This is a genomic window from Bradyrhizobium denitrificans (assembly GCF_013179005.1).
GTDB lineage: Bacteria > Pseudomonadota > Alphaproteobacteria > Rhizobiales > Xanthobacteraceae > Bradyrhizobium > Bradyrhizobium denitrificans.
This window is the reverse complement of record NZ_JABFDP010000045.1, coordinates 1-48,036: the sequence shown is the minus strand read 5'-3', so window position 1 is coordinate 48,036 and position 48,036 is coordinate 1. Positions and strand designations below refer to the sequence as shown.

Annotated in this window: 42 protein-coding genes and 1 other RNA gene; 24 read left to right on the top strand and 19 right to left on the bottom strand. The window is 65.3% G+C overall.

Annotated features, from left to right (window positions below):
* Positions 1 to 408: 408 nt before the first annotated feature.
* Positions 409 to 1,884: a sensor histidine kinase gene (locus tag HL671_RS34735; RefSeq protein WP_012047090.1), complete on the bottom strand. Its 1,476-nt coding sequence runs from the start codon at positions 1,882 to 1,884 to the stop codon at positions 409 to 411.
* Between the two features lie 455 nt (positions 1,885 to 2,339).
* Here HL671_RS34735 and rpmH point away from each other — a divergent pair, with 455 nt between their 5' ends.
* The 10 genes from rpmH to dapE all read left to right on the top strand — a co-directional run bounded on the left by rpmH (position 2,340) and on the right by dapE (position 11,185).
* Complete coding sequence (gene rpmH, locus HL671_RS34730; protein ID WP_006609582.1) at positions 2,340 to 2,474, top strand: 50S ribosomal protein L34; 135 nt, start codon at positions 2,340 to 2,342, stop codon at positions 2,472 to 2,474.
* A gap of 31 nt (positions 2,475 to 2,505) precedes the next feature.
* On the top strand, positions 2,506 to 2,916 hold the full coding sequence (rnpA, locus tag HL671_RS34725) for a ribonuclease P protein component (protein ID WP_172242948.1): 411 nt from the start codon (positions 2,506 to 2,508) through the stop codon (positions 2,914 to 2,916).
* A 22-nt stretch (positions 2,917 to 2,938) separates the two neighbouring features.
* Entirely contained in the window at positions 2,939 to 4,825 is a 1,887-nt protein-coding gene (yidC, locus tag HL671_RS34720; RefSeq protein WP_172242945.1) for a membrane protein insertase YidC, read from the top strand.
* Positions 4,826 to 4,928: 103 nt separating this feature from the next.
* Complete coding sequence (gene yihA / locus HL671_RS34715) at positions 4,929 to 5,591, top strand: ribosome biogenesis GTP-binding protein YihA/YsxC (RefSeq protein ID WP_172242942.1); 663 nt, start codon at positions 4,929 to 4,931, stop codon at positions 5,589 to 5,591.
* Positions 5,588 to 5,959 (top strand): DUF423 domain-containing protein, encoded by a 372-nt coding sequence (locus tag HL671_RS34710; RefSeq protein WP_172242939.1) that lies wholly within the window; start codon positions 5,588 to 5,590, stop codon positions 5,957 to 5,959. Before yihA ends, HL671_RS34710 begins: the two co-directional genes overlap by 4 nt.
* Positions 5,960 to 6,031: 72 nt before the next feature.
* Positions 6,032 to 6,928, top strand: a complete 897-nt coding sequence (gene argB / locus HL671_RS34705; RefSeq protein WP_012047096.1) for an acetylglutamate kinase — start codon at positions 6,032 to 6,034, stop codon at positions 6,926 to 6,928.
* Positions 6,929 to 7,014: 86 nt separating this feature from the next.
* Entirely contained in the window at positions 7,015 to 8,079 is a 1,065-nt protein-coding gene (locus HL671_RS34700; RefSeq protein ID WP_172242951.1) for a DUF1036 domain-containing protein, read from the top strand.
* Positions 8,080 to 8,299: 220 nt separating this feature from the next.
* Positions 8,300 to 8,995 (top strand): pyrimidine 5'-nucleotidase, encoded by a 696-nt coding sequence (locus HL671_RS34695; RefSeq protein WP_012047098.1) that lies wholly within the window; start codon positions 8,300 to 8,302, stop codon positions 8,993 to 8,995.
* A gap of 130 nt (positions 8,996 to 9,125) precedes the next feature.
* The gene (dapD, locus tag HL671_RS34690; RefSeq protein WP_172242936.1) at positions 9,126 to 9,971 is read left to right on the top strand and encodes a 2,3,4,5-tetrahydropyridine-2,6-dicarboxylate N-succinyltransferase; all 846 of its coding nucleotides are present in this window, start codon (positions 9,126 to 9,128) and stop codon (positions 9,969 to 9,971) included.
* A 59-nt stretch (positions 9,972 to 10,030) separates the two neighbouring features.
* Entirely contained in the window at positions 10,031 to 11,185 is a 1,155-nt protein-coding gene (dapE, locus tag HL671_RS34685) for a succinyl-diaminopimelate desuccinylase (protein ID WP_012047100.1), read from the top strand.
* Positions 11,186 to 11,204: 19 nt separating this feature from the next.
* On the opposite strand, the gene HL671_RS34680 is transcribed toward dapE, so the two are convergent.
* The 4 genes from HL671_RS34680 to def form a co-directional block, all read right to left on the bottom strand.
* Positions 11,205 to 13,262 (bottom strand): methyl-accepting chemotaxis protein, encoded by a 2,058-nt coding sequence (locus HL671_RS34680; RefSeq protein ID WP_172242933.1) that lies wholly within the window; start codon positions 13,260 to 13,262, stop codon positions 11,205 to 11,207.
* 149 nt (positions 13,263 to 13,411) lie between these two features.
* On the bottom strand, positions 13,412 to 14,149 hold the full coding sequence (gene truA, locus HL671_RS34675) for a tRNA pseudouridine(38-40) synthase TruA (protein ID WP_172242930.1): 738 nt from the start codon (positions 14,147 to 14,149) through the stop codon (positions 13,412 to 13,414).
* A gap of 116 nt (positions 14,150 to 14,265) precedes the next feature.
* Positions 14,266 to 15,201, bottom strand: coding sequence for a methionyl-tRNA formyltransferase (fmt, locus tag HL671_RS34670; RefSeq protein ID WP_012047103.1), 936 nt, complete (start codon positions 15,199 to 15,201; stop codon positions 14,266 to 14,268).
* Positions 15,202 to 15,342: 141 nt separating this feature from the next.
* The gene (gene def / locus HL671_RS34665; protein ID WP_012047104.1) at positions 15,343 to 15,870 is read right to left on the bottom strand and encodes a peptide deformylase; all 528 of its coding nucleotides are present in this window, start codon (positions 15,868 to 15,870) and stop codon (positions 15,343 to 15,345) included.
* A 169-nt stretch (positions 15,871 to 16,039) separates the two neighbouring features.
* Here def and HL671_RS34660 point away from each other — a divergent pair, with 169 nt between their 5' ends.
* From HL671_RS34660 to HL671_RS34650, 3 genes are all read left to right on the top strand, one after another.
* A complete protein-coding gene (locus HL671_RS34660; RefSeq protein ID WP_172242927.1) occupies positions 16,040 to 17,272 on the top strand; it encodes a DNA recombination protein RmuC in 1,233 nt (410 codons plus the stop codon).
* Between the two features lie 90 nt (positions 17,273 to 17,362).
* A complete protein-coding gene (locus HL671_RS34655) occupies positions 17,363 to 17,668 on the top strand; it encodes a GIY-YIG nuclease family protein (RefSeq protein ID WP_172242924.1) in 306 nt (101 codons plus the stop codon).
* A gap of 168 nt (positions 17,669 to 17,836) precedes the next feature.
* Positions 17,837 to 19,219, top strand: coding sequence for an AmpG family muropeptide MFS transporter (locus HL671_RS34650; protein WP_172242921.1), 1,383 nt, complete (start codon positions 17,837 to 17,839; stop codon positions 19,217 to 19,219).
* Between the two features lie 9 nt (positions 19,220 to 19,228).
* Here the strand turns inward: HL671_RS34650 and HL671_RS34645 are convergent, their stop codons facing one another.
* The 7 genes from HL671_RS34645 to ffs all read right to left on the bottom strand — a co-directional run bounded on the left by HL671_RS34645 (position 19,229) and on the right by ffs (position 23,939).
* Positions 19,229 to 19,639 (bottom strand): DUF6915 family protein, encoded by a 411-nt coding sequence (locus HL671_RS34645; RefSeq protein WP_172242918.1) that lies wholly within the window; start codon positions 19,637 to 19,639, stop codon positions 19,229 to 19,231.
* Positions 19,640 to 19,647: 8 nt separating this feature from the next.
* Complete coding sequence (locus HL671_RS34640; RefSeq protein WP_172242915.1) at positions 19,648 to 20,343, bottom strand: hypothetical protein; 696 nt, start codon at positions 20,341 to 20,343, stop codon at positions 19,648 to 19,650.
* A 100-nt stretch (positions 20,344 to 20,443) separates the two neighbouring features.
* Positions 20,444 to 20,869 carry a hypothetical protein gene (locus HL671_RS34635; protein WP_012047110.1) on the bottom strand — a complete coding sequence of 142 codons (426 nt, stop codon included), beginning with the start codon at positions 20,867 to 20,869 and terminating at the stop codon, positions 20,444 to 20,446.
* Between the two features lie 20 nt (positions 20,870 to 20,889).
* Positions 20,890 to 21,489 (bottom strand): recombination mediator RecR, encoded by a 600-nt coding sequence (recR, locus tag HL671_RS34630; protein WP_012047111.1) that lies wholly within the window; start codon positions 21,487 to 21,489, stop codon positions 20,890 to 20,892.
* Positions 21,490 to 21,513: 24 nt separating this feature from the next.
* The gene (locus HL671_RS34625; protein WP_012047112.1) at positions 21,514 to 21,834 is read right to left on the bottom strand and encodes a YbaB/EbfC family nucleoid-associated protein; all 321 of its coding nucleotides are present in this window, start codon (positions 21,832 to 21,834) and stop codon (positions 21,514 to 21,516) included.
* 20 nt (positions 21,835 to 21,854) lie between these two features.
* Positions 21,855 to 23,696 (bottom strand): DNA polymerase III subunit gamma/tau, encoded by a 1,842-nt coding sequence (locus HL671_RS34620; protein ID WP_012047113.1) that lies wholly within the window; start codon positions 23,694 to 23,696, stop codon positions 21,855 to 21,857.
* Positions 23,697 to 23,842: 146 nt separating this feature from the next.
* An RNA gene (gene ffs, locus HL671_RS34615) (signal recognition particle sRNA small type) lies at positions 23,843 to 23,939 on the bottom strand.
* Positions 23,940 to 24,087: 148 nt separating this feature from the next.
* Here ffs and HL671_RS34610 point away from each other — a divergent pair.
* The 3 genes from HL671_RS34610 to HL671_RS34600 all read left to right on the top strand — a co-directional run bounded on the left by HL671_RS34610 (position 24,088) and on the right by HL671_RS34600 (position 26,087).
* A complete protein-coding gene (locus HL671_RS34610) occupies positions 24,088 to 24,507 on the top strand; it encodes an HIT domain-containing protein (RefSeq protein ID WP_012047114.1) in 420 nt (139 codons plus the stop codon).
* 3 nt (positions 24,508 to 24,510) lie between these two features.
* A complete protein-coding gene (gene nudC, locus HL671_RS34605) occupies positions 24,511 to 25,449 on the top strand; it encodes an NAD(+) diphosphatase (protein ID WP_172242912.1) in 939 nt (312 codons plus the stop codon).
* A 137-nt stretch (positions 25,450 to 25,586) separates the two neighbouring features.
* Positions 25,587 to 26,087 (top strand): Lrp/AsnC family transcriptional regulator, encoded by a 501-nt coding sequence (locus HL671_RS34600; RefSeq protein ID WP_012047116.1) that lies wholly within the window; start codon positions 25,587 to 25,589, stop codon positions 26,085 to 26,087.
* 6 nt (positions 26,088 to 26,093) lie between these two features.
* On the opposite strand, the gene HL671_RS34595 is transcribed toward HL671_RS34600, so the two are convergent.
* The 4 genes from HL671_RS34595 to HL671_RS34580 all read right to left on the bottom strand — a co-directional run bounded on the left by HL671_RS34595 (position 26,094) and on the right by HL671_RS34580 (position 32,328).
* Positions 26,094 to 27,593, bottom strand: coding sequence for a phosphomannomutase/phosphoglucomutase (locus HL671_RS34595; RefSeq protein ID WP_012047117.1), 1,500 nt, complete (start codon positions 27,591 to 27,593; stop codon positions 26,094 to 26,096).
* A gap of 150 nt (positions 27,594 to 27,743) precedes the next feature.
* A complete protein-coding gene (locus HL671_RS34590; RefSeq protein WP_172242909.1) occupies positions 27,744 to 28,244 on the bottom strand; it encodes a TIGR02281 family clan AA aspartic protease in 501 nt (166 codons plus the stop codon).
* A gap of 159 nt (positions 28,245 to 28,403) precedes the next feature.
* Positions 28,404 to 30,878, bottom strand: coding sequence for an ATP-dependent helicase HrpB (gene hrpB / locus HL671_RS34585; RefSeq protein WP_172242906.1), 2,475 nt, complete (start codon positions 30,876 to 30,878; stop codon positions 28,404 to 28,406).
* Positions 30,879 to 31,008: 130 nt separating this feature from the next.
* Entirely contained in the window at positions 31,009 to 32,328 is a 1,320-nt protein-coding gene (locus HL671_RS34580) for a UDP-glucose dehydrogenase family protein (RefSeq protein ID WP_012047120.1), read from the bottom strand.
* A 152-nt stretch (positions 32,329 to 32,480) separates the two neighbouring features.
* On the opposite strand from HL671_RS34580, the gene HL671_RS34575 reads away from it, so the two are divergent.
* On the top strand, positions 32,481 to 33,533 hold the full coding sequence (locus HL671_RS34575; RefSeq protein WP_172242903.1) for an acyltransferase family protein: 1,053 nt from the start codon (positions 32,481 to 32,483) through the stop codon (positions 33,531 to 33,533).
* Positions 33,534 to 33,541: 8 nt separating this feature from the next.
* Here the strand turns inward: HL671_RS34575 and HL671_RS34570 are convergent, their stop codons facing one another.
* Positions 33,542 to 34,510 carry a quinone oxidoreductase family protein gene (locus tag HL671_RS34570; protein ID WP_172242900.1) on the bottom strand — a complete coding sequence of 323 codons (969 nt, stop codon included), beginning with the start codon at positions 34,508 to 34,510 and terminating at the stop codon, positions 33,542 to 33,544.
* Between the two features lie 98 nt (positions 34,511 to 34,608).
* Between HL671_RS34570 and HL671_RS34565 the strand changes: the two genes are divergently transcribed.
* The 3 genes from HL671_RS34565 to HL671_RS34555 all read left to right on the top strand — a co-directional run bounded on the left by HL671_RS34565 (position 34,609) and on the right by HL671_RS34555 (position 40,882).
* The gene (locus HL671_RS34565; RefSeq protein ID WP_210264223.1) at positions 34,609 to 35,463 is read left to right on the top strand and encodes a LysR family transcriptional regulator; all 855 of its coding nucleotides are present in this window, start codon (positions 34,609 to 34,611) and stop codon (positions 35,461 to 35,463) included.
* A gap of 72 nt (positions 35,464 to 35,535) precedes the next feature.
* Positions 35,536 to 38,571, top strand: coding sequence for a DNA polymerase I (polA, locus tag HL671_RS34560; RefSeq protein ID WP_172242894.1), 3,036 nt, complete (start codon positions 35,536 to 35,538; stop codon positions 38,569 to 38,571).
* Between the two features lie 1,111 nt (positions 38,572 to 39,682).
* Positions 39,683 to 40,882, top strand: coding sequence for a glycosyltransferase family 87 protein (locus HL671_RS34555; protein ID WP_172242891.1), 1,200 nt, complete (start codon positions 39,683 to 39,685; stop codon positions 40,880 to 40,882).
* A gap of 152 nt (positions 40,883 to 41,034) precedes the next feature.
* Here the strand turns inward: HL671_RS34555 and HL671_RS34550 are convergent, their stop codons facing one another.
* Positions 41,035 to 41,661, bottom strand: coding sequence for a glutathione S-transferase family protein (locus HL671_RS34550; protein ID WP_012047126.1), 627 nt, complete (start codon positions 41,659 to 41,661; stop codon positions 41,035 to 41,037).
* Positions 41,662 to 41,834: 173 nt separating this feature from the next.
* Between HL671_RS34550 and pyrE the strand changes: the two genes are divergently transcribed.
* Together pyrE and HL671_RS34540 are read left to right on the top strand one after the other, a co-directional pair.
* Complete coding sequence (pyrE, locus tag HL671_RS34545) at positions 41,835 to 42,392, top strand: orotate phosphoribosyltransferase (RefSeq protein ID WP_012047127.1); 558 nt, start codon at positions 41,835 to 41,837, stop codon at positions 42,390 to 42,392.
* Positions 42,393 to 42,572: 180 nt separating this feature from the next.
* Positions 42,573 to 43,406 carry a DUF2865 domain-containing protein gene (locus tag HL671_RS34540; RefSeq protein ID WP_172242888.1) on the top strand — a complete coding sequence of 278 codons (834 nt, stop codon included), beginning with the start codon at positions 42,573 to 42,575 and terminating at the stop codon, positions 43,404 to 43,406.
* Between the two features lie 54 nt (positions 43,407 to 43,460).
* On the opposite strand, the gene HL671_RS34535 is transcribed toward HL671_RS34540, so the two are convergent.
* Entirely contained in the window at positions 43,461 to 43,892 is a 432-nt protein-coding gene (locus HL671_RS34535) for a hypothetical protein (protein ID WP_012047129.1), read from the bottom strand.
* Between the two features lie 474 nt (positions 43,893 to 44,366).
* Between HL671_RS34535 and HL671_RS34530 the strand changes: the two genes are divergently transcribed.
* A complete protein-coding gene (locus tag HL671_RS34530) occupies positions 44,367 to 46,874 on the top strand; it encodes a glycogen/starch/alpha-glucan phosphorylase (RefSeq protein ID WP_172242885.1) in 2,508 nt (835 codons plus the stop codon).
* 107 nt (positions 46,875 to 46,981) lie between these two features.
* Complete coding sequence (locus HL671_RS34525; RefSeq protein WP_172242882.1) at positions 46,982 to 47,803, top strand: acyl-CoA thioesterase; 822 nt, start codon at positions 46,982 to 46,984, stop codon at positions 47,801 to 47,803.
* Positions 47,804 to 48,036 lie beyond the last annotated feature (233 nt).

Here is a 48,036-nt window from a genome sequence, read left to right as displayed (position 1 = left end):
GCCCGGAACGATTCGAACGTCCGACCCTCAGATTCGTAGTCTGATGCTCTATCCAGCTGAGCTACGGGCGCGTTTTCGCGTCTGGCAGGCTCCGATCCGTGGCGGTCAGTCCATCACGGACGGATCCCAGAAGGCCGAAGCGGCAGAAAGCCGGCAGGCCTCGCGAAGGGCCCCTGACTAACGGCTCAGAGGCCGCTTGGCAAGGCTGACGGGGACATTTTACGACCATTTTTCTGCGGCCGCCGGTCGGCCGGAGTTCACGGTCCCGGAGCCCCGGAACGAATGCACACGCCATGATGCCCCAGAGACGGGTGGCTTGCGCGCCATCCCTGCAAAAAGGGGCGGAAACCAGCGGCCGGGCCGACGGACCGCCCCGTTGCCGCGCCCCGGCTCAATCATGGGCCTGGTTCAGGCGCTGGCGCGCTCGGTCCAGAACGTCTGCAGCTCCACCGGCCGATCGGGAATCGTGATCCGGAAGGTGGCCCCCAGCGTGCCTTCCACCAGCTGGATGTCGCCGTCATGGGCCCGCACCAGCTCGGCCGCGATCGCAAGGCCGAGCCCCGAACCGCCCGGCCGGCCAGCGCCGCGGAAGGCCTCGAACAGATGCTCGCGGACCTTGGCCGGAACACCCGGGCCGGTGTCGGAGACCTCCAGGATGGTCACGGAGCCTTCCCGACGACCGGTGATGCGGATCTGGCGGACGCCAACGTCACCGGAGAGGCTGTCCAAGGCCTGCGCTGCGTTGCGCACCAGGTTGAGCAGCACGCGGAACAATTGGTCCGGATCGGCATCGATCTTGAGCCCGCGCTCGATCGCGGCGACCCAGGTGATCGAGGCGTCCGGCGACAGCCCGGCCGTCTCGCGCACCTCTGCGACCACGGGCTCGACGGCGACCAGGCGCCGATCGGGCGCCGGCTCCTGCACCTTGCCGTAGGATAGTGTCGATTGGCAGAACGCGATCGCCCGCTCCAGCGAACGCATCAGCTTCGGCGCGAAGCGCTGCACCCGCGGGTCGGGCACGCTGGCAAGCTGATCCGACAGCAATTGCGAGGAGGCGAGCAGGTTGCGCAGATCGTGATTGATCTTCGAAACTGCGAGACCGAGCGCGGCGAGCCGGCTCTTCTGATGCAGCATGGACACGAGATCGCGCTGCATGTCTGCGAGCTCGCGCTCAGCAACACCGATCTCGTCGGAGCGCGAACTCGGCACGATGATGCGCGCAACGCTCTCGGGATTTTCGTGGAAGCCGACAAGGCTGGCTGTCAGGCGACGCATCGGCCGGACAAACAGGAAATGCAGGGCGAGATAGACCAATGCCGCGGTGAGAACGGCGAGCAACAATGACACGCCGAGCAGATTGCGGGAAAAACGATACATCGCCCGGCGCAGCGGCTTCTCGTCGGTGACGACCTCGATGAATTGCGCGCGCCCGGGCGCAGGCCCGATCACGCGCATGGTATGATCGCCGGTCTCAGTCATCATCTTCAGCGAGTTGACGATCGACGACCACACGGTCATGTCGCGCATGTCGAAATCATGATCGATCGACGCCGGCAGGTCGGCACTGGCAAGCAGGCGACGCTGCTGGCCCATCTTGATGGCGACGCCGCGGGCATTGATCGAGGTCAGGATCTGGCGCGCCAAGGAATCTGGAACCATACCGGAGGGGGCAGCATCGAGTACCAGCGCGGCGGTATTCGCGGCAGCCAGCCGATCGTTCAGGCGGTTGGTCCAGAAATTGGCGATGGCGGGCACATAGATCAGCACCTCCGCGATCATCACCAGCGGAATGGTTAACAGGAGCAACTTGCCGGACAAGCCGAGCCGGCGCGACCGTTTCGGCCGTAGACGCTCCAGGATCGGCTGGTTGTCGCTCTCTGACACGTGTCGTCCCTGTAAGAGGCACCCCCACCCTTACGTGACTGCAAGATGGGACTGCACCGGAGTCCGGTCAAATTACGGATCGCTCATGTTCCGGTCCGATCCATTCACAATGGAACCCGAAGCCATGCGATGTCCGATGAAGAAACCCCTTCGGGCGGGGGCTATTTTCGCGCATTTCCTGCGCTGTCGATATATCACTGAGCGGCGGCCTGCGCTTGCCCGGCACATTCTCGGGCAAATTCTAAAGACCTCGGAAACGCCTTGCCGCGATTGACGAAGGCAGGACGCTCCCTTATAAGCCGCGCCAACCGTCCGCGATGACCCGGCTCGCCCGGGGCGGCTCGATCTGAGGGCCGCCAGCGGCCCGCTTGGGCCAGGAAGCATCACCGGACATCCTCGACATTTCAAGCAGGCAAATTGTCAACTGGCAAATTGCCCGTCAGCGGAGAACGACCGTGAAGCGGACTTATCAACCGAGCAAACTGGTGCGCAAGCGCCGTCACGGCTTCCGCGCTCGCCTCGCCACCACCGGCGGTCGCAAGGTTCTTGCCGCCCGTCGTGCACGTGGCCGCAAGCGTCTGAGCGCCTGAAGCCAGGGCCTCCGTCCCGGAGATTTCCATTATGGATCGGCTGCGGCAGCGGGCGGACTTTCTCGCCGTTGCCGATGGCGCGCGGGCGAACAGCCCTGCGTTCGTGGTTCAGCGCCGTGAGCGCGCGGACCAGGGCCCGGTCCGAATCGGCTTTACCGTCACCAAGAAGAATGGCACCGCCACGGAGCGTAATCGCATCCGTCGGCGGCTGCGCGAGCTTGTGAAACGGCTCGATCCCCTGTCGATGCGGCCGCACAGCGATTATGTGCTGATCGGGCGCCGCGATGCGCTGTCGCGCGACTTCCAAACCATGCTCGACGACCTCCAGACGACCCTCCGCCGCCTCGACCGGCCGCAGGCCAAGCCGCAGCCGCGCAAACCGTCGGATGCGAACCGGCGCCATGCTCCCGCACCGGACGCGCATTCCCGCACACCGGATTGAACGACGAGACGATAAGAAAACGATGACCGACAATCGCAACACAATCCTCGCCGTCATTCTGTCCGGCCTCGTGCTGATCCTCTGGCAGGTCTTCTACAACGGACCGCAGATGGAGAAGCAGCGGGCGCAGGCCCAGATGCAGGCCGAGCTCGCCAAGAAGCAGGCGCCCGCGGTGCAGCCCGATGCCACGCCGTCTGCCACCCCCCAGCCCAATGCCGCGGCCTCAGGCAGCCCGAGCGCACCGGGCGGCGCGGCGACTACGGCCACCGGCGTGGTGGCGCGTGACGCCGCCATCGCCGCCACGCCCCGCGTCAAGATCGACACCCCACGGCTGAGCGGCAGCATTTCGCTCAAGGGCGCGCGCATCGACGACCTGGCGTTCGTGCAATATCGCGAGACGGTCGATCCGAAGTCGCCCGCGATCGTGCTGTTCTCGCCGTCCAACACCGCCGAGCCCTATTACGCCGAGTTCGGCTGGGTCGGCGCGCCCGGCGCCAAGGTCCAGGTGCCCGACCAGAACACGGTGTGGCAGCAGGACGGCACCAACGCCCTGACGCCGACGACCCCGGTCAAGCTGAGCACCACCAATGCCGACGGCCTGACCTTCAAGCGCACCATCTCGGTCGACGAGCACTATCTTTTCACCATCAAGGATGAGGTCACCAACGCCGGCAGCGCGCCCGTCACGCTGTATCCCTTCGGCCTGATCTCGCGCCACGGCACGCCGCACGTGTCGGGCTACTACATCCTGCATGAAGGCCTGATCGGCTATCTCGGCGAGAAGGGACTGCAGGAATACACCTACAAGAAGATGGACGACGACAAGGCGGCGAAGTTCGACGTCACCAATGGCTGGCTCGGCATCACCGACAAATATTGGGCGACGGCGCTGCTGCCGATGACGGATGCCCGCCTGACGGCGAACTATTCGTCGAAGCTGGTCGACAACCAGCATCGTTACCAGACCGACTATGTCGAGACCCCGCAGACCGTGCCGGCCGGCGGCGCGGCCAGCGTTTCTACCCGGCTGTTCGCCGGAGCCAAGGAAGCCGGCGTCGTCGGCATCAACTTCCCGATCGGCGGGCTCGGCGGCTACAATCAGCAGCTTGGGCTGAACCATTTCGATCTTCTGATCGACTGGGGCTGGTTCTACTTCCTGACCAAGCCGATGTTCCTGGCGCTCGACTTCTTCTTCCGCTTCTTCGGCAATTTCGGCATCTCGATCCTGCTGGTGACGGTGCTGGTGAAGCTCCTGTTCTTTCCGCTCGCCAACAAGTCCTACGCCTCGATGGCGAAGATGAAGGCGATCCAGCCGCAGCTGCAGGCGCTCAAGGAGCGCTATCCGGACGACCGGATGAAGCAGCAGCAGGAGATGATGGAGATCTACAAGAAGGAGAAGATCAACCCGGTCGCCGGCTGTCTCCCGGTCGTGCTGCAGATCCCGGTGTTCTTCTCGCTCTACAAGGTGCTGTTCGTCACCATCGAGATGCGGCATGCGCCGTTCTATGGCTGGATCAAGGACCTCTCGGCGCCCGATCCGACCAATCTGTTCACGCTGTTCGGCCTGATCCCGTTTGATCCGACCCAGCTGCCCCTGTTCGGCCACTACCTGGCGCTCGGCATCTGGCCGATCATCATGGGCATCACGATGTGGGTGCAGATGAAGCTGAACCCGGCGCCGCCGGATCCGACCCAGGCGATGATCTTCAACTGGATGCCGATCATCTTCACCTTCATGCTCGCGGGCTTCCCGGCCGGTCTGGTGATCTACTGGGCCTGGAACAACACGCTGTCGGTGCTGCAGCAGGGCTTCATCATGCGCCGCAATGGCGTCAAGGTGGAGCTGTTCGACAACATCCGCGGCACGTTTAAAAAAAAAAGTGGCGTGACGACGAGTAAGGCGGCTTGAGCCGCGGCCGTCATTGCGAGGAGCGCAGCGACGAAGCAATCCAGACTTCCCTTGTGACCCTGGATTGCTTCGCTTCGCTCGCAATGACGAGGCAAAAGCATTGATGACCACCAGCCACGACACCGACGAGCGCCTGATCGAGAAGGGCCGCAAGCTGTTCGCGCAGGCTTGGCGGTTCACCCATGCCTCGCCCTCGATCGCGAGCCTGCCGCCGATGTCCGGCCAGATCGAGATCGCCTTTGCCGGCCGCTCCAATGTCGGCAAGTCCAGCCTGATCAATGCGTTGACCGGCCAGAACGCGCTGGCACGGACGTCGCACACGCCGGGCCGCACGCAGGAGCTGATCTTCTTCGAGGGACCTGACTATGCGCCGCTGCGCCTGGTCGACATGCCCGGCTATGGCTACGCCGCCGCGGCCAAAACCAAGGTCGCGTCCTGGACCGAGTTGATCCACCAATTCCTGCTCGGCCGCGCCTCGCTTGCCCGCGTCTATGTGCTGATCGACGCCCGCCACGGCCTCAAGGAGGTCGATCAGGAGATCTTCAAGACGCTCGACCGGTCCGCGGTCAGCTATCAGCTGGTCCTGACCAAGGCCGACCAGGTCAAGCCGCCGGAGCTCGCCGCCCGCATCGCCGAGACCGAGGCCGCGCTGGCCAAGCATCCGGCGGCATTCCCGCAGGTGCTGGCGACGTCATCGCGCTCCGGAACGGGCATGCCGGAGCTGCGCGCCGCAATGGCGCGCCTGCTGGAGGAGCGCGGCGCATGACGCGGCTCTGGCGTCTCCTGATCGCACTGGCCGGGCTGATGGGTGCCACCGGCGTGGCGCTCGCGGCCAAGGCCGCGCATGATGCCGACGCATCCCGCCTCGCCACCGCCTCCATGATGCTGCTGTTCCACGCCTGCGCTCTGCTCGGCACCGTCGCGCTGGCCGAGCGCGGCGTCATTCATCGGCGCATCGGGCTGATCGCGGCCCTCGGTTTCGCGCTCGGGCCGGCGCTTTTCGCCGGCGACCTGTTGATGCGGCAGTTCGCCGGCGACCGGCTGTTTCCGTTTGCGGCGCCGATCGGCGGCAGCCTGCAAATTGCGAGCTGGATTGCGCTCGCGATCTGCGCGTTGTGGCCCCGGCGCGCCTGATCCGGCGCTTTGCGCAGCAGGCGGCAATCGGATAGAACGCGCGGCGACGCCCCGCTAGCCGAGATCCCCGACATGACCGACGCGACCACCATCAGCCCGCTCGATCAGGCCCGCATCCTGTCCGAGGCGCTCCCGCACATGCAGGAGTATGACGACGAGACCATCGTCATCAAATATGGCGGCCACGCCATGGGTGACGAGGACACCGCCAAGGCCTTCGCGCGCGACATCGTGCTGCTCGAGCAAACCGCGATCAACCCCGTGGTGGTGCATGGCGGCGGGCCGCAGATCGCGACCATGCTCAAACGCCTCGGCATCGTCTCCGAATTTGCCGCCGGTCTGCGCATCACCGACGCTGCGACGATCGAGATCGTCGAAATGGTGCTTGCCGGCTCGATCAACAAGCAGCTGGTCGGCTACATCAACGAAGCCGGCGGCAAGGCCGTCGGCCTCTGCGGCAAGGACGGCAACATGGTGCGCGCGGTCAAGGCCACACGCACCATGGTCGATCCGGACAGCCATATCGAGAAGGTGGTGGATCTCGGCTTCGTCGGCGAGCCCGACAAGGTCGACCTGACGCTGCTGAACCAGCTGATCGGCTACGAGCTGATCCCGATCCTTGCTCCGCTCGCGACCTCCAAGGAAGGTCAGACCTTCAATGTCAACGCCGACACCTTTGCCGGAGCGGTGGCCGGCGCGCTGAAGGCCAAGCGCCTGCTGCTGCTCACCGACGTGCCCGGCGTGCTCGACAAGTCGAAGAAGCTGATTCCGGAGCTGTCGGTAAAGGATGCGCGCAAGCTGATCGCCGACGGCACCATTTCCGGCGGCATGATCCCGAAGGTTGAGACCTGCATCTACGCGCTCGAGCAGGGGGTACAGGGCGTCGTGATTCTCGACGGCAAGGTGCAGCACGCGGTGCTGCTCGAGCTGTTCACCAACCAGGGCACGGGCACGCTGATCCACAAGTGATGGGCAAGGCCGTCGCAACCTTGGAGATCGTCATGCCCGGGCTCGACCCGGGCATTCATGACTTTCCCTCCGATGGAGACAAACGCGTGGATGGTCGGGTCAAGCCAGGCCATGACGTCGGGGAGATTCGTTGGCAAGCGAAACCCCTCCGGACTCGCGTTGCGCTCGCCCTGGCCGCCATCCTCCCTCTTCTCACCTTCACCACGCCCGCCCGCGCCGACCTCAAGCTCTGCAATCGCATGAGCTACGTCGTCGAGGCTGCGATCGGCATCGACGAGAAGGCGGCGACGGCGACGCGGGGATGGTTCAGGCTCGATCCGGCTACCTGCCGCGTGGTGCTGCAGGGCGCGATGACCGCGGAGCGTATCCTGCTCCACGCGCGCGCGCTCAGCCTCTATGGCGCATCGCCGATCGCCGCAAACGGCAATGACCAGCTCTGCGTTGCGACGACCGATAATTTCGTGATCGCTGCTGCGCGACAATGCCGTGCCGGGCAGACCCCGGCAGCGTTCACCCAGGTGACGCCGACAAAAAGCGATGACGGCAGCTTGACCGCCTATCTCGCCGAAAGCGCGGAATATGATGACGAGCAGGCCCGCCTCGCCGGCATCCAGCGTCTGCTCGGCATTGCCGGCTATGACGTGTCCCCGATCGACGGCGTCGACGGGCCGAAGACGCAAGCTGCACTCGCCGCGTTCCTGAAGAGTCGCGGGCTCTCGTCCGACATCGTCTCGCAGTCGACATTCTTCGCCACGATGGTCGACGCGGTTCAGACGCCCTCGCCCACCGGGCTTACTTGGTGCAACGACACGCCGCACAAGGTCATGGCGGCGGTCGCGACCGACGACGGCCGCACGGTGGTCAGCCGCGGCTGGTATCGCATCGACGCCGGCAAGTGCCTGCATCCCGACATTACCGGGCAGCCGAAGAAGGTCTACAGCTTCGCCGAGGCGGTCGATGACGAAAACCGCACCATCAAGCTGAAGAACAAGCCCCTGAACTGGGGCGGCCTCGTCCAGCTCTGCACCCGCGAGAACAAGTTCGAGACAACAGAGCAGGGCGACTGTCCGAGCCGCGGCTTCACCGCCACCGGCTTCACCGCGGTCGACATCACCCGCGGCGGCAAGACAATCAGATTCGCGCTGCCGTGATGATCATGTCGATCAGGCGCGCACTGCGGCCCCACACTCCGCTGTCATCCCCGCGAACGCCGGGATCCATAACCACCGGCCGTGGTGGAGGCGACCGGCATCAGCCATCCTGCCCCATGATAGATCACGCGGTATGGGTCCCGGGCTTCGCCGGGACGACGGCGGAATATGCCGCGCCAGCGGGGCATGATGAACCCAGGCATGATGGACCGAGGCAGACATGACGAAAGATCCCCGCAGCTTCGACCACGTCGACACCTGGGTGTTCGATCTCGACAACACGCTGTATCCGCACCACGTCAATCTCTGGCAGCAGGTCGACGCGCGAATCGGCGAGTTCGTGTCCAACTGGCTCAAGGTCGACGCGGACGAGGCGCGCCGCATCCAGAAGGACTACTACCGCCGCTACGGCACCACGATGCGCGGGATGATGACTGAGCATGGCGTGCATGCCGACGACTTCCTGGCCTATGTGCACAAGATCGACCACTCGCCGCTGGAGCCGAATCCGGACATGGGCGCGGCGATCGAGAAATTGCCCGGGCGCAAGCTGATCCTGACCAACGGTTCGGTCGATCATGTCGATGCGGTGCTGTCACGGCTCGGCATCGCCGGCCATTTCCACGGCGTGTTCGACATCATCGCCGCCGAGCTGACGCCAAAACCCGCGCGCGAGACCTATGACAAATTCCTCGAGCTGCACGCCGTCGATCCGACCCGTGCAGCCATGTTCGAGGACCTTGCCCGCAATCTCGTGGTCCCGCACGACCTCGGCATGACCACGGTGCTGGTGGTGCCCGACGGCACCAAGGAAGTGGTGCGCGAGGACTGGGAGCTGTCGGGTCGGGACGATCCGCATGTCGACCACGTCACGGATGACCTGACCGGATTCTTGCAGCGGCTGGTGGCTACATAGCCGACCGTCGTCCCGGACCAGCGGTGGGTGTGCCTTGACTCCCCTGCCCCAAACTCCGAAAAAGCCGCCTTGCCCTCCATACTCGTACACGTCCGTCCCGGTCGGCCCGGGACCAAGCGAGGATCGACCGATGTCATTTTCCGCCCTGGAATCCACCATCAACAGCGCCTTCGATGCCCGTGATGGCGTCTCGACCACGACCAAGGGCGAGATCCGCGACGCCGTGGAGAGTGCGCTGGAGCTGCTCGACAAGGGCGAGGCGCGCGTCGCCGAGCGCGGCACGGACGGCACATGGAGCGTCAACCAGTGGCTGAAGAAGGCCGTGCTGCTGTCCTTCCGCCTCAACGACATGAGCGTCATTCCGGGCGGCCCCGGCCAGGCGTCATGGTGGGACAAGGTGCCGTCGAAATTCGAAGGCTGGGGCGAGAACCGCTTCCGCGAGGCCGGCTTCCGCGCGGTGCCTGGCGCGATCGTGCGCCGCTCGGCCTTCATCGCCAAGAACGTCGTGCTGATGCCGTCTTTCGTCAATCTCGGCGCCTATGTCGACGAGGCCACCATGGTCGATACCTGGTCGACAGTCGGCTCCTGCGCCCAGATCGGCAAGCGCGTCCATATCTCCGGTGGTGTCGGCATTGGCGGCGTGCTGGAGCCGCTGCAGGCCGGCCCCGTGATCATCGAGGATGATTGCTTCATCGGTGCACGATCAGAGGTTGCGGAGGGCGTCGTCGTCCGGAAGGGCGCAGTGCTCGCGATGGGCGTCTTCCTGGGCGCCTCGACCAAGGTCATCGACCGCGAGACCGGCGAGACTTTCGTCGGCGAGGTGCCGGAATATGCCGTCGTGGTACCGGGCGCGCTGCCGGGTAAGCCGATGAAGAACGGCCAGATCGGCCCGTCCACCGCCTGCGCCGTCATCGTCAAGCGCGTCGACGAGCGCACCCGCTCCAAGACCTCGATCAACGAACTGCTGCGCGACTGATCGTCCTGGCCCGGGCGGCGCACTAGCCGCCGCCCGAAAGCCCGTGTTAAGCGGAGGGCATGACCGATGCCCTCACCATCACCCGCGATCTGATCCGCTGCCCCTCCGTGACCCCCGCCGATGCCGGGGCGCTCGGTGTGCTCGAAGCCCTGCTGAAACAGGCCGGCTTCACGACCCACCGCATCACCTTTTCGGAAGCAGGCACGGCCGACATCGACAATCTCTACGCTCGCATCGGCACCGAGGGTCCGCACATCACCTTCGCCGGCCATACCGACGTGGTCCCGCCCGGTGACGAAGCGGCCTGGAGCCTTCCGGCGTTCTCGGGCGAGGTGAGGGACGGCTATATCTACGGCCGCGGCGCGGTCGACATGAAGGGCGGCATCGCCTGCAGCGTCGCCGCCGCGCTGGATTATCTGCGCGATCACGACGGGCAGCCGAAAGGCTCGATCTCGTTCCTGATCACCGGCGACGAGGAGGACGTCTCGATCAACGGCACCATCAAGCTGTTACAATGGGCGGCCGAGCGCGGCGAAAAATTCGACCATTGCGTGCTCGGCGAGCCGTCGAACCAGGAGGTCATGGGCGACTGCATCAAGATCGGCCGCCGCGGCTCGCAGTCCGGCACGCTGATCGTCGAGGGCAGGCAGGGCCACGTCGCCTATCCGCACCGCGCCGAGAATCCGGTGCCCGACATCTCTCGCCTGATCGTCGCGCTGTCGGACGAACCGTTGGATCACGGCAGTGCGCAATTCCAGCCGTCGAACCTCGAATTCACCAGCGTCGATGTCGGAAACACGGCATCCAACGTCATCCCGGGCCTGGCGCGCGCGAAGTTCAACATCCGCTACAATGACTGTCACACGCAGGACTCGCTGCGGGCGCTGGTCGAGGAACGGCTGGCCAAGGCCTGCGGAAACCGCATCCGCGCCCATATCGACTGGCTGCCGTCGAACTCCAAAGTGTTCCTGACCAAGCCGGGGCCGTTCACCGACCTCGCCGTCGCCGCCATCGAGAGCGTGACCGGACGCAAGCCGGAGCTCTCCACGACCGGCGGCACCTCGGATGCGCGCTTCATTGCGAGCTATTGCCCGGTCATCGAATTCGGCCTGGTCGGGCAGACCATGCACCAGATCGACGAGCGCGCCTCCGTGGCGGATATCGCCACCCTGACGAAGATCTATCGCGGCATTCTCGATCGCTATTTCGCCTGAGCGGCACCCCTGACAGAGGTCAGGCTGCCTTCACCTCGGCCAAGAACTGATCGACCTCGCGGCGCAGGTCCGTGGCCTGCCCGGCCAGGCTCGCCGCGGAGTCGAGCAGCGATCGCGCCGATCCACGGGTATCCGCAGCCGCAGCGCTTACCAGCGCAATCGATGACGAGACGTCGTTGGTGCCGCTGGCCGTCTGCTGCACGCTGCGGGCAATCTCCCGCGTCGTGGCGCTCTGCTCGGCTACCGCGCTTGCCACCGCGCCCGTGACACCACTGATCGTATTGACGACAGCCGCGATCTTTTCGATCGCGGCAACGGTGCTGCCCGTCTCGTTCTGGATCGCGGCGATCTGACTCTCAATCTCCTCGGTCGCCTTGCTGGTCTGCGATGCCAGGCTCTTCACCTCGGAGGCAACCACGGCAAAGCCCTTGCCGGCCTCGCCAGCGCGTGCCGATTCGATCGTGGCGTTGAGCGCGAGCAGATTGGTCTGCGAAGCGATGGCGCGGATCAGCTGCACGACGTCGCCGATGCGCGTTGCGCTGCCGGCAAGCGTGCGCACCTTGTCGGTGGTGTCGAGCGCCTGACTGGTCGCATTCGACGATTCCGACGCCGCTTCCGCAATCTGCCGGGTAATCTCCTTCATCGAATGATCCAGCTCCTCCGAGGCTGCGGCCACGGTATTGACGCCGGCCGTTGCCTGCGCTGCCGCATCGGTCACTGCGGTGGCACGGGAGGCGGTGGCGCTGGCGGAGCCGTCCAGGGCTTCGGCTGACTGCTTCAGGCCGCTGGCGGCATCGCTGAGGCGGCCGCAGAGCGTATCGATGACCTCGCCGAACCGGCCGGTGAGCGCCTCGATCTTCTGCCGGCGCGCGTCGCGACGGGCTTCGGCATCGGCGCCCTGAAGCGCGAGCCGATCAGCCTCGGCAGACTTCTCCTGGAGCACGCCGATGGCGTTGGCGAGCGTGCCGACCTCGTCCGTCCGGTCGCGATAGGCGATCGTCACGTCGCGCTCACCGCTGGCGATGCGTCCGATCAGCTCGGTCAGATAAGACAGCGGCTTGATCACCCGGCCATTGAACCAGACGGTGCCGAGCGCGGCAGCCGCCACGTTGATCAGCAGCAGGGCCAGCGCGAGCACGAAGCGCGTCTGCGACTCGGCGATGGCGAGATCGCCCTGACGGAGCGCCTCGGCAATCGCCGCATCGCGCAGCGGCAGGATCGTGTCGAGGATCGGGAACATCGAGCGCAGAAACTGATCGGGATCGAGCTCGAGGACCTTGCCGCGGTTCGGCGCGACCTGGGACGCATAGAACTCGCCGCCACGCGCCCAATAGCCGCTTTCCACCTGCGACAAGGCTGCGAAGATCGGTTTCTGATCGATCTCCGCAGCCGCGAGCTTGGCCGCCGACCAGATCCGCTCGATCCGTCCCTTGAACATGGCCAGAGCCTCGGCCGGCTCACCGGACATCGGCTGCTTGGTCGCGATCATGCGGATGAAGGTCGTGGTGGCGCGACCAGCCCAATCGCGCATGTCCCACCCGATCACGGCGAGCCTGGCCGACTGGCCGACCGCGGGGTTTGCCGAATTGATCCGGCGGACGATGCCTTCGACATGGCTGCCGGTCGTCTCCTGAATCGCGAACATCTGCGGCACGTAATCGCGGACAATGACTTCGGATCGCGCGGCCTTCGGCTGCGTGACGGCATCGAGCGCGGAACTGCGCAACGCGCGCAGCTTCTGCTGGATCGAATCCAGCGCGGCGGAGTCTTCGCTCAACTGCACGAGGCTTCGCGCCTTGGCGAACGCTTCATCCGAGCCCTGGAGGATCTTCTGCAGCGAAGCGAGCTCGTCGGCGGTCGCCGGATTGGGCGAGGCCAACCGCGGATTGACCATAGCACGCTCGAGATTCAACTTCTCCGGCAGCCGCAGCATGGCAGCCAGCAGCTGCGCATCACGTCCTGCTGTCCTCGCAGCTTGCAGGGAGGCCAGCTGCTGCCAGGCAAACAGCGCGGTGGCGAGCAGGCCGATGACGGCCCCGAGCAACAGAGAAAGCAGGAAGACTTGGCGAATGCGCACGACGGACCTCGCTGAACAGCAACTCAAGGCCCGGATAACAGCCAGGATTTCAATTTGGAGTTAAGAAACCATGCATTGCGACGCAAAACAGCAACTAATTAGGATAGTCATTCGCAACTAACAGCACCAAGGTTCCACTTGGGACTGCTTCAATAATCCACCTTGACCAGGTACAGCCCTTCCGGGGGCGCCACGACACCGCAGGCGGCGCGGTTGCGCGCGGCCAGCGCGGCGGCGAGATCATCGGCGCTCCAGCGGCCCTGCCCGACCCACACCAGCGATCCCACCATCGAGCGCACCTGGCTGTGCAAATAGGAGCGAGCCGAGGTCACGATGGTCACCGCGTCTCCGTCCCTGACGACATCGAGCTGATCGAGCGTCTTCTCGGGCGATTTCGCCTGACATTCTGTGTCACGGAACGTGGTGAAGTCGTGCCTGCCGATCAGCCTCTGTGCAGCGGCATGCATCGCATCGGAATCAAGCCGCTGCGGCACACGCCAGACACGCCCGACCTCGAGCGCGAGATTGGAGCGCCGATTGACGATCCGATAGCGATAGTGCCGCTTACGGGCCGAGAAGCGTGCCTCGAACGTATCGGAAACGATCTCGGCCTCAAGCACCGCGACCGGGTTCGGCCGCAGATGCGCGTTGAGCGCATCGCGCAATTTGTCGGGCCGGAAGTCCTTGGCAATGTCGCAATGCGCGACCTGGCCGGTGGCGTGGACGCCGGCATCCGTGCGGCCTGACCCGTGCACGCGGGTCGGCACGCCACAGGTCGCCTGCACCGCCGCCTCCAGCGCGCCCTGCACCGACGGTAGCGTCTCCTGCAGCTGCCAGCCGCAGAATGGCGTGCCGTCATATTCGATAGTGAGCTTGTAGCGGGGCATCGCCTGGATCGAGTTTTGCTGTCGTTGCCGGGCTTGACCCGGCAATCCATCCAACAAGGACGTTTGTTTGCGAGATGGATGCGCGGGTCAAGCCCGCGCATGACGCGTTGGGGACGTCAACCGAAGCGCAGGCCCGGAGCGACGCGGGTGCCGCGCAGGAAATCCGCGGCCTTCATCGGGCCCTTGCCGGCGCGCTGCAGCTCGGTGACACGGACGGCGCCGTCGGCGCAGGCGATGGTGAGCTGCTCGTTGATCACAGCGCCCGGTTCGCCCCTGCCATCGGCCAGCGCGCAGCGCAGGATCTTCAAGCGCACGGCTTCACCGTCGAGCGTGACCTCACTCCACGCCCCCGGAAATGGCGACAGGCCGTGGATGTGGCGCAATACCGCGTTGGCAGGCTTGCTCCAGTCGATCCGCGCCTCGGCCTTCTCGATCTTGGCTGCGTAGGTGACGCCCGCATCGGCTTGCTTCGTCAGCGTGAGCCCGCCGCGCTCCAGCGCAGCCATGGCGCGCACCATCAGGTCGGCGCCGATCCGCGCCAGCTGGTCGTGCAGGTCGGACGCGGTCATCGCATCGGTGATCGGCAGGCGCTCGGCCATCGCGACGTCGCCGGTGTCGAGCCCGACATCCATCTTCATCACCATGACCCCGGTTTCGGCGTCACCAGCCATGATGGCGCGGTTGATCGGCGCGGCGCCGCGCCAGCGCGGCAGCAGCGAGGCATGGAGGTTGTAGCAGCCGAGCTTGGGCGCATCGAGAATCGCCTGAGGCAGGATCATGCCATAGGCCACGACCACAGCTGCATCGGCCTGATGGGCGCGAAACGCGGTCAGGGCCTCCTCGGTCTTCAGCGTCTTCGGCGTGACCACGGGAATTCCGAGCCTTCGCGCCTCGGTCTCGATCGGCGTCGGCACCAGGGCCAGGCCGCGACGGCCGCCGGGCTTCGGCGCGCGCGTATACACAGCCGCGATCTCGTGGCCGTGGCCGGCGAGCTCAAGCAGGGTGGGCACGGCGAAATCCGGCGTGCCCATGAAGATCAGGCGAAGGGGCATCGGGTGGAAGATCCTGCATTGCCGAATCCTCCGCGTCACGGCCGGGCTTGTCCCGGCCATCCACGTCTGAACGCCAACGCGAGAGGCAAGACGTGGATGCCCGGGTCAAGCCCGGGCATGACGGAGGACAGAGTTCGTCGATCACTCGCCCGCGCGTTTGGCGGCCTTGGTGAACTTCTTCAGAACGCGGTCACGCTTGAGCTTCGACAGATAGTCGATGAACAGCACGCCGTTGAGATGGTCGATCTCGTGCTGGATGCAGGTGGCGTAGAGTCCCTCGGCATCCTCCTCGCGCAGCACGCCGTCGAGATCGGTGAAGCGGACGCGGACCCGCGCCGGCCGCTCGACCTCCTCGTAATATTCGGGGATCGACAGGCAGCCTTCCTCATAGATCGAGAGCTCGTCGGACTTGGCGATGATCTCGGGATTGATGAAGACCCGCGGCTCACGCTTGGTCTCGCCACCGGCATCCGGCTTGGCCAGATCCATGGTGATGACGCGCAGCGGCTGCGCAACCTGGATGGCCGCGAGCCCGATACCGGGGGCGTCGTACATCGTCTGGAACATGTCGTCGACCAACTGCCGGATCTCCGGCGTGACCTTCTCGACAGGCTTGGAGACCAGCCGCAACTGCTTGTCCGGCAGGATGATGATTTCTCGTAGGGACATGGCGCGCGATTTAAGCCCCGGAACAGGCCCGGTCAATGTGACGGTGCGTGGTTAAGACATCGCTAACCATGAAATTCAACGCCTCGCTAACCATAAATCTTAAGCCGATCTTAACCATGAATGTTCTCTCTTCGTTCGCAGGCTTATGCGAATCGGATAGACGGGGGTGATGACCACCAGCCAATCGCTCAATCCTGTCATCGTGATGATCGGCGACCTTCCGCTGCGCGCCAGTGACGCGCTGATCGGATTTGGCGTGCTGGTGCTGCTGCTGCTCGTGATGATCGTGGCAGCCGTCGCCCGGTCCAGCCGCCGCGGCGGCGAGTTTGCCGCACAGCAGGCGATTCGCACCGACGAGCTCGAACAGCGGTTCAGCGAGATGATCCGGGTCCAGAGCGAAGCGTCCGGCCGGGTCGATGCCATGGCGCAACTGCTCGCCGGCCGGCAGGTGGACCTGGCCCGCAGCGTCAACGAGCGCCTTGATGCCGTCACCCATCGCGTCGGCCAGTCGATGGAGCAGAGCACACGCCACACCATGGATTCCTTGCGCGTGCTGCATGAGCGGCTGGGCATCATCGACAATGCCCATCGCGACCTCAGCGAGCTGACCACGCAGGTGTCCACATTGCGCGACGTGCTCGCCAACAAGCAGTCGCGCGGCGCCTTCGGCCAGGCGCGCATGGAGGCGATCGTGCAGGACGGGCTGCCCAAGGGCAGCTACGCCTTCCAATACACGCTCGCCAGCGGCAAGCGGCCGGACTGCGTCGTGTTCCTGCCCGATGCGCGCCCGCTGTGCATCGACGCCAAGTTTCCATTGGAAGCCGTCACGGCGCTGCATGATGCAGAGACGGAGGAGGAGAAGCGCGCCGCCGCCCAGCGCCTGCGCAGCGACGTGCTGCGGCATGTCAACGACATTGCCGAGAAGTATCTCGTCGTCGGCGAGACGCAGGATACGGCGCTGATGTTCGTGCCCTCAGAGTCGGTTTATGCCGAGATCCATGACGGCTTCGACGACGTCATCCAGAAGGCCTATCGCGCCCGCGTGGTGCTGGTGTCGCCGTCACTGCTGATGCTGGCGATCCAGGTGATGCAGCAGATCATGAAGGATGCGCGCATCCGCGATGCCGCCGACCAGATCCGCAACGAGGTGATCCATCTCGGCGACGATCTCGGCCGCCTGCGCGAGCGCGTGCTCAAGCTGCAAAAGCATTTTGGCGATGTCGGCGAGGATATCCGCCAGATCCTGATCTCCGCCGACAAGATCGAGAAGCGCGCCGCCCGCATCGAGGAGCTGGATTTCAGCAAGCAGGATGCACCGGTGGAATCGCCGCGGATTGCGCCTGCTGTCGGGACGACGCCGGACCTGTTTCCGCTGGCAGGGCGCATACAGGCGGGAGAGTGACCGAAGTCTCTGTGTTGTCCGAGACAGCCATCCAGGCAAGACGGTCGTCGCCTGGCTTGACCGGGCGCTCCAATATTCCAGAGACGTCCGATGGGCACGCGTTCCTACTACGTGGACATCCTGGCAAGCCGCATTGGCGGTACGCTCTACATCGGCGTGACCAACGATCTGATCCGCCGGGTGGCACAGCACAAGGCAAAGCTGATCGAGAGCTTCACTGAGAAATACGACGTCGTGCGCCTTGTCTACTTCGAGCAGTTCGACGATGCAGCAAATGCCATTCTACGTGAAAAGCGGCTCAAGAAATGGAATCGAACCTGGAAGATCCGGCTGATCGAAGAGAACAACCCAAACTGGAATGATCTCTATCCCGGGATCGCTGGAGGTTCATTCTAAGACCGTCATGCCCGCGCAGGCGGGCATCCAGTACGCCGAGACGGCCGTGAGACCCGAGAAGCCGGTGGCTACTGGATCGTCCACTTTCGCGGACGATGACGACTTAAACATGGCTCCAGCGGAGCAAAACAGCATACGGCATTTCCCCAAATCTGCTACGACCTGCTCATGACCGCACCCGACGCGACATCCGACCTTACGGCAGCCGCCGCAAAGCCCGACACCAAGCCCGCCCCCACCTGGCGCGAGAGCATGGCGGTCTATTTGCAGCCGCGTGTTCTCGTCGTGCTCTTCCTCGGCTTTTCCTCGGGCCTGCCGCTGGCGTTGTCCGGCTCGACGCTGCAGATCTGGATGCGCGAGCTCGGCGTCGATCTCGGCACGATCGGACTGTTCGCCCTTGTCGGCACGCCCTACACGCTGAAATTCCTATGGGCGCCGCTGGTGGACGCGCTGCACGTGCCGCTGCTGACGCGCGTGTTCGGCCGTCGACGCGGCTGGCTGGTGTTCGCGCAACTGCTGTTGATCGGCGCCATCCTGCTGCTGGCACTGACGGACCCGGCGCGCGCGCCGTTCATGGTGGCGCTGGCCGCCGTGCTGGTGGCCGCGATGTCGTCGACCCAGGACATCGTGGTCGATGCCTTCCGCGTCGAGAGCCTGCCGGAGAGCGAGCAGGCAGCTGGCATGGCGGCCTATGTGGCGGCCTACCGCATCGGCATGCTGGTCTCGACCGCTGGCGCGCTTGTGGTGGTCAGTGCCTTTGAAACCAGCGGGCTGCCGCGGCCGGCGTCCTGGATGTGGGGCTATGTCGTGATGGCCGCGCTCATTCTGATCGGCACGATCACGGCGCTGGCCGCGACCGAGCCGGCGCAGTCGAAGCTGGCGGAAGCGGAAATGGGCGCGGACACCGCGCTCACCCGCGTGATGCATGCGGCCGCCGGCGCCTTCGTGGAGTTCCTCGGCCGGCGCGATGCGCTCGCGGCGCTTGCCTTCGTCGTGCTGTTCAAGTTCACGGACGCCTTTTCCGGCACGATGACCGCGCCGTTCGTGATCGATCTCGGCTTCAGCAAGGTCGACTACGCCGCGATCGTGAAGGGCGTCGGCCTTGCCGCGACTCTCGCCGGCGGCTTTGCCGGCGGCTTCGTCGCCCGCCGCTATGCGCTCGCGACAAGTCTCTGGATCGGCGGCGTGGTGCAGGCGTTGGCCAATCTGTCGTTCTCATGGCTCGCGATCGTCGGCGTCAATCAATGGGCGCTGGCGCTGGCGATCTCCGCGGAAAACTTCACCAGCGCGATCGGCACCGTGATCTTCGTCGCCTATCTCTCGGCGCTCTGCAAGAACCCGCTGCACACCGCGACTCAATATGCGCTGCTCACCGCGCTCGCCGCCGTCGGGCGCACCTATCTGTCATCGGGTGCAGGCTATGTGGCGAAGGCCACAGGATGGCCGCTGTTCTTCGTGATCTGCGTGCTGGTCGCGATCCCGAGCCTCGTGCTGCTTGCCTGGCTGCAGCGCCGGGGGCATTTCGCGGCGCTGGGCCCGGCCAAGGTCTGAGCGCGGCAGTCACCCCTCCGGCGAAGCGGCATCATCCTGCGGCGGCTGCTGAACACTGGACGTGCCGGCAGACTGCCGCTCGTCGGTCTGCGGACGGAATGGCGTTCGGCCCATCCAGGGTTGGACCTCAAGGTGCTGCAGCCAATCCTTGACGGTCGGAATCCAGCCCAGATCATCCTTGACGTGCTGCTCTCCGATCGTCCTGACGGGAACGACTTTGCCGACGCTGTTGGTCAGGGTCGCACCAAAGATCGCCTCGCACAGGAAGATCCCTTCGCTGTGGTGACGCAGGGCGCGGTGGCGGACGTCAGCGAGATGCGCCTTGCTCTCGTCGAACCAGTCGTGGATCGCCTGATAGTCGGCCGGCTCGCCACCGAACAGGCGGGCGGAACGAACCGCATGGTGATAGGGATGCGCCATGGCCGCCTCTACCCGGCGATCGTGATGTTCTTCACGACCGGATCGGCATTGCCGTCATCGATGATGGTGCACGCTTCGAGATCCACCCAAAACGCGCCATACATGCAATATTCGCCGGTGCCGAAACCTCTGCCGAGCAGCAGCATGGCCCACTCCTCGACCAATTGATCGGAAACGACGTCGCGCAACTCAGCGAGCTTCTGGTGCTTGAAAATTGCCGCGGATTGAGAGCGGGCTTCGATCGCGGGCAGCTGATCATGGACGCCCATCGCGAGAAGCCGCGCGGCCAGCGCATCGAGGTCGAGACGATCCCCGCTTTCGCTCTCGTAGTGATCGAGCCAGGAAAATCCTTCGTCGTTGCCGCCATCGTAGCGACAATACGCCCGCTTGGCGCCGGCAGCCCGCAGCGGCGGCACGAGCGTCGCGAACAGCAGCTGCCGCCGCCGCTCGTGGTCCCGGATCACCCGGCTTTGCGGCGTCCGCCGTCCGAGCAGACGATCGAGAATGCTCCGCCTTTGCGGCTCGACTGCCCCAGGAGATGCGGTGCTCTCGCTGGCAGGCGGCTGCAGTGAAAACCGGACCGGCTCCTGCGGCCCGCCATATTCGGGAGCAGGCAAATAAACAAAATCGCTGACGCGCGGATCCGGTGCATCGGATCCATCCTCCGGCCATTCGATGTCAGATTGATCGTGGATGAACGGCATCGTCCTCTCTCCTCGGCGGCTCGGCCCGGCAGACTTGGCGGTCAATGCGAGGAGAGGCACTCATCGCGTAAAAACGATGGCCGAGCGAGGATCGCGCAGATCACCGCTTCACCAGGCTCCACTTCGTGACGACCGCTTCGCTCATCTGACCCGCGTCCTGGGCACAGGCGATCTCGTCGACCTTCACGGCGATCTGCTTGCCGAGCAGGCCCTTGAGCTGCGAGGCCTGCGCATTGTTGGCGGTGACGAGCTGGAACGTCTCGGGGCCGGTCTCGAGATTGCACAGCCCGCTCGGCGGCGGCAGGCGGCGCGGCTCGCTGGTGATCTGATACGCAGCGGACGGCTGCCCGGGCTTGGCACTCTTGATCTTCAGCGCGTTCAGCTCACCGGACAGGACGTCGCCGGCATTGAGTGGCCTGCCGGCCTTCTGCGGCACTTCACCCTGCTGCGCCAGCACGGACGGCGCCGAGAGCGCCACCAGAATCGCGCCCAAAGCCAGCCGTTTGCCGAATCCGCGTTTCGTCATCATTCCACTTCCGTCTGTGCTTAGAACAGGGTGCGCTGCCGCATCGCGGCCGAGAGCGTGCCTTCGTCGAGATAATCGAGCTCGCCGCCGACCGGCACGCCATGCGCCAGTCGCGTGACCTTGACGTTCGCCTCCTGCAGGAGGTCGGTGATGTAGTGCGCGGTGGTCTGGCCATCGACCGTCGCGTTCAGTGCGAGGATGATCTCGGACACCTCCGGCGCATGCGCGCGCTGCACCAGCGCGTCGATGGTGAGATCCTGCGGGCCGACACCGTCGAGCGGCGACAAAGTGCCGCCGAGCACGTGATAGCGGCCGTTGCTTGCCTTCGCACGCTCCAGCGCCCAGAGATCGGCGACATCAGCGACGACCACGATCATCGCGGGATCACGCCGCGGGTCGGTGCACACCGTGCACGGACTTTGGGTGTCGATGTTGCCGCAGGTCTTGCAGACCTGGATGCGCTCGATCGCGACCTGCATCGCCGAGGCGAGCGGCACCATCAGCGCCTCGCGCTTCTTGATCAGATGCAGCGCGGCACGCCGTGCCGAGCGCGGCCCGAGCCCGGGCAGGCGCGCAAGCAGCTGGATCAGACGCTCGATTTCAGGACCGGCGACGGCCATCAGTTCACGACGATCATGAACGGACTAACCGAAGCCGAAGCCCGGCGGTAGGCCGAGCTTGCCGGTGATGGCCTGCATCTTTTCCTGCATCGCCGCTTCCGCCTTGCGGCGCGCATCGCCATGCGCGGTGACCAGGAGATCCTCCAGGATCTCGGCCTCGTCGGGCTTCAAGAGCGACGGATCAATCTTGATGCCCTTCACTTCCATCTTGGCGGTCATACGCACGGCGACCAGGCCACCACCGGAGATGCCCTCGACCTCCAGGCTGCCGAGTTCCTCCTGCATCGCCTGCATCTTCGATTGCAGCTGCGCCGCCTGTTTCATCATGCCGAGAAAGTCAGCCATCGGAGCACCTCGTTATCAGCCTAGAAATCATCATCATCGTCGGACTCGTCTGGCGGCTCGACAGCACTGGCGTCCGATTCGGGCGGCTCGTGGGCGAGCCGACGCACTTCGATCACCTTGGTACCTGGGAACCGCGCCAGGATCTCCTGGACGCGCGGATCGGCTTCTGCCGCCGCCTCACGCTCGCTCTTGGCGCGCAGATTCTGCTCGCGCAAGGTCGGCTGTCCCGCTTCGTTCGACACGATCACGGTCCAGCGCCGGCCGGTCCAGTCCTCCAGCTTGCGCCCGAGGTCCGAGACAAGCGAGCGCTGCGCCGTCCGTTCCAGCGCGATCTCCAGCCGTCCATCCTCGAAGCGGACCAGCCGGACATCCATCTCGAGCGCGCTCTTGGTGATCAGGTCGCGATTCTTGCCGGCGAGCGCGACGAGTTCCTGGAAGCTCGCCAGGCGCAACGCGGACTGATTCTGCTGGACCGGCGATGGCTGCGACGACATCGCCTGCGGCCGCATGCCACCGCCCACCGCGGCCAAGGTCGGCCCTTGCGCACGCGGCGCCTGCATCGGCGCCGAACTCATCACCGGCGGAGCGCCTGCACTCATGCTCGGGGCAGGCGCAGGACGCGCCCCACCGCCATGGGTGACGACAGGCGATCCGCCACCATTCTGCTCGATCATGCGAATGGCTTCGTCCGGCGTCGGCAGATCGGCTGCGTAGGCGATCCTCACCAGCACCATCTCGGCGGCTGCAGCGGGGCGTGTTGCGCCTTGCGTTTCCGCAATGCCCTTGAGCAGCATCTGCCACATCCGCGACAGCACGCGCATCGACAGCTTGGTGGCGAAATCGCGCGCGCGGAGCCGTTCGGTCTCGCTGAAGGCGACGTTGTCGGCGGTGGCTGGCACGACCTTCACGCGGGTGACGAAGTTCACGAACTCGGCCAGATCGGACAGCACCACGACGGGATCGGCGCCGACGTCGTACTGTTCGCGGAATTCCTTGAAGGCGGCGGCGATGTCGCCGCTGGCGAGATGATGAAACAGGTCGATGACGCGGGTGCGGTCGGCGAGCCCCAGCATCTGCCGGACATCGTCGGCACGGACCTCGCCGGCGCTGTGAGCAATCGCCTGATCGAGCAGCGACAGCGAATCGCGCACCGAGCCTTCGGCGGCGCGCGCGATGATGCCCAGCGCTTCCGGCTCGATCGTCACGCCTTCCTTGGTCGCGATCCCGGCGAGATGCTTCATCAGCACGTCGGCCTCGACGCGGCGCAGGTCGAAGCGCTGGCAGCGCGACAGCACCGTCACCGGCACCTTGCGGATCTCGGTCGTGGCGAACACGAATTTGGCGTGTTCCGGCGGCTCCTCCAGCGTCTTCAGGAAGGCGTTGAACGCCGCCGTCGACAGCATGTGGACTTCGTCGATGATGTAGACCTTATAGCGCGCGCTGGCCGGCGCATAACGGACGCTGTCATTGATCTGGCGGACATCGTCGACGCCGGTATGGGACGCCGCGTCCATCTCCAGGATGTCCATGTGCCGGCTTTCCATGATCGCCTGGCAATGGGTGCCGAGCACCGGCATGTGGATGGTCGGCCCCTTCACCGAACCATCAGGCAGCTCGTAATTCAGGGCGCGGGCCAGGATGCGGGCCGTGGTGGTCTTGCCGACGCCGCGAACGCCGGTGAGGATCCAGGCCTGCGGAATGCGGCCGGTCTCGAACGCATTCGAGACCGTGCGCACCACGGCCTCCTGGCCGATCAGATCCGCGAAGCTGGAGGGGCGGTATTTGCGCGCCAGAACCCGGTAGGGCTTGGCGGGAGCGTCGGCGCTGTCGGGCGGAACAGGTGGGGCGCCAGCGTCAGTCATCGAGCGATCCGCAAGTGAGTATTCCGGGCCGGCATCGATCGCGATCGTCGACGCAATCAGCCTCGACGCAATCAACCGGAGTGCGGTCGAGCGCCCGCCCTGCGCGGGGTCCCCGCCATCTTTGCGCGATTCGCTCGAGAAAACAGGTAGGAGACTGACGAGCGACCCGATCCGGACCTCGTTAGGGCTGCTTCCTTCCGGACCTGACCCGGTTGGCGAGTGGCTCGTCCACCGCCAATCTCCCGCTGCCTATTTGGGGCCAAACCGTCCGGAAAGCAAGCGCGAGCTTCGCCGGCCCGCTCCCTCGCCCCCGCGGGCTTGTGCCGCAGCTCGGAAAGGCTTTAGGTGCCGTCAAAGCTCCCCGCCAGACCGCCTGCCAGGAACCCGCCGCATGCCCGAATCAGCCTGGTCGCTGCATCCGCAACTTGCGAAGGATACGATCGATATCGGCGACCTGCCGCTGTCGCGCGTGCTGGTGATCAAGGACGCCAACTATCCCTGGCTATTGCTGGTGCCGCGCCGCGAGGGCGCGGTCGAGATCATCGATCTTGACGAGGTCGCCCAGGCGCAGCTGATGACCGAGATCACGCGGGTCTCGCGCGCGGTCAAGGAGATCACGAAGTGCGACAAGCTCAACGTGGCGGCCCTCGGCAACATGGTGCCGCAACTGCACATCCATATCATCGCACGCCGGACCGGCGACGTGGCCTGGCCGCGCCCGGTCTGGGGCGTCGCGCCGCCCCTGCCTCATGATGCGCAGGAGGTTCAGCAGTTCATCAGCGCAGTCAGGCGCAAGATCTGGTTAGGGTGAGAGATGTCGCCATTCGACTTGTTTCCGCTGGGCACGCCGGCCTTCGTCGGCCGCCCGATCGATCGCGCCGCGCATCTGCGCTTCCATGACGACAAGCTGCTGGCGTTCGAGAACAAGCCGTCGACGCGGGCCTATGTCGTGCATCGCGATTCGCTGGTGCTGAAGCGCGACGGCGACCAAGTGCGGGCGCTGCTGTCGATCGACGAGGCGCTCGGATTCGGCGCCAATCCCGGCACGATCTTCCTCGGCCTGCAGGACGGCGCCGCCGTGTTCGGCATGGGCATCTCACCGGCCGCGGTCGAAAAGCTCGCCGGGCGCGCGGATGTCGTGGTGACCGAGCTGCGCGGCATGGCCATGCAGGGCGCAATCCCTGTCGACCAACTCGCAACGATCGCGATGGCAAAGTCCATGGTGTCCTGGCATCAGCGCCATGGCTTCTGCGCCAATTGCGGCACCAAGACCGCGATGCGCGAGGGCGGCTGGAAGCGCGAATGCCCGAATTGCAAGACCGAGCATTTTCCGCGCACCGACCCGGTCGTGATCTCGCTGGTCGCGTCCGGCGACAAATGCCTGCTCGGCCGTCAGAAGCAGTTCCCGGCCGGCATGTATTCGTGCCTCGCCGGCTTTGTCGAGGCCGCCGAGACGATCGAGGACGCGGTGCGTCGCGAGGTGTTCGAGGAGTCCGGCATCCGCTGCACTGACGTCTCCTATTATATGACGCAACCCTGGCCCTATCCCTCGTCCCTGATGATCGGCTGCAGCGCGCGGGCCTTGAACGAGGACATCGTCATCGATCACAACGAGCTCGAGGATGTGCGCTGGTTCAGCCGCGACGAGGCCCGGCTGATGCTGCAACGGCAGCATCCGGACGGACTGGCGGGACCGCATCCCTTCGCGATTGCCCACCATCTGGTCGGCCGGTGGCTCAAAGACGGCGCATAAGGGTATTTGAAGACCATCGCGAGGCCGGGTCGACCTGTCGCCTGAGACCGCATGGGGGCCTGAACGGCGAATCCTTGCCTTGGAACGTTTTTCTCTATATGAGGGTTTCCTGACCTTCCTATGGAACAAATTTCTCCATGTCCGACGTCTCCGCCCAGCCCCCCGAAGCCAACCGCCGGCTCGACGCGATCGACCGCAAGATCCTGATGGTCCTGCAGGAGGATGCCTCGCTGTCGGTCGCCGAGATCGGCGACCGGGTTGGGCTGTCCTCGACGCCGTGCTGGAAGCGCATCCAGCGGCTCGAAGCCGACGGGGTGATCCTGCGCCGGGTGGCACTGGTCGATCAGAACAAGATCGGCCTCGGCATCTCCGTATTCGTCTCGGTGGAGAGCGCCGACCATTCCGAGGCCTGGCTGAAGAAATTCGCCGAGGCCGTCAGCTCGATGCCAGAGGTGATGGAATTCTACCGGATGGCGGGCGACGTCGACTACATGCTGCGCGTCGTGGTCGCGGACATGCAGAGCTACGACGTGTTCTACAAGAAACTGATCAGCGCGGTGCCGCTCAAGAACGTCACCTCGCGCTTCGCCATGGAGAAGATCAAGTCAGTAACGGCGCTGCCGGTCCCGCCGGTCTGAGCTGGCTCAGATCGTCTGATTATAGGCGCCGACCTCGGGATGCGTCCGCAGCACCTCGTTGATGGCCTCGAACATGTCGTGCATGCGACGCTCCGACACCGGGCTTTCGACCACGACGACGAGCTCCGGCTTGTTCGATGATGCCCGCACGAGGCCCCAGCTGCCGTCCTCCACCGTGACGCGGACGCCATTGACGGTCACGAGATCGCGAATCGGCTGCCCGGCTACCTTGCCGCCCTGCTGCTGCTGCGCCTGGAAGTGCTTCACCACGGCGTCGACGACGCCATATTTGACCTCGTCGCCACAATGCGGCGACATCGTCGGCGACGACCAGGTCTTTGGCAGCGCGTCCTTCAGATCCGCCATCGACTTGCCCGGCGCGCGATCGAGCATCTCGCAGATCGCGATCGCCGAGACCAGACCATCGTCATAGCCGCGGCCGAACGGGCGATTGAAGAAGAAGTGGCCCGACTTCTCGAAGCCTGCAAGCGCGCCGAGCTCGTTGGTGCGGCGCTTCATGTAGGAATGGCCTGTCTTCCAATACGCAGTCTTCGCGCCCTGCGCCTGCAGCACCGGGTCGGTCATGAACAGGCCGGTGGACTTCACGTCGACAACGAACTGCGCGTCCTTGTGGATCGCCGACATGTCGCGCGCAAGCATCACGCCGACCTTGTCGGCGAAGATCTCCTCACCCGTGTTGTCGACCACGCCGCAGCGGTCGCCGTCGCCATCGAAGCCCAGACCGACATCGGCCTTGTGCGCCAGCACGGCATCGCGGATGGCGTGCAGCATCTCCATGTCTTCGGGATTGGGATTGTATTTCGGGAAGGTGTGATCGAGCTCGGTGTCGAGCGGGATCACCTCGCAGCCAATCGCCTCCAGCACCTGCGGCGCGAACGCGCCAGCGGTGCCATTGCCGCAAGCGGCCACGACCTTCAGTCTGCGCGTCAGCTTGGGCCGATTGGTGAGGTCGGCGATGTAGCGCGCCGGGAAATTCTCGTGGAACTGATAGGAGCCGCCGCCGCCGTTCTTGAATTCGGCGTTGAGCACGATCTCCTTGAGCCGGGTCATCTCTTCCGGGCCAAAAGTCAGTGGCCGGTTGGCGCCCATCTTCACGCCGGTCCAGCCATTGTCGTTGTGCGAGGCGGTCACCATGGCGACGCAGGGCACGTCGAGCTCGAACTGGGCGAAATACGCCATCGGCGTGACGGCGAGGCCGATATCGTGCACCTTGCAGCCGGCCGCCATCAGGCCGGAGATCAACGCATATTTGATCGAGGCGGAGTAACCGCGGAAATCATGGCCTGTGACGATCTCCTGCTTCACGCCGCGCTCGGCGATCAGCGCGCCCAACCCCATCCCGAGCGCCTGCACGCCCATGAGGTTGATTTCCTTGTTGAACAGCCAACGCGCGTCATATTCGCGAAAGCCGGTCGGCTTCACCATCGGCTCGGATTCGAACGCGTAGGTGTTGGGAACCAGGACAGGCTTGGGCTTGGGGAACAACATGGAAATACGCCTTCTCGGAAATGGACGATAGAGCCTTACCGAAACTGGCAAGCTAGCGGAAGGCCGACAGTCCGGATTCGTCGAGATGCGTTAAGACGCGTCGTGTCCGTCGGAATAAAGGCCGGAACAGGTGATCCGGCAGATGAATTATTGCTCCAGCACCATCTCGCCGTTGGCATAGGCAAAGCGCTTGAGCTTGGACAGGAAGGACAGGCCGAGCAGGTTCTCCGACAACGCCGTGTCGGGCAGCACCAATGCCTCCACATCGCGCACGGTGAGCTCGCCGAGTTCGACCATTGCGAGCCTCGCCCGCGCCGCCTTCACGGTGCCGTTCGCGGTGGTGACGTTGGCGGTGTAGTCGCCGCGCGCCGGGCGCAGGCCAAAGCGGGCGGCAGAACTCTCATTGAGAGCCACCATCGACGCGCCGGTATCGACCATGAAACTGATTCGCTGGCCGTCGATGCGCCCGTCGGCCCGGAAATGGCCGCGACGATCGGTCGGAATGCTCAGGCTGCGCTGGCCGGCAGCCGCCGATTCCAGCGTGGCGGCCCGTACCGCGGGCGTGGCTGATGCCGGCGCGGGCGTCAGGCGGTCGGCCAACTGCGCCATGAAGGTGCCGAGGCCGACAAGAACGGCGGCGAAGATCATTATGTTACGCATCACGCAACGCCCAACTTTACCCCGCAACCAACTTGATCATCATAGCCGCTGGAGAGCGACGGCGACAGACCGGCTGCCCGTGCCATTTTGGCGAAAACGATGAGCGAAGCGTTAACATAGGCGATTTGGCGGTATAATTTGCATCGGCTAGGTGCCGCGCGGCTTCGCCCGCCGGGTCGGTTGCGCGGTCGCGGGATCGTCCGGCCAGGGATGGCGCGGATAGCGGCCACGAAGGTCGGAACGCACGGCCGCGTAGGAGCCGCGCCAGAAGCCGGGCAGATCGCGTGTCACCTGCACCGACCGTTGGGCGGGTGACAACAACTCGAGCACCAGCGGAATGGCCCCCCTGGCGATCGACGGATGGGTGTTGAGGCCAAACAGCTCTTGCAACCGCACCGCAATGGTCGGCCCCTGCTCCGCCTCGTAGTCGATGGCCAACATGGTGCCAGTCGGCGCCTCGAAATGGGTCGGCGCCTCCCGGTCGAGCCGCGCGCGCAGATCCCAGGGCAGCAGCGCCATCACCGCATCGGAAACGTCACCGGGTGAAATGTCCTTGAGCGCGGTCTTGTCTGCAAGCAGCGGCACCAGCCAGTCGTCGCGGCGCTCGATCAGGCCGGTGTCGGACAGATCCGGCCAGCTGTCGCCCTCCGCCTTGCGCAGGAACATCACCCGGTCCCGCCATTGTTTCGCAGCCTTGGACCAGGGCAGTCGGTCGAGGCCGACCGCTGAGATGCCGTCCGCGAAAACGTGCGCGGTCTCCTCCGACGGCGTCAGCGCGACCGGCGCGTCGGCCAAGGTGATCGCGTGCAGCTTGCGCCGGCGCCGCGCGCGAAGCGTCATGGCGTCGCGATCAAAACTGACCTCGTCCTTCGCTTCGATGTGAGCCGCGAAATGACGCTCGATGTCCTCGATCGCGAGCGGCGCCGCGAGCAGGATGCGGCCGTTCGCCGCCGTTCCGGTCAGTTCGCCCACTGCGATATAGGGCACCCGCGCCAGTGACGACGTCTGCTCGACGGCGGCGCCGCGGCCATTCGCCAGCAAAAAACTGCCATTGCCGCGGTTGCGCGCCACCCGATCCGGGAAGGCGAAAGCGAGCATCAGCCCGGTCGTCAGTTCGCCGTCATCATGCAGCGAGGGAGACGTCGCGACCTGCTGCGCCCAGCGCCGCGCCAGATCGCGCGCGCTCTGCGCCCGCGCCGAGCGGTCGCGGCGGAACTGGTCGAGCCTGACCTCCAGATCGACGCTGTCACCGCCCAGACCGCGCTCGGTCAGGATGGCCGCGATGTCCGCCGCCTGCGCCGCGGCGCCATGATCGGCGGCATCGACGATCATGCGGGCGAGCCGCGGCGGCAGCGCCAGCGCTCGCAGCCGCCTGCCCTCATCCGTCAGCCTTCCGTCGCCATCCAGCGCACCGAGCTCGTTCAGGAGATCACGGGCCTCCTTCCAGGCCGGCTGCGGCGGCGGATCGAGGAAGCTCAATGTGGCGGGATCGCTGACACCCCATTGCGCGAGATCGAGCACCAGCGAGGACAGATCGGCGCTGAGTATTTCCGGCTGTGTATGAGCAGCCAGCGAGGCGGTCTGCGGCTCGTCCCAGAGCCGGTAGCAGACGCCGGGCTCGGTCCGTCCGGCACGGCCGCGGCGCTGATCGACCGCCGCGCGCGAGGCCCGCACCGTCTCAAGCCGCGTCAGGCCGATATCAGGCTCGTAGCGCGGCACACGGGCGAGGCCGGAATCGACCACGATGCGCACGCCCTCGATGGTCAAGGACGTCTCGGCGATCGATGTCGCCAGCACCACCTTCCGGCCGCCTTTCGGCGCGGGCGAGATGGCGCGGTCCTGGACCGCAGCATCGAGCGCACCGAACAGCGGCACGATCTCGACGCTGGCATCGTGGACCCGCTCGGCGAGCATGGTCTGGGTGCGCCGGATCTCGGCCGCGCCCGGCAGGAACGCCAGCACCGAACCGGCATCCGCGCGCAGTGCGCTGGCAATCGTCTCAGCCATCTGGCGCTCGACCGGTGCATCCGGCTTGCGGCCGACATAGCGCGTCTCGACCGGAAAGGCGCGGCCCTCGCTCTCGACCACCGGCGCATCACCGAGCAGCCTGGCGACGCGGGCGCCGTCGAGCGTTGCCGACATCACCAGGATGCGCAGATCCTCACGCAGCCCCTGCTGCGCGTCACGGGCAAGCGCGAGGCCGAGATCGGCATCGAGCGAGCGCTCGTGGAATTCGTCGAACAGCACGGCGGCAATGCCGGTCAATTCGGGATCGTCGAGAATCTGCCGGGTGAAGATGCCTTCGGTGACCACTTCGATGCGGGTCGCGCGCGACACTTTGGAGCCGAACCGCACGCGATAGCCGACGGTCTCGCCGGCGCGCTCGCCGAGCGACTTTGCCATCCGCTCGGCGCTGGCGCGGGCCGCGATGCGGCGCGGCTCCAACACGATGATCTTCCGATCCCCCACCCAGGGCGCATCGCGCAGCGCGAGCGGCACCCGCGTGGTCTTACCGGCGCCGGGCGGGGCGACCAGCACGGCCGTGTTGCTGCGTTCGAGCGTGCCGGACAATGCGTCCAGCACGGCGTCGATCGGCAGCGGTGTGTCAAAGCGCAGAGGCAATCGCTGAACCCGTCATTGCCCGCGGGCGGCGGACAATCCAGTAAACGCCGATCTCGCGGACCACGACGATCGGGCATCCTGGATACCCCGCCTGCGCGGGGTATGACAACGCCCTGTCACACACGCCGCATCACGCCCCCTTGGCCGAGGGCCTGCCGACGCTCTCATAGATGAAGCCGTGCGCCGCCATCTCGTCGGGGCGATAGACGTTGCGCAGGTCGACCACGACGGGATGGGCCATCACCTCCTTGAGGCGATCAAGATCCATGGCGCGGTACTGCACCCATTCGGTGACCAGCACGATCGCATCGGCCCCTGTCGCGCAATCATAGGGGTCGTCGTAATAGGCAATCTCCGGCAGCTCCTTTTTGGCCTGCTCGATGCCGACCGGATCATGCGCGCGCACCTTGGCGCCCATGTCGAGCAGCCCGGTGACCAGCGGGATCGACGGCGCCTCGCGCATGTCGTCGGTCTCGGGCTTGAAGGTGAGACCCAGCACCGCGATCGTCTTGCCACGCAGATTGCCGCCGACGGCGTGCGCCACCTTGCGGGCCATCGCTCGCTTGCGGTTGTCGTTGACGGCGAGCACCGACTCGACGATGCGCAGCTGGGTGTCATTGTCCTGCGCGATCTTGATCAACGCGCGCGTGTCCTTCGGGAAACACGAGCCGCCGAAGCCCGGACCGGCATGCAGGAACTTCGCGCCGATGCGGTTGTCGAGACCGATGCCGCGCGCCACCTCTTGCACGTCGGCGCCGACCTTCTCGGCGAGATCGGCAACCTCGTTGATGAAGGTGATCTTGGTCGCGAGAAACGCGTTGGCGGCGTATTTGATCAGTTCGGCGGTGCGCCGGGCCGTGTACATGATCGGCGCCTGGTTCAGCGACAACGGACGATAGATGTCGCCGAGCACCTTGCGGCCGCGCTCGTCGGCAGTGCCGACCACGATGCGATCGGGCCATTTGAAATCGCGGATCGCAGCACCCTCGCGCAGGAACTCCGGATTGGAGGCGACCACGACATCGGCCGACGGATTGGTCTCGCGGATGATGCGCTCCACCTCGTCACCGGTGCCGACAGGCACCGTCGATTTGGTCACGACAACGGTGAAGCCGGTCAGGCAGGCCGCGATCTCGCGCGCGGCAGCATAGACGTAAGTAAGATCGGCATGGCCGTCGCCGCGCCGTGACGGCGTGCCGACCGCGATGAAGACCGCATCCGCGTCGGCGACGGGCTGCTTGAGATCGGTGGTGAAATCGAGCCGCTTGGCCTTCACATTCGCTGCGACCAGCGCATCCAGGCCGGGCTCGAAGATCGGGATTTCTCCACGATGCAACGCGGCGATCTTGCTTTCATCCTTATCCACGCAGGTGACCTGGTGGCCGAAATCGGCGAAGCAGGCACCGGACACCAGCCCCACATAACCCGTGCCGATCATCGCAATTCGCATGAAAACCCATCCTTCATGGTTAATGCACCCGCCTCTTAGACCAATTGCGGGTCAAGGGGAATTTAGAAAACGGCATGACGTTTGGATGACAGGCAGGGAGTATTAACAGCTCTGCCCGACAATGCGGCAGCTCCGCGCCACAGGGGGACCGCATGACCGCAAATGGCACGCCGCAGACGGTTGGAACCGTGGCGCGCATCGACTGGGTCGACTACGCCAAAGGCATCTGCATCATCATGGTCGTGATGATGCATTCGGTGCTCGGGGTCGAACTCGCCGCGGGCGAAACCGGCTTCATGCACGCCGTCGTCGCCTTCGCCAAGCCGTTCCGGATGCCGGATTTCTTCCTGATTTCGGGCCTTTTCTTGCCGCTGGTGATCGACCGCGACTGGCGCACCTATCTGGACCGTAAGGTCGTCCACTTCGCCTATTTCTACGCTCTGTGGGTCACCATCCAATTCGGCTTCAAGGCCCCGGCGTTCGCGGCCACGGGCGGCTGGCCGCATGCCGGCTATCTCTATCTCGAATCCTTCATCGAGCCGTTCGGCACGCTGTGGTTCATCTATCTGCTGCCGATCTTCTTCGTCGTCATCAAGCTGACACGCAAGGTGCCGGCGCCGGTGATCTGGGGCATCGCGGCCGGTCTCGAAATGACGCATATCGCGACGGGCTGGACCATGATCGACGAGTTCTGCGCCCGCTTCGTCTACATCTACTCGGGTTATTTGTTTGCGCGTTACATCTTCGCGCTGTCGGAGCGGGCGCGGTCCCAGCCCCTGATCGCCATCGCCGGACTGCTCGCCTGGGCGGTGATCAACCAGGGCCTGGTCAGCCTCGGCGTCAGCGAGTGGCCGGTGATCTCGTTGCTGCTCGGCTATGCCGGTGCGGTCGCCATCATCATCGCGGGCACGCTGCTCGCCCGCGCGCAGCTGCTCAACGCGCTGCGGTTCTGCGGCGAACATTCCATCGTGATCTATCTCGCCTTCTTCCTGCCGATGGCGGCCACGCGCACGGTTCTGCTGAAAACGGGCGTCATTGCTGACATCGGCACGATCTCCCTGCTCGTCACCATCGCTGGCGTGCTCGGCGCGCTCGCGATCTGGCGACTCGCCCTGAGCTTCGGCGCCCGCTTCCTGTTCGAGCGCCCGATCGCGTTCTGGATCGCCCCGCCGAAGCCGCGCGCTGCCCTGCAGCCGGCGGAGTAGCGTCGCCATCACGGCACCAGATAGAGCGCGCCACGACTGCGGCCGCTTTCGAGATCGAGATGGGCCTGGACGGCCTGCGCAAGCGGATAGGGTGTGCCGTCGCCGCCGAGTTCACCATTGGCCAATGCGGCGAGAACGATCTCGGCGTCCCTGCGATAGTCAGCGACATCGTTAACATGGGCCATCACGCTCGGACGCGCCAGAGACAGGCTGCGCCGCGGCCCCAGTTCCTCGACGGCAATATCTGGGATCGGACCGGCAGACTGGCCGATGCTGGCAACCATCCCGAACGGCCTGACGCAGGCGAGTGTCCGCGCCAGGGTTCTGCCGCCGACACCATCATAGGCCACGTCGACGCCGCGTCCGGCGGTCCATCGCCTGACGGCATCGACAAAATCCGCGTCCCGCCCGACGATCAGATGGTGGGCACCAGCGGCGCGCGCGAGATCCGCCTTGGCCTCCGAGCTCACCGTACCGATGACGGTCGCGCCGCGCAGCCGCGCCAACCGTGTCAGCACCTGGCCGAGCCCACCGGCAGCACTATGCACCAAGAGGGTCGTTCCGGGTCCGACGACATAGGTTCGACCGAGCAGCATCGCGGCGGTGATGCCCTTCAGCAAGGTCGAAGCCGCGCGCGCGTCCGAAACGGAGTCGGGCAGCGGAATTGCGCGCCAGGCCGGGAGATTTCGCTCTGAAGCATAGGCGCCGGCCGGCCCGCCGGCATAGGCAACCCGGTCGCCGACGGACAGGCCGGTCACGTCCGCGCCCTTCGCCGTCACGATTCCGGCGGCTTCGACGCCGGGGACCCGATCCGGAAGCGGATAGAGACCGCTGCGCTGATAGATGTCGATGAAGTTCACGCCGATCGCGGTTTGGCGCAGACGGATTTCATCCGGCCTCGGCTCCGGCAGCTCGACGGTTTCCAGCAGCAGATTTTCTGCGCCACCCGGCGCCTTCGCATGAACGACAACGGCCATATCCGCCTCCTTGATCTTGCCTGCATCGAAACATTGTGGTCTGCATTTTCGATCTGCGGAATTGCCCATCCTGTCTCGTCCATTGTGAATATTCGCACATGCAGATCGACTGGACCGACCTCCATCATTTCGTGACGCTTGCCCGCGAGGGCACGCTGTCTGCAGCCGCACGCGCCCTCGGCGTCGATCATGTCACGGTCGCGCGCCGCGTCGCGGCGCTGGAGCGCACCACGAAGATCAAGCTGGTCGACAGGCGCGCGCGGACCTACACGCTGACCGAGGATGGCCGTCGCCTTGCCGCGGCCGCCAGTCCAATGGAACACGCCGCCTTCGCGATCGAACGGGCCGTGGTGGCATCGCGTCCGGGACTGACGGGCGAGGTCTCGATCAGCGCGCCACCGACGCTTGCCAACAGGATCATCGCGCCGCGGCTGGTCGAGTTGCGCCGTCAGCATCCGGCCATCGCCATCAAGCTGATCGGGGAGAAGCGCATCGCATCGCTCAACCGCCGGGAAGCCGACATTGCCCTGCGGCTGTCGCGTCCCGACGAGCCCGGCCTGATCGCACGCAAGGTCGGCCGCTTCGGTTTCAGCCTCTATGGCGCGCCTCACTATCTCAAGGAAACGCCGCAGCACGCGCTCGGCTTCATCGCCTACGATGCCAGCATGGACTCGGCGCCCCAGCAGCAATGGTTGAAGGCGATCGCTGGCCGGCGCGAGATCGTGCTCCAGACCGGTGATCTCGAGAGCCAGGCCGCAGCGGCGCGGGCGGGCCTGGGCGTAGCCGCCCTGCCGCATTTTGTCGGCGACAACGATCCTGGCCTGATCCGCTATGACGAACGCCAGGGGGGCGTCGGCCGCGACATCTGGCTCGTCGTTCATCGCGACCTCAGGCACTCGCCGCTCATTCGGGCCGTCATGGACTTCCTGGTCCGCTGCGCTGGGCCCAACTGAGGGTCGGAAAAATCCGGTGCGCTCGGCGTCGGCGTGGCTGTCAATATGAGCGAAAATCCCTACATTGCGCACATGCCCAAAGCGCCCCAGAAAACTGCCGCCACCAGCCCCGCCGCCCCTGTGCCTGCTGCCGCCACCCAAGGCGCGGCCAAGGGAGCCACCAAGAGCGACCACGTGTTCCTGGTCGATGGCTCGTCCTACATCTTCCGTGCCTATCACGCGCTGCCGCCGCTCAACCGCAAGTCCGACGGGCTGAACGTCAATGCCGTGCTTGGCTTCTGCAACATGTTGTGGAAGCTGCTCCGCGACATGCCCGAGACCGACCGGCCGACGCATCTGGCCATCGTGTTCGACAAGTCGGAAGTGACCTTCCGCAACAAGATCTACGCCGATTACAAGGCACACCGGCCGCCGGCGCCGGACGACCTGATCCCGCAATTCGCGCTGATCCGCGAGGCGGTGCACGCCTTCGATCTGCCCTGCCTGGAACAGGCAGGCTACGAGGCCGACGACCTGATCGCGACCTATGCGCGGCTCGCCTGCGAGCGCGGGGCCACCACCACCATCGTGTCGTCCGACAAGGACCTGATGCAGCTCGTCAACGACTGCGTCACGATGTACGACACGATGAAGGACCGCCGCATCGGCACAGCCGAGGTGATCGAGAAATTCGGCGTGCCGCCGGAGAAGGTCGTCGAGGTGCAGGCGCTGGCGGGCGATTCCACCGACAACGTGCCGGGCGTACCCGGCATCGGCATCAAGACCGCGGCGCAGTTGATCAATGATTACGGCGATCTCGAAGGGCTGCTGACGCGCGCCGCCGAGATCAAGCAGCCGAAACGCCGCGAGGCGCTGATCGAGAACGCCGAGAAGGCGCGGATCTCGCGCCAGCTGGTGCTGCTCGATGATCATGTCGCGCTGGAGGTGCCGCTCGACGACCTCGCGGTGCACGAGCCCGATCCGCGCAAGCTGATCGCCTTCCTCAAGGCGATGGAGTTCACCACGCTGACGCGGAGGGTGGCCGAATATTCGCAGATCGATCCGGCCGACGTCGCGGCGAATCAGCAGCTCAAGAGCGGCGGCGGCACAGCCGTACCCGCGCCCGCTGCTGCCAGCGCAGGGACAAACGCAGCGGGCAAGCCGGCGGCCGCTGCTCCCAAAACGGGGGATCCGCGCACCGACAAATCGGCGATGAGCAAGGGCACACCGGTGAGCCTCGCCGAGGCGCGCGCGGAAGCAGCGAAGAGCGCGCGCATCGATCGCGAAAAGTATCAGACGATCCGCAGCCTGCCCGAGCTGAACGCCTGGATCGCGCGCATCCATGATCTCGGCCGCGTCACTATCGAGGCCAAGGCGAATTCGATCGATCCGATGCAGGCGAGCCTTTGCGGCATCGCGCTGGCGCTGGCGCCCAACGATGCCTGCTATATTCCGTTGGCGCATCGCCAGGCCGGCGACGGCGGCGGCCTGTTTGATGCTGGCCTCGCGCCGGACCAGGTCAAGGACCGCGACGCGCTGGCTGCGCTGAAGCCGGTGCTGGAATCGGCCGGCATTCTCAAGATCGGCTTCAACATCAAATTCGTCGCCGTGCTGCTGGCGCAACACGGCATCACGCTCGCAAACGTCGATGACATCCAGCTGATGAGCTACGCGCTCGACGCGGGGCGGGGTTCGCAGAAATTCGAGTCGCTGGCAGAGCACGTGCTCGCGCACGCCGTCCTCGGGGAAGGCGAGCTGGTCGGCAGCGGCAAGAACAAGCTGACCTTCGAGCAGGTCGCCATCGATCGCGCGACAGCGCATGCGGCCGAGGCGGCCGACGTCATCCATCGGCTGTGGCGGGTGCTGAAGCCGCGGCTGGTCGCCGAGCGCATGACCGCGGTCTACGAGACGCTGGAGCGGCCGCTGGTGACCGTGCTGGCGCGGATGGAGCGCAGGGGCATCGCGATCGACCGCCAGGTGCTGTCGCGGCTGTCCGGCGATTTTGCCCAGACCGCGGCACGCGTCGAGGCCGAACTGCAGGAGCTGGCCGGCGAGCCGATCAATGTCGGCAGTCCCAAGCAGATCGGCGACATCCTGTTCGGCAAGATGGGCCTGCCGGGCGGCACCAAGACCAAGACCGGCGCGTGGTCGACCTCCGCCTCGATTCTCGATGACCTCGCCGAGCAGGGCAATGATTTCGCGCGCAAAATCCTGGAATGGCGCCAGGTCTCGAAGCTGAAATCGACCTACACCGATGCGCTGCCGACCTATGTCAATCCGCAGAGCCAGCGCGTGCACACCACATACGCGCTCGCGGCGACCACGACGGGACGGTTGTCGTCGAACGAACCGAATCTGCAGAACATTCCGGTGCGCACCGAGGATGGCCGCAAGATCCGCCGCGCCTTCATCGCCACGCCAGGCCACAAACTGGTGTCGGCGGATTACTCGCAGATCGAGCTGCGGCTGCTGGCGGAGATCGCCGATATTCCGGTGCTGAAACAGGCCTTCAAGGACGGGCTCGACATTCACGCAATGACGGCGTCGGAGATGTTCGGCGTGCCGATCAAGGACATGCCGAGCGAGGTGCGCCGCCGGGCGAAGGCGATCAATTTCGGCATCATCTACGGCATCTCCGCCTTCGGCCTTGCCAACCAGCTCGGCATCGCCCGCGAAGAGGCGTCGGCCTATATCAAGCGCTATTTCGAGCGCTTCCCCGGCATCCGTGCCTATATGGACGAAACGCGCGAATTCTGTCGCAAGCACGGCTATGTCACCACGCTGTTCGGCCGCAAGTGCCACTATCCCGAGATCAAGGCGTCGAACGCCTCGGTGCGCGCCTTCAACGAACGCGCCGCGATCAACGCGCGGCTGCAGGGCACCGCCGCCGACATCATCCGCCGCGCCATGACACGCGTCGAGGATGCGCTCGCGGAGAAGAAACTCTCCGCGCAGATGCTGCTGCAAGTGCATGACGAATTGATCTTCGAGGTGCCGGACGACGAAGTCGCTGCGACCCTGCCGGTGGTGCAGCACGTCATGCAGGACGCCCCCTTCCCGGCCGTGCTGCTATCGGTGCCGCTGCACGTCGACGCGCGGGCCGCTGACAATTGGGACGAGGCGCATTGATCCGCATGCGTTGATCTTTCTTCCGTCATTGCGATCGCAGCGAAACACTCCTGAATCGTTCCGCAGCCACAGCCTGGATCGCTCCGCTGCGCTCGCAATGACGGCTGAGCGCACGCTCATACGAGTATCGCCCTTGCCACCAGCCCAGAGCAGGCTGCCACCCTCCCCTGGACGGGGAGGGTCGGTCGCACGCGAAGCGGGCGAGCGGGGTGGGGTGATGTCTCCGCACACGCTGGTCTGCGTGGACAGATCACCCCACCCGCCTCCCATTCGCTGCGCTCATGACAGGCGCCCCTCTCCGTCCAGGGGACGGGTGGGCAGGGAGTTCCTTGGAGCGCCTCGTGCACAATCAGCTACTCCTCACGATCAGCCGACCGGTGAGCGGACATGCCCCCGCCTTCTCGCGGCGTGATCCGCCCGAGTGTTGTGTGGCTCCCGCCCTCGAGAATTCGATGAGGGCGCAGGGAAGGCCAGGCCTCGGCTGAGGCCTGCGGCCCGCCTGCGGAAAAAAATGCAGGCGGCAGGTACCACAGGTTCAGCCGGACAGACCCGGCCCTCCCTGCGCGACGGCTTTAACGGCTGCTACGCGTTCTCCCTGGTGCGCCGGGCTTGCTGGCCACCATCCCCACGCGAAGCAAGCGCTCCGCCGTGAGTTGATATCAGCATCGGGATATCAGGACCGCGCGACTTGACCGTGCATGCTCCGCTGTTCGTCCGCATGGCCGAACCATGCTGCAGCGGAACATGCCCATCGCGTCCCACTGCCGACGATCCGTGACGTTCGCGAAGCGCCCCTCATGTGGCGGCGGGATGCGCGGGAATCTCCGCTTGATTTGCCCGACAAAGCAACGTGCCCAGCCTGCGACAAAGTAGCTCGACGGGCAGTTTGCGCATGAGACACATGCAGACCGCGGCGACGCGGGCTCATCGCCTACGCCATCTTCGCTACTTGCGATGGCTTTACCCTTCGTTGAGCATGATGGCCATTGACGCGCACGGCGCGGCCGTTGGTAACGCCGCTTGCAGCGGAGATGGGCAAGATCGCTGGATGGACAGGCGAGCGATCGCGTGACGCCTTCCATCGCTTGATGCACACACTACGCCGACCACCATGACCGCGACATCAACTGCAGCCCCCAGCCTTACGCGCGACCGGCGCGCCGTGCTGATCCTGCTCGTCGCGCTGACGCTCTACAACGGCACCTATCTCGTCAGCTGGTGGCTGTCATCGCCACAGCCACCATTCGGCGACTTTTCCGGCCTGTGGTCGTTCGGCAAATTTGCGGCTTTGGCCGGCGCCGGCATCTACGATCCGTTCGCGTTGGCCGCCTATCAGCAGCAGCTGGACCCTTCGCTCTCAGGCGGCGGCTTTCCTTATCCCTATCCGCCGACCTTCCTGCTCGCGCTGATCCCGCTTGGCATGATGGCGCTGCCGGCCGCCTATGTCTGCTGGATCGCGGTCACCTTCGCGCTCTACGCCCTGGCAAGCCTGGGGCGGGATTGGCTCTCGCTGCCCGGCCTCGCGCTGGTCGCCGCGCCGACCACCTTGATCAACGCGATCACCGGCCAGAACGGCTTCCTCTCCGCCGCCCTGCTGATCGGCGGCTTGCGGCTGCTCGCGACGCGCCCCTTGGTCGCCGGCGCCCTGCTCGGCCTGCTCGCCTACAAGCCGCAATTCGTGCTGCTGATGCCGATCGTGCTGCTGGCCTCGCGGAATTGGCGGGCCATTGGTGCTGCGGTCGTGACGACGCTGATCGTCGTCGTGATCACCAGCGCCACCATCGACGGGTCGATCTGGCTGCAATGGATCGTGCGCTTCCCGAGCTATCAGGCGCTGCTGCAGGCCAACCAGTCCAGCCTCGATCACATGATGCCGACGGTCATCGCAGGCGCCCATTCCATCGGTGCGCCGCCCGCGATCGGATACGGACTCCAGCTCATCCTCTCCTGCCTCGTCGCCGTGCTGATCTGGCGGGCGAGCCGGCGCGGCATCGACAGCGGAACCATCGCGCTGATCGCCATCGGCAGCATCATCGTGACGCCCTATGCGATGATCTACGACATGCCGATGGTCGCGGTAGCGATCATGCTGCACTGGAAGGTCCGTATCGACGCGAACGAGCCAGTCCCGCCGCTAGAGATCGGGGTGACCGTCGCCCTGGGAGCAACCGTGCTCGCGATGATCAGCCACTCCGTGCCATTCGTGGCGGCGATCCTGCTCGTTGGCATGTTGCTGAGCATGGCTGGCGTGCTGGAGCGCGGCGGCCGCCTCGCGGATCGCCTGAAAGTCTCGCCGCCTGCGGCGACCTGACCGTTCCGGTGCATGGCGCGGATATCGGGAGACCGTCGGCCATCGTCCCCTTGCGGCCATGCTTCGAAAGGCCCGATTGCGGCAGGCCCTGAAGAATGGGGATGTGATGACGGCACGATGGAGCCGGCACGGCGGGACTGCATCGCGCAGCCTCAATCCAGCTTCGCCTCCATGCCACGCTTCACGGCCGGGCGGGCCATCAGCGTGTCGTACCAGCGCTTGACGTGGGGGAAGTCGGCGAGGTCGACCTTATGGCGGGGGTGGCGCCAGGCCCAACCGAGGATGGCGAAATCGGCGATCGAGAGATCGCCGGCGACGAATTCATGCGACGCCAGCCGGCGGTCGAGCACGCCATACAGGCGGACGGTTTCAGCCATGTAGCGCTTGAGGCCGTAGGCGCGGTCCTGCTCGTTTTCGAGCGCGATGAAATGGTGCACCTGACCCGGCATCGGGCCGAAGCCGCCCATCTGCCACATCAGCCATTCATAGACCGGGATCCGTCCGGCCAGGGATTTCGGCAGGAACTGTCCCGTCTTCTCAGCCAGATAGAGCAGGATCGCGCCCGACTCGAACACGCTGACCGGGTGGCCATCCGGACCGTCGGGATCGACGATGGCCGGGATCTTGTTGTTCGGGCTGATCGCCAGGAACGCAGGCGCCATCTGGGCGCCCTTGGTGATGTCGACCGGGATCACCCGATAGGCCAGACCCATCTCCTCCAATGCGACCGAGATCTTGCGGCCGTTCGGCGTGTTCCAGGTGTGCAGTTCGATCGTCATGAGCGGTCCTTCCCGGGAATTCTCTTGCAAGCAAGCTGGCTTCCCAGTAGCCCGAAACCGGCCCCAGCGCCAAACGTAGCTCTGTTGATGAGACATGCTGGCCGCTGGCTTCGGCCTCGTCGCCTCGATAGATTGCGCCACCCAAGCTTCAGAGACCCTCAGGGGAAACCGCCGTGTCGAAATCCGCTTCCCGCGCCCGCCTCCTCGAGATCATCCGCAGGCGCTCGTTCGGCCGCGGCGAGGTGACGCTGGCCTCCGGCCGCAAGAGCGATTTCTACTTCAACCTCAAGCCCACCATGATGGACCCGGAAGGCGCCACTTTGCTCGCCGAGCTCACCTATGAGGCGCTGAAGGACGAGGGCTTCGACTATATCGGCGGACTGGAAATGGGCGCGGTGCCGCTGGCCGGCGCGATCGCACAGATTTCCTGGATCAAGGGCCACCCGATCGCCGCCTTCTTCGTGCGCAAGAAGCCGAAGGAGCACGGCGCCAAGCTCGCCATCGAAGGCCTGACCCGCGACGAGACATTGGCCGGCAAGCGCATCGTCGTGGTCGAGGACGTCACCACCACGGGCGGCTCGGCGATGAAGGCCGTCGAGACTCTGCGCGAGGCCGGCGCCAATGTGTCGCTGGTGTTCACCATGGTCGATCGCGAAGAAGGCGCCGCGGAGACCTTCGCCGCTGCCGGCCTGCCGTTCCGCGCCCTGTACAAAGCGCGCGAATTTCTCTGAGGCGCGGGCGGCGCCGCGCTGCATTCGGCGCCGGCACACACGGGTCATTTACCATCCTCCGTTAAGGTTACCGCCAAGCTGACAGGGCCGTGCCCGAGGCACGGCTCTGTCGATGGCCCATCGTCACCCCGCCGCGCATGGCGCGGGGAACGTGTGGCTGCGCTGAGGATGGAGTGAGCGTTGCGTCACGTGTGGTCGTTCCGGCGGTTTCGCCGCCGCGTGCTCGTCGCCGGCGCGATCGGCATGGCTGCAGCGGCCACGCCGGCGCCTCCTGGCGCCGCCGCGCAAGGCTTGTTCGATTTCCTTTTTGGCGGCTTCAGCAAGCCGTCGACCCAGCGGCCGGCCCCGCAGGCCAATGTCGGCGCCGACCCGTTCGGCACCGCTCCGCAGGCCGCCCCGCAGCCGCGCGCGGCCGCCAGCGGATCGGGCGCAGCGTTCTGTGTGCGCACATGCGATGGCCGCTATTTCCCGCTGACGCGAGGCCTCGCCTCGCCGGCGCAGATGTGCCAGGCGTTCTGCCCGGCAAGCCCAACCAAGGTCTATTTCGGCTCGAACATCGATTGGGCCACTGCTGCCAATGGCGAGCGCTACGCCGATAGCGAGACCGCGTTCGCCTATCGCCAGGCGCTGCGCGCCGACTGCACCTGCAACGGCCGCGATCCGGCCGGTCTGGCGCCGGTCGACCTGTCGCTCGATACCTCGCTGCGCCCGGGTGACATCATCGCGACCAGCGACGGGCTGGTCGCCTATTCCGGCCCGCGTGGCGGGGGCGGCCAGCCGGCCGATTTCCAGCCGGTCTCGTCCTATCCTGGGCTGAACTCCGACATGCGCGCGCGGCTGAGTGAGATGAAAGTCGCGCCGGTGCGCGCCGAGATGGTCACCAGCGATACCCAGGCCACCGGAGCCACGGCCGAGGTCAGTGCCAGCGTCGCATTGCCCTTGAGCATCGCTTCGCCGATGAGCATCGCGCCGAAGCCGGCGACAAGCCGCGAGAAACGCGCGGATGTGAATTGAGCCTGCGCGCGACTCTCGCGTGCTTCGCCGCAGGCGCAAGGACGCGCCGCGAACTCAGCGGCCGACGATCACGCCGATGACATTCGGCGCTTCCAGATATTTCTCCTCGATCGCCGCCCGCGTGGCGGCGCGGTTGTCGGGCGTCAGCAGGCCGCGCTTCTCGGCCAGGATCATCCAGCAGAAGCCCCACCAATCCGTCAGCATGCCCTCGTCATCGACCAGATCATAGCCCTGCTCGGCCGCGAAGATGCGCGCCCGCGCCTCGTCCAGACCATCGAGAAAGGTGTGGTCGGTGGCAGAGAACAGATCATCGGAAATGTCGTCGATGGTGTAGCCCCAGACCGACATGCAGACCGCGTTGAACGCGCGGTCGATCTGGTCGTCGTCGACCGCACGGCGCCGCGCCGTCTTGTGCAGCCGCGTCAGCGTGCGCGCGAAATCGGCAATACGGGTCAGGGCCAGGGGATCGAAGGCAACGGTGGACATGCGTGTCCTCGCGTGATGCTCTGAGACTGGAGGGTCCGGCAGCGGATCGAATCGGATTCAAGGATAACGATCGCCTGCTAAAATGTTCTTAATTTGTTCCAAGCCGATTGTCCATCCCTTTCAGGGCAGGAGGTCAGCGATGACAGCCACGATCTCGACGCCCGGTGCAGCTGCCCACCGACGTCTCGACGATTTGCCGGAGGAGTTGTGTGTCGAGCGGGGCTTTTGCAGCCGCTCACCGCAGAGAACCTGCTGTCAGGCCAGGATGCTCTGAGCGCCCGGTTCTCGTGAGCGATGCGGCTTTCTGCCCAACGCACTTGCAGCATCAGCAATCACGTTCATTGCGGGAACCCGGCCCAAACCTTGCATCATTTTCCATCACCTTGCTGTGCGGACCAGCCTTTCCCCGGGTTTCGGTCGGCACGCAACCATCGTATGCTTTTACCGGTTCCTCGTAGCATCACAGGTTTCAAGGTGACAGATCAGCCGTCCCAGCGCAGTTTCGTAAGCACCGGCCAGCCCGTCGATGAATTGGCCGTGGCTGAGATCAAGAGCGACATCCTGGCCAAGCTCCGGCTCGCGATCGGCAAGGAAGCGAGCCAGGCGACGCCGCAGGACTGGTACCACGCTGCAGCCCTGACCTTGCGCGACCGCATCGTGCATCGCTGGCTGACCGCCGACAAAGAGAGCTACGATGCCGGGCGCAAGCGCGTTTATTACCTCAGCCTCGAATTCCTGATCGGCCGTCTGTTCACCGACGCGCTCAACAATATGGGCCTGATGAAGGTGTTCGAGACCGCGCTCGGTGATCTCGGCGTCGGCCTGATGGACCTGCGCAAATGCGAGCCCGACGCCGCGCTCGGCAATGGCGGTCTTGGACGGCTTGCGGCCTGCTTCATGGAAAGCATGGCGACCGTGCAGATCCCCGCGATCGGCTACGGCATCCGCTATGATTTCGGCCTGTTCCGCCAGGTGATCATCGACGGCTGGCAGCACGAATTTCCCGACGTCTGGCTGTCCTTCGGCAATCCCTGGGAGTTCCAGCGCCCGGAGGTGGTCTACCACGTCCATTTCGGCGGCGGCGTCGAGCATGTCGACGACAAGGGCCGCGACCGCGCCATCTGGCATCCCGGCGAGACCGTCCAGGCCGTCGCCTACGACACGCCGATCGTCGGCTGGCGCGGCCAGCACGTCAATGCGCTCAGGCTGTGGTCGGCGCGCTCGCCCGATCCGCTGAAGCTCGACGTGTTCAACTCCGGCGACTATCTCGGCGCATCGGCGGAAGAGGCGCGGGCGGAGGCGATCTGCAAGTTCCTCTATCCCAATGACGAGAGCCCCGCCGGCCGCGAGCTGCGGCTGCGGCAGGAATATTTCTTCGTCTCGGCCTCGCTGCAGGATCTCGTCAAGCGGCATCTCGGCTCCGACGGCCAGTTGCGCAGCCTGGCGCAGAAGGCCGCGGTGCAGCTCAACGACACCCATCCCTCGCTCGCCGTCGCCGAGCTGATGCGCATCCTGGTCGACCTGCACAATTTCCGCTGGGACGAGGCGTGGAAGATCACGGTCGCGACGCTGTCCTACACCAACCACACGCTGCTGCCGGAAGCGCTCGAGACCTGGCCGGTCGAACTGTTCGAGCGACTGCTGCCGCGGCACCTCGAAATCATCTACCGCATCAACGCCCAGCATCTCGCGCTCGCCGAACAGCGCGCCCCGGGCGACATCGAATATCGCGCCTCGGTGTCCCTGATCGACGAAAAGAGCGGCCGCCGCGTGCGCATGGGCCAGCTCGCTTTCGTCGGCTCGCACCGCATCAACGGCGTCTCGGCGATGCATTCGGACCTGATGAAAGAGACCGTGTTCCACGATCTCAACCATCTCTATCCCGGCCGCATCACCAACAAGACCAACGGCATCACCTTCCGCCGCTGGCTGACGCTCGCCAATCCGAAGCTGACCAGCCTGTTGTGCGAAGCCTGCGGCGACGCCATCGTGGACGATCCGACCTTGCTGTCGAGCCTCGAGAGCTACGTGGCCGACAGCGGCTTTCAGCAGAAGTTCCGGGCGGTGAAGCGGCACAACAAGCTGCAGCTGGCGCGCCTGATCGGCGAGCGGATGAATGTCAGGATCGATCCCGGCGCGCTGTTCGACGTGCAGATCAAGCGCATCCACGAATACAAGCGGCAGCTGCTGAATATCCTCGAGGCGATCGCGCTCTATCAGGACATCAAGGACAACCCGCAGACGGACTGGGTGCCGCGGGTCAAGATCTTCGCCGGCAAGGCCGCGGCGAGCTATCGCTACGCCAAGCTGATCATCAAGCTGATCAACGACGTCGCCGAACTCGTCAACAATGATCCGGCGATCGATGGCCGGCTCAAGGTCGTGTTCCTCGCCGACTACAATGTCAGCCTGGCGGAAGCGATCATTCCTGCGGCCGATCTCTCAGAGCAGATCTCGACGGCCGGCATGGAGGCCTCCGGCACCGGCAACATGAAGCTGGCGCTGAACGGCGCCATCACCATCGGCACGCTCGACGGCGCCAATATCGAGATCCGCGACAATGTCGGCGCCGACAACATCGCGATCTTCGGCATGGAGGCCGATGACGTCATGCTCCGGCGCAAGCAGGGCCTGGACGCAACGGATGTGATCCGCCGTTCGCCGCGGCTCGCCCGGGCGATCGACGCAATCGCCTCCGGCCTGTTCTCGCCGGGCGAACCGGGCCGCTTCGAGCCGATCGCGCACGCGCTGCGCCATCTCGACCACTACATGGTCTCGGCCGATTTCGATTCCTATTATGAGGCCCAGCGCGGCGTGGACGCCCGCTGGCGGACGGCGCCGGCCTGGACCCGCGCCTCGATCCTCAACGTCGCGCGCATGGCGTGGTTCTCCTCCGACCGCACCATCCGCGAATATGCCGACGACATCTGGAACGTGCCGGTCGGCCCGATCCAGGCGCCGGCGCACGCGCGGCGGGCGTGAGCGAACGTTGCCTCGCCGCCTCTGCAGCTGACGCGTGACGTCATTGCAGGCGTGTCCAATTGCTTTTCACCTGACGCCCATCATACGATGATCGTCAGGAGGCATGCATGACCGACACTCCGCAACTGCACTTGTTCGACGAGGCCACACGTGTCACCGCGGGTGACAGCCGCTGGCAGGGCCGGACCAGCCCGGACTATTGGGCCTTCGTCGGCCCGTTCGGCGGCGTGACCGCGGCGACCGTGCTGCGCGCGCTGATCCAGCATCCGCAAATCCAGGGCGACCCGCTGGCGGTGACGGTGAATTATTGCGCGCCGATCGCCGAAGGCCCGTTCGATCTCGACGTGCGGCTGGTGAAGGCCAACCGCTCCTCGCAACATTGGCTCGTCGAGCTCAGCCAGGGGGGTACCGATCCCGCAACCCTGGCCACCGCCGTGTTCGCCGAACGACGGCCGTCCTGGTCGCATCAGCCGGCGCCGATGCCGGATACGCCGCCATTCGATCAGGTCAAACGCCATCCCAACACCCACGTGGGATGGACGAAGCAGTACGATTTCCGCTTTGTGGACGGACCTCCCGATTACGGCGCATCAGCGACCGCCGGGCCGTTCAGCAGCTATTCGCGCCTTTGGCTCTCCGACCGCAAGCCGCGCAAGCTCGACTGCCTGTCGTTGCTGTCGATGTCGGATGCTTTTTTTCCCCGTGTGTTCCAGGCCCGCAGCGAAGTGGTGCCGTTCGGCACGGTATCGCTGACGACCTACTTCCATGTCAGCCGCGAGGAGCTCGCGACGGAGAACATCACGCATGTGCTGGCGACCGCCGACGCCAAGCTGTTCAACCGCAGCTATCACGATCAGAACAGCGAGCTGTGGTCGCCCTCGGGCAAGCTCCTCGCGACCACGACGCAGATCGCGTATTTCAAGGCGTGAGAGCAGCTGACCATGCGATCGGTAGCGTGCCAGAACTCGAGCCGGGATTGATCTACACGGAACGGCGCTAGCTAGTGCCGAGAAGGCCGCCACCACCGAAACTGTTATCGTCCGGCTTGACGGACGATCCACTAGCCGGGATCGGCAGCGAGTTACACAACGGGCTGCACGATGTACTGGATCACCCGCTTTCTGTTCAGCCCGGGGACATGGCTGACAGGTGTTCGGAGACA

Excerpts from the sequence above, each read along its gene's own strand:
- rnpA (WP_172242948.1), top strand. The coding sequence starts at position 2,506 with ATGGATCGGCTGCGGCAGCGGGCGGACTTTCTCGCCGTTGCCGATGGC.
- yidC (WP_172242945.1), top strand. The coding sequence starts at position 2,939 with ATGACCGACAATCGCAACACAATCCTCGCCGTCATTCTGTCCGGCCTC.
- yihA (WP_172242942.1), top strand. The coding sequence starts at position 4,929 with ATGACCACCAGCCACGACACCGACGAGCGCCTGATCGAGAAGGGCCGC.
- HL671_RS34710 (WP_172242939.1), top strand. The coding sequence starts at position 5,588 with ATGACGCGGCTCTGGCGTCTCCTGATCGCACTGGCCGGGCTGATGGGT.
- argB (WP_012047096.1), top strand. The coding sequence starts at position 6,032 with ATGACCGACGCGACCACCATCAGCCCGCTCGATCAGGCCCGCATCCTG.
- HL671_RS34695 (WP_012047098.1), top strand. The coding sequence starts at position 8,300 with ATGACGAAAGATCCCCGCAGCTTCGACCACGTCGACACCTGGGTGTTC.
- dapD (WP_172242936.1), top strand. The coding sequence starts at position 9,126 with ATGTCATTTTCCGCCCTGGAATCCACCATCAACAGCGCCTTCGATGCC.
- dapE (WP_012047100.1), top strand. The coding sequence starts at position 10,031 with ATGACCGATGCCCTCACCATCACCCGCGATCTGATCCGCTGCCCCTCC.
- truA (WP_172242930.1), bottom strand. The coding sequence starts at position 14,149 with ATGCCCCGCTACAAGCTCACTATCGAATATGACGGCACGCCATTCTGC.
- fmt (WP_012047103.1), bottom strand. The coding sequence starts at position 15,201 with ATGCCCCTTCGCCTGATCTTCATGGGCACGCCGGATTTCGCCGTGCCC.
- def (WP_012047104.1), bottom strand. The coding sequence starts at position 15,870 with ATGTCCCTACGAGAAATCATCATCCTGCCGGACAAGCAGTTGCGGCTG.
- HL671_RS34660 (WP_172242927.1), top strand. The coding sequence starts at position 16,040 with ATGACCACCAGCCAATCGCTCAATCCTGTCATCGTGATGATCGGCGAC.
- HL671_RS34655 (WP_172242924.1), top strand. The coding sequence starts at position 17,363 with ATGGGCACGCGTTCCTACTACGTGGACATCCTGGCAAGCCGCATTGGC.
- HL671_RS34650 (WP_172242921.1), top strand. The coding sequence starts at position 17,837 with ATGACCGCACCCGACGCGACATCCGACCTTACGGCAGCCGCCGCAAAG.
- HL671_RS34645 (WP_172242918.1), bottom strand. The coding sequence starts at position 19,639 with ATGGCGCATCCCTATCACCATGCGGTTCGTTCCGCCCGCCTGTTCGGT.
- HL671_RS34640 (WP_172242915.1), bottom strand. The coding sequence starts at position 20,343 with ATGCCGTTCATCCACGATCAATCTGACATCGAATGGCCGGAGGATGGA.
- HL671_RS34635 (WP_012047110.1), bottom strand. The coding sequence starts at position 20,869 with ATGACGAAACGCGGATTCGGCAAACGGCTGGCTTTGGGCGCGATTCTG.
- recR (WP_012047111.1), bottom strand. The coding sequence starts at position 21,489 with ATGGCCGTCGCCGGTCCTGAAATCGAGCGTCTGATCCAGCTGCTTGCG.
- HL671_RS34625 (WP_012047112.1), bottom strand. The coding sequence starts at position 21,834 with ATGGCTGACTTTCTCGGCATGATGAAACAGGCGGCGCAGCTGCAATCG.
- HL671_RS34620 (WP_012047113.1), bottom strand. The coding sequence starts at position 23,696 with ATGACTGACGCTGGCGCCCCACCTGTTCCGCCCGACAGCGCCGACGCT.
- HL671_RS34610 (WP_012047114.1), top strand. The coding sequence starts at position 24,088 with ATGCCCGAATCAGCCTGGTCGCTGCATCCGCAACTTGCGAAGGATACG.
- nudC (WP_172242912.1), top strand. The coding sequence starts at position 24,511 with ATGTCGCCATTCGACTTGTTTCCGCTGGGCACGCCGGCCTTCGTCGGC.
- HL671_RS34600 (WP_012047116.1), top strand. The coding sequence starts at position 25,587 with ATGTCCGACGTCTCCGCCCAGCCCCCCGAAGCCAACCGCCGGCTCGAC.
- HL671_RS34590 (WP_172242909.1), bottom strand. The coding sequence starts at position 28,244 with ATGATCTTCGCCGCCGTTCTTGTCGGCCTCGGCACCTTCATGGCGCAG.
- HL671_RS34580 (WP_012047120.1), bottom strand. The coding sequence starts at position 32,328 with ATGCGAATTGCGATGATCGGCACGGGTTATGTGGGGCTGGTGTCCGGT.
- HL671_RS34575 (WP_172242903.1), top strand. The coding sequence starts at position 32,481 with ATGACCGCAAATGGCACGCCGCAGACGGTTGGAACCGTGGCGCGCATC.
- HL671_RS34570 (WP_172242900.1), bottom strand. The coding sequence starts at position 34,510 with ATGGCCGTTGTCGTTCATGCGAAGGCGCCGGGTGGCGCAGAAAATCTG.
- HL671_RS34565 (WP_210264223.1), top strand. The coding sequence starts at position 34,609 with ATGCAGATCGACTGGACCGACCTCCATCATTTCGTGACGCTTGCCCGC.
- polA (WP_172242894.1), top strand. The coding sequence starts at position 35,536 with ATGCCCAAAGCGCCCCAGAAAACTGCCGCCACCAGCCCCGCCGCCCCT.
- HL671_RS34555 (WP_172242891.1), top strand. The coding sequence starts at position 39,683 with ATGACCGCGACATCAACTGCAGCCCCCAGCCTTACGCGCGACCGGCGC.
- HL671_RS34550 (WP_012047126.1), bottom strand. The coding sequence starts at position 41,661 with ATGACGATCGAACTGCACACCTGGAACACGCCGAACGGCCGCAAGATC.
- HL671_RS34535 (WP_012047129.1), bottom strand. The coding sequence starts at position 43,892 with ATGTCCACCGTTGCCTTCGATCCCCTGGCCCTGACCCGTATTGCCGAT.
- HL671_RS34525 (WP_172242882.1), top strand. The coding sequence starts at position 46,982 with ATGACCGACACTCCGCAACTGCACTTGTTCGACGAGGCCACACGTGTC.